Source organism: Streptococcus parasanguinis, from assembly GCF_032163505.1.
In the GTDB taxonomy this organism is placed as follows: domain Bacteria; phylum Bacillota; class Bacilli; order Lactobacillales; family Streptococcaceae; genus Streptococcus; species Streptococcus parasanguinis_V.
Genome location: NZ_CP134147.1, coordinates 668792 through 726462, shown reverse-complemented (window position 1 = coordinate 726462; position 57671 = coordinate 668792). Strand labels below are relative to the sequence as shown.

Genomic DNA, 57671 nt, shown 5'->3' with positions numbered 1-57671 from the left:
TGCTGTTGGTTGCGTAACATGCAAGTAGCCCAGTGCGCTTGTTCCCACTAAGCACAATAAAATACTGACCGCAATCATAATCGAGCGTAGATTAAAATATTTTTTCATACGAGATTAATTATAAAAGATTCTACTGAAAATAACAAGAATTATCAGAAAGAGAAAACGGTTTCTTTTTAAAAAGTTTTTTTCTTTTCATAAAAGGGTTATTTCCGTTTAAAGGAGCCCATAATTAGCTTAGCGATCTCACGCGCAATCGTCCGGAATAAGGAACTTAAGAAGGAATCTTTTGCCTTTTCAAGACTAGATTTTCTTGGACGACCCGGACTGCGTTTTTGCTCTGCTTTTTCCGCCGCAGCTCGTTCTTTTGCTGCTTCTTTTTGCTCTTCTTCTTGTGCTTCCTTGCTTGCTTTAGCTGCTAATTTTTCATAGGCAGATTCCCGATCAATCGTCGTCGCATACTTTTGATGGAAAGGCGATGTCGTGATCAAGGCCAATTGTTCACTTTCATTTAAGAGGTCAAAACTCGATTGAGGAGAGAGAATATAAGCACGCTCAACCACACTAGGCTGTCCCTTTTCATTGAGGAAAGAAACTAAGGCTTCCCCTGTCCCTAACTCTGTGATCACTGTTTCTGTATCAAAATCTGGATTCGGACGAAAACTTTGGGCAGCCACCTTAATCGCCTTCATTTCTTTTGGTGTATAAGCTCGAAGTGCATGCTGAACACGATTTCCAAGCTGTGCCAAAACAGATTCTGGAAGGTCTTGAGGATTTTGGGTAATAAAGTAAATCCCTACACCCTTCGAACGAATTAGGCGTACCACTTGCTCAACCTTCTCAAGAAAGAGCTTGCTTGCATCCTTAAAGAGGAGATGCGCTTCATCAAAGAAGAAGACCAATTTTGGCTTTTCAGGATCCCCAACCTCTGGAAGTGTTTCAAAAAGACGAGACAGCATCCAAATCAAAAAGGTTGAGTACAATTTTGGTGAATGAAAGAGCTTTGTAGCCGAAAGAATATTGATATAACCACGACCAGATGCATCGAGTTGCATGAAATCATTTAAATCAAGTGCTGGCTCTCCGAAAAACTGATCTGCTCCTTCTTCTTCAAGAACCAAGAGACTTCTTTGGATGGCTCCGACAGATTGTTTGGTGATATTGCCATATTGGGCTGAATAGTCTGAACTGTGCTCATAGACTTCCTTTAAAAGGCTTTGCAGGTCCTTCAAATCAATTAAAGGCCAATCTTTCTCTTGGGCTACTTTAAAGACAATTGCGAGAATTCCTGATTGGGTTTCATTCAAATCAAGCAGACGAGAAAGAAGCAATGACCCCATCCCTTCGACAGTCGCCCGAACAGGATGACCAGCTTGGCCGAAAACATCCCACAATCGAACTGGGAATGCTTGTGGCTCAAACGGTTCTGTGATCCCAAGAAGCTTATAGCGTTCTTCCAGTTTTGGCGTCCATTGCCCGGCTTTGGCTAAGCCAGATAAATCTCCCTTGATATCGGCTAGAAAGACCGGAATGCCTTCTTTGCTTAATTTTTCTGTTAGGACCTTGAGAGTAACCGTTTTTCCTGTTCCTGTTGCACCTGCAATCAAGCCATGACGATTCAACATCCGCAAATAGATAGGCGTCTCAACGGCTCCTTTGGTAATAGTAATACTAGTCATTTCATTTCTCCCTGAATGTTTCAGTTTTCATTTTAAGGTTTATCTTTTCCTTGCCTAGGCCCTTCAAACCAGGCTTCAGACAAGTAAGACACACTCCTACTAGTGTATCATTTTCCTGACCAAACGCAAGAAATTATACTCCGATTTTCCGGATGCACATAAAAAAATCTATAAGAGCCAATACATGCTCTTATAGATTCCTTCATTTTATTATTTTGCTGCTGCAAACAATTCATTAACTTTATTCCAGTTGATCACTGAGAAGAAAGCTTTGATGTAGTCAGGACGTACGTTACGGTATTTCACGTAGTAGGCATGTTCCCAAACATCCAAACCAAGGATTGGTGTTTTACCTTCAGAGATTGGTGTATCTTGGTTTGCTGTTGAAGTTACTTCGAGTTTGCCTTCTTTGTTAACAACCAACCATGCCCAGCCAGAACCAAAACGTGTCGTTGCTGCTGCTGTGAAGGCTGCTTTGAAGTCTTCAAATGAACCAAATGTAGCATCAATCGCTGCAGCAAGTTCTGCTGAAGGAGCTGTTTGTTCTGGAGTCATCAATTCCCAGAAAAGAGCGTGGTTCAAATGACCACCACCATTGTTGATCACAGCTTGGCGAATATCAGCTGGAATGGATTCAACATCAGCTAACAAGCTTTCAAGGTCTTCTCCAATTTCAGGATGTTTTTCAAGAGCTGCATTCACATTGTTTACATATGTTTGATGGTGTTTATCATGGTGCAAATGCATGGTTTCTTCATCGATATAAGGTTCCAATGCATCATAAGCATATGGTAATTCTGGTAAAATGATAGCCATTTTATGGTCCTCTTTTCTTTATTACTGACTTGATGATAACGTAAACAGCTAAATTATTCAACTAATCTGCTTGCGATTTCATTCATCGTTAGACGCTATTAGCTACTTTCAACAGGGCCAAATCAAATAAGTAGTCTTTTTCATATGTTCCACTTTTAATCGCATAATCCGTCTCGATGAAGGTCATCATAGCTTGCTTCAAAAAGGACAAGGAAAGCCTGCGGCTATCCCGTAAGGCAAACTTCACCTGATAAGGATTGACCTTGCGTCCTGACAACTCCGACAAGCTCGCTACAATTTGGCTTTCGGATTGACCTTCTTCTGAGAAAATTTTAACTTGAGAAAACATTCGGAATTGTCCCAACAAAATAGCGATCAATTTTATTTCATCTTCTCCTTGTAAGCGGAGATCCTTAACCAAATTCCGGGCTTGATCGATTTGGCGTTTGAGAATCATCTGTGTCAGATCAAAAATATTATCTTGCAAGGACTTTGGAACAACCTCCTCAATATCTTGGAGGGTAATCTGACCATCTTCTTTATAAGCCTGCAACAGAGCGAGATTCTTCTGTAACTCTCCAAAATCATAGCCAGATTTTAAGAGTAGCTGGTCCAAGGAATCGCCCACAAACTGTATGCCCAATTCTTGTGCCTGACTTGCAAAATAACACTTTAAATCTTGCTCTTTAGGAGATGTTGCTTCAATGATCTGGGCATCCCGTTTTAGGAGTTTGACTAAGCGACGCTTACTATCTAATTTTCCTTCTGCAAATATCACCAAACGGGTCGATTCAGAAGGATTTTCCAAATAGTTTTCAAATTGCTTCAGATCTTCATCGGTTAAATTGCGTTTCTTGGCAGTGGTCAAATCCAATAAGTGATCCAAAATCACAATTTTTTCATCTGCAAAAAAGGGAAGACTGACCAAATCCAGCTCGACTTCAGCATAGGAGGCTTCCTTCATATCAAAATAAGAATAATTCAAATCTGAGGGATCATAGCCTATTTTTTTTAAAATGTCTTTTTTTAACCATTCAAATTGACCTACATCCTCACCCGTCAAGACAAGAATAGGAGGCAGAGTTTGAACCGTCAGATGTTTAATGTCGGTAATTGCTTGCATGAAACTCTCTTATCTTTATCACTTTAGTGGATTTCGTGTTCAGCAGCCATTCTTTGTTCCAATGGTGGTTTTTCATCAGACAAATCAGGTGCTGCTACAAAATTAGGGATTTGCTCAAACGAGTTGCCTCCAAAGCTCCCCCCTGTCGCTGTGACCTGTGGTTCAGAAGCCACTCCCATAGGAGTTTCTACTGGTTGTGGGAAGGTGTTTTTCCCTGGAAGCATCATGAGAATCAAGAGAGAAATAACTGTAATCCCCCAAAGAAATAGGAAAATATCTAGCCCCGTCAACAAATAGAGCAGAACCGGACCAAGGTTCAAAAAGATCCAAGACCAATGGATTCCCGCATCCCGCAAGCGACGTACACAAATGGCTTGACTGGGTACCAAAATGAGGAAGTAAAAGAATGCTAAGAAAGCGAGCGCCCATAAACCTGTCTTAGAATGAACAGTTGAAAAATTGAGCGTTTCTTGAGCATTTTGATGGGATAAAGAGGTCACGATGTAAAAAACCCAAAGAGGCAAAGAAATCAGGGAATTCCAGAAAAAAGCTAGCCAAAAATGGGCCCGACTGGTCTTACTTGAAAAATCTGCATACTGTATCCAAAATTGCTTAAATGCGTTCATACGATTCTACCTTTACATTGATTTCACTTTCTATAATAGCAATTTTCAGCATAGAAAGCAAACCTCTCCTCGTCTCTAGCGGACCGTTTCTACCCTCCAATGGTCCCACCCAATCAAGCGAATCGCTCCCCTTTCATCGGTACGAAGGTAAGAAATAGAGCGTTCCTCTAGACGATCGAGCAATTCTTTATGGGGATGTTGGTAGCGATTTTTCTTTCCAACAGAGATCAAGGCCAACTGAGGATGTAACTGATCTAAAAACACATCACTAGAGGAACCTTTAGAACCGTGGTGGCCTACTTTCAAGACATCTACTTGTAATTGTGGATCGTTTTTCAATAGTTTTTTCTCTCCAGCTTCTTCCAAATCACCCGTGAACAAAAATCGTTTCTGAAAGAACTGCCCATAGAGGACAATTGAATCATCATTTTTACCATCCCCCACTTCATCAGGGGATAAGACTTCTAGATGATGATCAAAAATAGGTAGTTGATCTCCTCTCTGGACTACTTTAATCGGACTATGAAGCTGTTTCAATTTCTCTCGAAATTGAGAATTAGTTAGACTACCTGGACTGACATACACTTTTTTAACTGGGATTTGTTTGGCAACCTCCACCATATCGCCCATATGGTCCTGGTCTGTATGAGTCAAGACCAAAGCATCGAGTTTTCCAACACCACGACTCTTGAGATAGGGAATCAAGGTTTGATCCGCATTGGCAGATTGACTGCGCTCTTGCCACTTTTCTCCACTTTTAAAAGTGACACGTCCTCCGACATCAATCAATATGGTTCTTCCTTTCCAATCGCGTAAAAAGATACTGTCTCCTTGACCAATATCCACCATGGTAATCTCATTTTCTAAAGGATGCTTGGTCCAACAAAAGATGAGTAGAATCATGCCTATTAACAGGAAACGACGTTTTTTTTGCTTTCGAAGATCATACAAGATTCCTAAAAGAAGGAAGAGAGCAATCAGAGCTGGTCCCGTCGGCTGACCAAATACCAAAGGTAGCGACGTGAGCTTTGAAATCCAACGAATACACTCCTCTATGAGAAGAAAGAAACTGTTAAAAATTGTAAGGGGCTTTAGAATCGATAAGATAAATAGCACCGTTAAACCTGGAAGAAGGACAAGGTCAAATAAGAAAGAAAAGAGGAAGGTTAAAGGGAGTGACCACGGTTGAAAGACACTAAAGTAATAGGTCAAAAGGGGCAAAATTCCCAGGCTAATCCAGAAACTTTCCACTAGTAGCTTTTTAAGTCCTGAATAAGAACTGGTATCTACCAAGGTCAAAATAAAGGCGTAGGCACAACTCAAGACCCCTCCAGCTGTCAGAAGAAACTTGGGCATGAGCACCATTAAGATCATCAAGGTCATCGCCATATTCTCCATCCCTCGGATCCCCTTTTGAGAGAGGATCTTCTGCAAGAGACTACGAACCACTGAAACTGAAAAACCTGTCAAGCCAGCATAGACCAAAGAAATTGGAAGCATCCAGATATCGACTGTCTCTTGCAAGATTCCTAGACGTAAGAGAGCTTTCCGGATCCCATTGATGAAAAAGCCGACCTGCATCCCAGATAAGGCGAACAAATGGATGATGCCCAAACTCGTGTAAAGCTGATCCATCTCTTCAAAATCCGTATCTAAATAACCAAAAAGAAGGCCGGTCATATACTGGTTCATCGGCTGTGGAAAGTGCTCCTTGCTCCAAACAATGGCTTGGCGCCTCCATTGAGATAGCCAGTCAAAAACATTCCACGTTTGGATGGGAACCGCAGATTGGATCGCTTCAATTTTTATTTGATAGTGAATTCCCTGTGTTTCCAAATAAGACCGGTAGTCAAATCCTCTAAAATTTCGTTGCCCTTCTGGTTCTTCTATAACACCTTTATATGTCAACTCCATCAAGCGGGTTTGACTTTGCCACTGCTGTTTTTCTTTTTCTGATTTTAAAGTGTAGAAGACTTGGTAGGTCCTTCCCTGATTTTTAGCACGAAAAGACAGGGCGTCCCCATTGATCTTGATGGTATCTGGAATCAGGCGTAAGTGGGATGGGGGCTGACTTTCTGCTTGTACTGGATGATCCTGTAGTCGCTGAAAGACAAAGAAGGCCGCAAAACAAAGGGTTGCTAAAGCAAGCCCTAGCAAACTTGAGCGCTCCCCTTTATAGTGATGAACCGCTAAAACTCCCACTACTACTAGACCGCTGATCGAAAGCCAAGATGGTTGATAGATACTAAAATACAGCCATAGGAGCACAAAGGCGAGATGGACAAGCGAAAAAGGAAGGTCTTTAATCCACCGTGAAAGCATCTCTTAGTTTCTCCAGTGTTTTCTCTCCGATTCCTGAAACATTCTTCAGATCATCCACTGATCGAAAAGGACCATTTGCTTCGCGATAGGCGATAATGTCCTGGGCACGTTTCTGGCCAATGCCTGATACTGTCTGGAGATCTGATTCGGTTGCTCGATTTAAATGGACCTTGCCTGTTTTTTCTGCTGGTGCTGACGAAGTTGCAGGACTTTCTGAACTTCCAAGTTCTGGAACATCCTCTCCTTCTTTAGCAACATAGATCACTGCTTCATCGGAGAGTTTTTGCGCCAAGTTGACCGATTGACTATTGGCATCTGCTGTCATCCCGCCTGCCTTATAAATAGCATCGTGGACTCTGCTATTGGAGCGCAACTCATAGACACCTGGTTGTTTGACGGCTCCTTTGACATCGACCGTAATGATCTCGGGTGCATCAGACACAGAAGTCGCCGTCTTTTCTTCTTTGGAACTAGTGGTCTGCACCTTTTCTTTGCTCGAAGTTGAACTAGAAGCCTGATAAAGATCCGGTATGGTGGATGCACTTGACTGAGGTCGATGAAAAAGAAAATACCCTCCAAGTAAGAGTCCGATAGCAGTAAGAGCTAAAAATAGCTTATATTCTTTGATTTTTTCGATGATATCCTCCATAAGAAACCTCCTCTCACTTTTATTATTCGTAAAAATAAAAAAAACTGAGAAAAACTCTCAGTTTTTTTACTTGTTTTTCCGATGTTTGTCTGGATCCCATACAAAGCTTGCTAGGTAACTAAAGAGCAATGTCAAGATGCCAACGACTAAGACAAGGGGAATCAAAAGGATTTTTAACAAACGAATCAAGATAAAAGGTTTTGTTGGGGTGTTGATCGCTTGCGCTTCCGCATCCAAACGGTCAAACTCCTCTTGGATACGGCGGGCAACTTCTGCCACTCCTTCGTCATTCATCTTTTTAATATCCGAAATATCAATGGGATGTCCAAAGTTCATATCAATGCGTTCACCCGTTGCCAACCCTTTCAAGTCTCTTGGACCAGTATAAGTCACTGGCATGATACGGACCTTCGCCATTTTGGCAATGATGGCAACACCGCCTTTTACGTCTTGAGAATGACGGCTTCCACTTGGAAACATAATCAAGGAACGGTTGCTCTTTTTCAGCATATTGACAGGATACTTAATGGCTTCTGCTCCCGGATTTTCACGGTCGATCGGAAATGCCCCACACATGCGAATCCACCAGCCAAAAATACGATTGGTGAAGAGTTCTTTTTTCGCCATAAAGATAAACTGCTTTGGCTTGGTTGCAAAGGCCATATAGACCGGATCCCACCAAGTCCGGTGAGGGGATACCAAGATGTAGTTCTCTTCCCGATCTGGAATATTGTCCTTATGATGGTAATGGGCATTCCCATTTAAAACCCACAGAATAAAGGCAACAAGGCCACGTAAATAGGTATAAAACATAGTTGTTCCTCAAATCCATTTCATTCGTCTCTCTACAAGATATTCCATCCTGTAAAAGGTTCTTTCTTATTATACCGTATCCTGATTTTGACCGCAAACCTTTTTTAGATAAAAATTGTCTCAGCGGACCGATTCTAGATAGTCTTTTTCTCAAAAAAATGATATCATATTGTCTATGGAAACTATTGATTTAAAGGGCTTGTCCCTCAGTGAAGTCCGCAAGAAAATGGATCGCGGACAAACCAATGATTTTACAACGAATACAAGTACCAGTACCTGGCAAATTATCAAGCGCAACGTCTTCACCTTGTTTAATACCTTAAACTTTGTGATTGCTGTGGCCTTGGCTGCTGTACAGGCATGGAGCAATATGATCTTTTTCGCAGTCATTTGCTTCAATGCCATTACAGGGATCATGACCGAGATGCGCGCCAAGCGGATGATTGATAAACTCAACCTCATGAGTCGTGAGCTAGTGACTGTCATTCGAGACGGAGAAAAAGATGCGATTCCACCAGAAAAGCTTGTTCTGGGTGATTTAATGCTTTTATCTTCGGGTGAGCAGATCCCTAGTGATGCCGAAGTCATGTCTGGTATCGCTGAAGCCAATGAGGCTATGCTAACTGGTGAGAGTGATCTAGTCTTAAAAGAAGTTGGCGATGAACTTCTTTCAGGTAGTTATATTGCCAGTGGTCAAGTCTATGCCCGTGTCAAGCGAGTTGGAGCAAACAACTATGCCAACAAACTGATGATGGAAGCTAAAACCTTGAAGCCGATCAATTCGCGTATTCTTTATAACTTAGCGAAAATTTCTAGCTTCACTGGTAAAATTATCATTCCATTTGGCCTTGCCCTCTTCTTTGAAGCACTGTTGATCAAGATGCTACCAATCAAGGATTCTGTCGTGAATTCTTCCACAGCTCTCTTGGGAATGTTGCCAAAAGGAATTGCCTTACTGACAGTTACGTCTCTTTTGACAGCGGTTATTAAGCTCGGCATGCGCAAGGTTCTTGTCCAAGAAATGTACTCAGTCGAAACCCTGGCGCGTGTGGATACCTTGTGTCTAGATAAGACCGGGACCATCACTCAAGGAAAGATGACCGTCGAAGCTCTCCATAGCTTATCCGAGCATTTTTCTGAGGAAACGATCCAGGTCATTCTCTCTGCTTACATGCAATATAGCGAGGACACCAATCCTACTGCTCAAGCTATTCGCAAGGCTTATGGGGAGTTGGAGCATGCTTATACTGCAGAAAACATTATTCCTTTCTCAAGTGATCGGAAATGGGGAGCTATGCACCTATCCAACCTTGGAACCGTCTTTCTCGGTGCTCCTGAAATGCTCCTTCAAGAAAATCCCGCTGCTGTCGTCGAAGCACAAGCTCGTGGATCGCGCGTGCTCGTCTTGGCTCACAGTTCAGAACTGATCAGCATGCAGGAATTGAAACTGCCTGAAAATCTTGAAGGGATTGCGGTTATTGAGATTACAGACCCCATTCGTGAAGGGGCTTCAGATACTCTTGAGTATTTGCGCTCTCAAGGAGTGGATCTCAAAATCATCTCCGGTGACAACCCTGTGACGGTCTCTTATATCGCTCAACAAGCTGGCTTCAAAAATTATGAGAACTACATCGATTGTTCAAAAATTTCTGATGATCAATTAGTGGATCAAGCAGAAGAAACAGCTATCTTTGGGCGCGTGTCTCCTCACCAGAAAAAACTGCTTATCCAAACCTTGAAAGCAGCTGGTCGGACGACTGCTATGACAGGAGATGGGGTCAATGATATCCTTGCTCTTCGCGAAGCAGACTGCTCCATCGTGATGGCAGAGGGAGATCCAGCAACCCGTCAAATTGCCAATATTGTTCTTTTGAACTCTGACTTTAATGACGTTCCAGAAATTCTTTTTGAAGGCCGTCGTGTGGTGAATAACATTGGACGAATCGCTCCAATCTTCTTTATCAAAACGATCTATTCCTTCCTCTTGGCTATCATCTGTATTGCCAGTGCTCTCTTCTTTAACGTCAACTATTTGCTGATTTTCCCTTTCATCCCTATTCAAATCACCCTGATTGACCAATTCGTCGAAGGATTCCCACCATTTGTGTTGACCTTTGAACGCAATATCAAACCGGTTGAAAAACACTTCTTGAGACGTTCCCTTCTGTTAGCCTTACCAAGCGCCTTGATGGTCGTCTTTAGTGTCTTGTTTATTCGCCTTTGGGGAGCAAGCCATGGTTGGTCTGTAGCCGATATGTCTACTGTATCCTACTACTTACTTGGATCCATCGGTTTCCTATCCGTTATCCGTGCTTGCCTGCCACTAAATATCTGGCGTGCGCTTCTCATCGTCTTCTCTGTAGTAGGATTCTACGCATCTGCGGTCGTGTTGAAAAACTTGATCGAGATTTCCCTCCTTACAGCCACTACTTTCCCAGTTTATCTGGCATTGATGGCCATCTTTACAGGAGTCTTTATCCTCACTACAATTCTCCAAAAATATGAATTTGATTAAAAAAAGAGAGTGGGACAGAAATCGGTAATTCGTTAGAATTCGATTTCGTCGTCCCACCTCCGCACAGTTGAGTAGGGCTGTAAAAGCTGATGAAATCAGCGTAGTAGAGCCCACTCAACCACTGCGTCTTGATCGACAATCCAAAAATAATTGAGAGGCTAGGACTTTTGTTCCAGCCTCTTTTTATGTTTTATCGATCTTTCCCCAGGCCTCTTTTCATGCTATAATAGAGCCATGACAGATATCGAATTAAAAGACGGCGAGCGCGTCAATCAACTCTTTTCAAGTGATGTGAAAATTATACAAAATCGGGAAGTCTTTAGTTATTCCGTGGATAGCGTCCTGCTCTCGCGCTTTCCAAAATTGCCCAAGCGGGGCTTGATCGTAGATCTCTGCGCTGGAAATGGGGCCGTGGGACTTTTTGCGAGTACTCGTACAGAGGCCCAGATCATTGGTGTCGAAATACAGGAACGTCTAGCGGATATGGCAACCCGCTCCATTGCTCTCAATGGCTTGAACCAGCAAATGTCCATGATCACAGATGACCTCAAGCATTTACCCCAACATATCAAGGGCAGTAAGGTGGATATCATCCTCTGCAATCCTCCTTATTTCAAGGTGGATGAGCATTCCAATCTCAATGAGAGTGAACACTACCTCTTAGCTCGGCATGAAATTACCACCAATTTAGATGAGATTTGCCATGTGGCTCAGCGGGTTCTCAAATCAAATGGTCGCTTAGCGATGGTCCATCGTCCAGATCGCTTTTTAGATATCATCGAAACTATGAAACGATACAATCTTGCACCTAAACGGATCCAGTTTGTCTATCCAAAAGTGACCAAAGAGGCGAATATGTTGTTGATTGAGGCGATCAAGGATGGCTCACTGGATGGTTTAAAAATTCTGCCTCCCCTCTTTATTCACAATGAAGACGGCAGCTATACAGACGAGATTCATGAGATCTACTATGGAAACTAAAGCTTACATGTATGTCCTAGAGTGTGCGGATGGCTCCCTCTACACTGGCTACACCACGGATGTCGAAAAACGCCTAAAGACTCACAATGCTGGAAAAGGCGCCAAATACACACGGGCTCGTCTCCCTGTTAAACTTCTTTACCAAGAATCCTATCCAGATAAACCCTCTGCTATGTCTGCCGAGGCTCTCTTTAAAAAGAAATCGCGCCAAGCAAAGCTAAACTATATCAAAAAGAACCGTCGAACTCCATAGTCCAACGGTTTTTCATTTACAAAATGGTGATACGGTACTGGTGACTCCGTGTCTCTTGGGGAGCCAACTGGATCACACCTTTTTTATCTTCGAAGAAATCGCCCTCTTCTGCAGATGTGGAAATACCCGTCCAAGGCTCCAAGGCAATGAAAGGACCCTTGTTATTGGTAGACCAAAGGACGAGATTCTCAAAATCTGCAAAGGCAAATTCCAAACCTTTACCAGATTTTTTCGAGAGGAGCTGCACAGATTTAGAAGCTAATTGATCTAAAATAATGGCGTCTTTTTCAAATAGTTCATGGCGCAAAGGTAGGCTACGACTATGGTCTAAAAATGGCGTCCGCTGCAGGCGATCAACCAAACCGGTTTCTGTGAACAAGAGAGGAACGCTACAGCTTTCTTCTTTTTCAAAAATCAACTCGTAGTCTTCATAGTCTTCATCTGCTAAAAGGGGACAACGAAAGGCTGGATGCCCTCCAATGAAATAAGGCATGACTTGATCTGACTCTAGATTTTGCACGCGATAGGTGATAGTGATTTCTTTTCCTTTCAATTCATAAGCGATTTCCACTCGAAAATGGTAGGGATAATTTTGTAAGCTTTCGTCGTTAGAGGTAATTTCAAAGACAAGACGATGGTCTGTTTGTTCTTTTAGTTCAAACTCTCTTTTGCGAATGAGGCCGTGTCTTGGAAGCTGGCCTGTCTTCACTCCATCTTTTAGATGATACTGCACTTGGCCATTACGAACACTCCCGCAAATCGGAAACAGAACCGGCGCTTGTCCTGACCAATACTCTGGGTCCCCCTGCCAGAGATATTCTATGCCTTCCTTACTTCGAATGGAGCTCAATTCCCCACCAAATGTCTTACATTGTACTTCTAGATCATCATTTTTTAATGCAATCACCATGGGCGACACCTCTTTATAATTAGTATAGTTATTATATTCATTATAACCTTTTAGAAAAGATTGTCAATTTTTATTTTTCTAGTCAAAAATTTTTAAAAAAATAAGAAAAAATTCTTGACAAAGCTTAGAAATAATTGTAGACTTAATATGTTAACAGAAATATTCCATTTTAGGAATTCATTCTTTCTGTTGTCTGACTTTTTTGGATGCTCCTTATCATGATACATTTTTCTAAAAGAGTCAGTTATCATTTAGGTCTCCTTATAAATATACAAGGGTTAACAGCTAGTTAACCCTTGTATTTTTGATTTTCATATAAAAACGGCCTATTGCTAGACCGTTCTTAGGGCTTATTTATCCCCTTTGTTGCGGATAACAAATCCATTTTTCTTTTCATTGGAAGTACGATGAGGATGTTTGTTGCCTTTGCCTTCAAAGTCTCGGCTATTTTTATTGGACTTGCGTTTGAAATCACGGCGTCCACCTTCACGGTCATCTCTGCGATTTCGGTCACGGCGTTGGTCTCCACGACGACCATTTCCACGGCCACCTTTGCCTTTTCCACCAAAGCCACCACCAGATGGTTTAAATGGCAATGGTTTTTCACGCGCAATTTCAACTTCTGGAAGGCTGTCTGGATCTTGAACGGTCAAGCTCAAAATATACATGGCCAATTCTTCAGGAGTGAATTCTGCAGCCAATTTGCGAGCATCCTTGCCAAACTTCTCAAAGTTGGTCCGGATTTTTTCATCTTCAAAGTCTCGCTCAATTTTCTTCAGTGCTACTTGTTTTTTAGCTTGGAAGGCTTCTTCCGCTGTTGCAGGTTTCATTCCCTTCATCCGCTTTTTAGTCAAGTTCTCAATGATTTGCAAATAGCCCATTTCATTTGGCGATACAAAGGTAATGGATTGCCCTGTTTTCCCAGCACGACCTGTCCGTCCGATCCGGTGAACATAGCTTTCTGGATCTTGTGGAATATCGTAGTTGTAGACATGGGTAACACCTGAAATATCCAAGCCACGTGCCGCAACGTCTGTTGCTACCAAGACGTCCAAGTTCCCATTTTTAAAGTCACGAAGCACTCGGAGGCGTTTGTTTTGATCCAAATCTCCGTGAATTCCTTCTGCCCGGAAACCACGAATCTTCAAGCCACGAGTCAATTCATCGACCCGGCGTTTGGTCCGACCAAAGACGATGGCAAGTTCAGGTTGCTCGACATCCATCAATCGAGTCATGGTATCAAATTTTTCGCCTTCTTTGACACGAATATAGTATTGATCGACCAAATCAGTTGTCAATTCTTTGGCCGCAATCTTAACGTGTTCGGGTTCTTTCATAAACTGAACACCAATGCGTTTGATGGCTTCTGGCATCGTTGCTGAAAAGAGAAGAGTTTGACGTGTTTCTGGAACACGGCTAATGATAGCTTCGATATCTTCCAAAAAGCCCATGTTGAGCATTTCATCTGCTTCGTCCAAGATCAAGGTTTCAATATGATTAAGTTTCAAGGCCTTGCGCTTGATCAAATCTAGCAAGCGTCCAGGGGTTCCCACAACGATATGAGCACCTGACTTCAAGGCTTTGATTTGCTTTTCAATGCTTGATCCACCATAGACAGAGCGGACTTTAACACCCTTGCTGCGTCCAAAACGGAAGAGTTCTTCCTGACTTTGAACCGCCAACTCACGCGTTGGGGCAATAACAAGAGCTTGGATCACAGTATTATCGACATCAATCTTCTCCAAAGTTGGAAGACCAAAAGCAGCCGTTTTACCGGTCCCTGTTTGCGCTTGGCCGATGACATCTTTTCCTTCAAGGGCCAAAGGAATAGTTTGTTCTTGGATAGGGCTTGCTTCTACAAAGCCAGCTTTTTCGATTTCTGCTAATAATGCAGCAGATAAGTTAAATTCATTGAATTTCAATTCTTTCTTCTTTCTAAAAAGTGGTGCGAAGCCACTTTATCACACTTCTTTCAATGCGAAAACGCACTGATTGCATAGGAAGTCACCTTCCCGGTCACCTGTCGCAAGACTCATCTAAAGAAAAACTAGTCCGTCTGTTTAAGACTACAATTTCTTTAGAGAAAAATGTTTTGCGTCCTAACGGATGTTGTTGGCTAGTATCGTTTTTCAAACAAATAGGCCACAAGATCCTACTTGCGGGAGTCTTCTTTCGAACAGAATCCTTCCATCTGTTCTGCCTCCCTAGCATTTCTCTCATACAAGTTTGCAACTTATCTAGTATAACACAATGAAGAGGTAAATGATAGTCACAGGAGACTAATTTTATTTTTTAGGAAAAAATCTTAGATAGCTTAAAATTATAAAAGCGCTCCTAAACCAAGCAAGGACTGGTTTTCTTCTTGCGACCATTTCATATACTTCATCATAGGAGTATAAAAAAATCGGAAAACTTTTATTTTTTGGTAACTCTTATCTTGCGTTTTTACAAATAAATATGTATAATACAGTTAGTATCTAAAATATTTCTGTATAAAGAAATAGGATCATTTTATCTGATTCAACGATTTATTCTAAGTTCTGATTTATTTAGAACCACTCAGTACTATTAAATCTACTCCTACTATTTCCAAGAAGATTTTGTACAGTCGATGAACTATTCACACTGCCCCTTCTTTGGAGAGGAGGGCAGGTGTCTAGATGGTTCCTATTTCTCAGATTATTCTAGATACGAAGAGGCTCGGATTTCTCCAAGCCTCTTTTTTTATCTTTTTTTCACAATCCACCGCATGACCTTTGCCAAAATGAGCCATAATATAAAGCTACATAGGGATACATAAATCCAAGCATTGGGATCCTCTGTCATCGGAAGAGGAATATTCATTCCAAAGAAACCGGTGATAACGGCTAAGACCGCCAACAAGGCTTCAAAGATGGTTAGGGTGGTCAAGTTATCATTCAAGTTGTTGTTTAGGATATTGTTGTATGATCCAGACAACTGCTGTAAGACATTCGAAATCAACTCAGTCATCGAAACCAACTGACGCGCTTCGATCATGGCATCATCAAACTGCTCTTTTTCAACATCATTCATCCTGCGATAAATGGCATGCGCTTTGATATGTTCTAGCAACATCCGATTTTGCTTGGCTGCCGCGACCAGATACACCATACCGGTCTCAAGGTCAGACAGGGCATAAAGATTCTTGGTCGTCGTTGTCTTTCGAAGCAAACGATTGAGTTCATCTTTGTGCTTATCTAAGCGATCAATAATCGGATAATAAGCATTACTGATCATTTCAAGACCTGCAAAAAGCAACTTATAGATCGACAGCTCCCCATGGCTTTCCAAATAGCGAACCATTTGTTCAATGATATAGGCATTGTCCTGATTACTGATGGTCACGAGTCGCGTATCTTGAACGATAAAGGTCATGGGTATGGTTTCGTAATATTCCTTGTCCTTTTCTAAATCCAATACATTATAGATAAAGGTGATCGTTCCGTTTTCTCGATTGTAATCCATATGGGCACGTTCGTTCTTATCCATCGCGTACTCAATGGTTTCTTTGTCAATATCGTATTTTTTATAAAGATATGAATTTTCAGCAATCAAATCCGAGTCGATATTGATCCATTTCCGATCTTGACCCAATTGTTTATCGATAAACATTCCGTCTCCTTTCTCAACTGTTCTCTATCAACATGATTTTTTATTTAAAGACCGCACTGGCTAATGCTTGCTGGATTTCAATGACACTGTTGTCACTCTTGAATTGTAAAACTTCTGAAGGTTCCACTGCTGAAGAGACCCAGATTTTTAATTCAGCATCCAAATCAAAATGACCGGAAGTTTCTACTGAAAATCGAGAGATGGAGCGATAAGGAAGGGATTTGTAGGAAGTTTTCTTTCCTGTTACTCCTTGCTTATCCACCAAGATCAAACGAAACTCGGTAAAGACGATCAAATCACGAATCAGGCTAAAAGCGAGAGTGACTTGCTCTCCAGGCACCAAAATATCTTCCAGATCTCTTTCTACTTTGTCAACATTTTTTTGAGAGGCATTGCCCATCAAACCACTTAATAATCCCATCATTTCTCCTTTATAAGCGAAAACGGACAAGATTCCGTTTTCTTATTTCTATTGTCATGGATCGGTTTTGAAAACTTTCCTTATCCCATCTTTTCTTCCAACTCAACGTCTGGATACTTGTCCGCAAACCAACGGAGGGCAAAGTCGTTTTCAAAGAGGAAGACAGGCTGGTCAAAACGGTCTTTGGCCAAGATGTTTCGACTTGAAGACATACGCTCATCTAAATCTTCTGGTTTGATCCAACGAACGGTCTTTTTACCCATTGGGCTCATGACCACTTCGGCATTGTATTCATTTTCCATGCGGTGCTTGAAGACTTCAAACTGGAGTTGCCCAACAGCACCTAGCATGTATTCACCTGTTTGGTAGTTGGTATAAAGCTGGATAGCTCCTTCTTGCACCAATTGCTCAATCCCCTTGTGGAAGGATTTTTGCTTCATGACATTCTTAGCAGATACCTTCATGAAGATTTCAGGCGTAAAGGTTGGCAGTGGTTCAAATTCGAACTTATTTTTACCAACTGTCAGCGTATCTCCAACCTGATAAGTACCAGTATCGTAAACCCCGATGATGTCTCCTGCTACGGCATTGCTGACATTTTCACGGCTTTCGGCCATAAACTGAGTGACATTTGATAGCTTAGCCCCCTTACCAGTACGAGGCAGGTTAACGCTCATGCCCCGCTCAAACTCGCCCGATACAATTCGAACAAAGGCAATCCGGTCACGGTGACGAGGGTCCATGTTGGCTTGGATTTTAAAGACAAATCCTGAGAAATCCTTATCATAAGGGTCGACAAGCTCTCCATCTGTCTTCTTGTGGCCATGTGGTTCTGGAGCAAACTTCAAGAAGGTTTCTAAGAAAGTCTGCACCCCAAAGTTCGTCAAAGCGGATCCAAAGAAGACTGGTGTTAATTCACCCGCAAGGATGGCTTCTTCTGAGAATTCATTTCCAGCTTCTTGCAAAAGTTCGATATCGTCTTTCACCTGCTCGTAGAATGGATTGTTAGCAAAGAGCTTGTCTCCATCTTCTAGACTCGCAAAGCGTTCATCCCCTTTGTAGAGTTCCAAGCGTTGATTATAGAGGTCGTAAAGCCCCTCAAAGGCTTTCCCCATCCCGATCGGCCAGTTCATTGGGTAACTGGCGATGCCCAAGACTTCTTCCAATTCTTGCAAGAGGTCCAGTGGCTCACGTCCATCACGGTCCAGCTTGTTCATAAAGGTAAAGACTGGAATGCCTCGGTGTTTCACAACCTCAAACAATTTCTTGGTTTGGGCCTCGATACCCTTGGCAGAGTCTACAACCATAACCGCCGCATCCACCGCCATCAAGGTCCGGTAAGTATCTTCTGAGAAGTCCTCGTGCCCTGGGGTATCAAGGATATTAACGCGTTTACCATCGTAGTCAAACTGCATGACAGATGAGGTTACGGAAATCCCACGTTGTTTCTCAATGTCCATCCAGTCGGATTTAGCAAAGTTTCCTGTTTTCTTCCCTTTGACAGTACCGGCTTCCCGAATCTCTCCCCCAAAGTAGAGCAACTGCTCAGTAATCGTCGTTTTACCAGCATCCGGGTGGGAGATGATGGCAAAGGTACGGCGTTTTTTAATTTCTTCTTGTACGTTCATGTTCCTAATTCTTTCTCTTCTTATTTTTTGATAAATTTACAAATTCATCTCTACATCGGATCTCTCCTCAATTTCTCTATCTGTCCTATTATAGCGAAAATAGGCACTTTTTTCAACGATGATTCTTCTTTGAGAGCAAAAAGAAAGACTAAAATCCGTAGATTCTAGTCTAATTCAATCATATTTATTTTCTCACTTTCACTCGCTCACTTCTGCGACTGAAGAACTGATTAAAGAGTAATAAAGCAAGGGCTAAAATACTGGATACAACCAGATAGTTGAGCCACACCTTATCCCCTCTCATAATCGGAGGGCGGGCCATCAAGCCGTAATTTCCTCCCGTCAATTGATTGACTCCAACCAGGAATAAATCTAAGGCAAAGGTATAGAGAACAATCTGACTATTTTTTAATTGGTTTCGATCATACCATCTCAAAAGATAAATCAAGGAATTGATGAGGAGACAGTAATGTCCGAGGAGGAAAGAAAAACTCGTAATATGAGGGAAAGTGTAGGGATCAAAGACTGGATAGCCCAAAGCAAAGATGGCTCCACTCACTCCCATCAAGGCAAAGAACTGTTTGCTTTTCCATCGGTCTGGTAAAAACAAGACCGCAAACATGGCCAAGCGGCAATGGTAAAAAGGTAAGCTATTGGACCATGGAATGTGGTAGGCAAAATACCAAAGATACAAGCAAATTAACTGGAAGCCCTGTAAGTATTGAAAACATTTGCGAAATTGCTCATTCTGATAATAGCGAAGTGACATCATAATCGCTGTCACAACGAACAAGACCATCACACTATACCAAGTTACTGAGATTGCTGGTGGTGCTGTTGATTCTGTAGTGAAAAAATGATGCATAAAATCTCCTTATTTAAACAGATTTAGGTATTCTTCTTTTCTTACTGTACTGAACGATCGTATTGATGAAAATCAGTGTCCCCGTCATGAGAACTGTCACGATCAAATAGTTGAGCACAAGGCCATGGTCACCGATCACAGGAGGGCGACGCATAAAGCCATAGTTTCCACCCGTTGCGAGATTCGCAAGCTGAATAATGGCATTGACCCCAAACGTCATCTGACAGATTTTCCAAACAGCCCCTTCTTCCACCTGGTAGGATTGAACCAGATAGATCAAACAGTTGGCCAGGAGAGCCCAGTGACCAAAGACATTGTTGATCGAGGATACGTGAGGAAAAGGATAGGGATAAAAAACAGGATGAACCAAGGCCATAATGGAGCCAAAGACTCCCACGAGAGCAAAATATTGTTTGAAGCTGCCCTTGGGAGCCAAAAGAATGATCCACATGGCCATCCGGCTATGATAAAAAGGAAGACTCTCTGAAAAAGGCAAGCGAGCTGCTAAATACCAAGAGTTGATAATGAGCAACTGGATCAACTGCCCCCAATACCAAAAGTTTTGATAGCCTTTGGAAGAAGCAAATCGAATAGACAGAAGCCCCACCACTACCAATGAGGTCGGCAACAAGAAATACCAAGCCCCCAATTGAGGAGGGGCCGTTGGTTGACTGGTGAAAAATAAGTCCCAAAGTGTCATGATTTCTTTCCCTTATCTGCTCTTTTTATTCTGAGCGCGAAACTATACTCTTTTCGACCATCTTGTATTTGTATTTATAGCGTTGATTGACCAAGCAAATACCCGCCACCATCACGATGCTGACCAAGAGGTAGTTCAAGAGAGCACCGTGGTCTCCAATGATTGGTGGACGTCGTAAGAAGCCGTAATCTCCTCTGGTCAAAAGATTGACCAAAAAGATGACTGCATTCATACCAAAGGTGATCTTAACAATCCGTAAGGTGTCCTGTTTTTCCGACTGATAAAACTCCTGCAGGTAAATCAAACTATTGGCAAACAAGGCCCAGTGACTAAAAATCAGGTTGAGTACAGTAATATGGGGGAATGGGAAGGGGTCAAAGGCCGGATAAACCAAAGCCGCAATGGATCCTAGAACACCCAACAAGGCAAAATATTGCTTGATATAGGTCCCTCTAGGAGCAAAGAGGATCGCAAGCATAGCCAAGCGACAATGATAAAAAGGTAAATTGTCTGTCAAAGGCATGTGGGCTAGAATATACCAAGCATTGATGGTTAAGACTTGAATCAATTGTGCCCAATACCAAAAGCGTTGGTAGCTTTTAGACTGTGCATATTTGATGGAAAAATAGCCAACCACCAACAAGGAAGCTGGTAGGAAAACATACCAGAGTCCAAACTCAGGCGGGGCTGATTTTTGGTTCGTAAACAATAAATCCCAAAGTGTCATTTTTCTATTCCTTTAGTTTATAGTAGACTATTTTTGTATAACTTCCTTCACATTTGCTAGGCTTTTTCTAATTCCTCTACCAATTTGGCTAGATTCATGGAATTGCTTCCCTTGATGAGGATTTGGTCCTGCTCTTTTAAGCTTTCCTTGACTTGTTTGACCAGGTCCTCAAATTGATCTTCCTCAGCGGTCTTTTTGAAATAATAGACATGTCCGAGTGGGAACATCTGACTCGCTAATTGAGCCAAGCCCGCAATGTCTTGCCCATAGAAAATAACGGTATCCAAGACATCCGGTGAGAGGCTGAGGATCATTTGGTTGTGTAGATTTACAGATTGCTCCCCTAGTTCTTTCATATCTGCAAGTACGGCTAATTTTCGGCCATTTGGATTCGCAGGAATAGTCGAGAAAGTTTCTAAAATCAAGCGCATAGCCGTCGGATTAGCATTGTAGACATCGGATAGGATATCCGCTCCGTTACTGGCCTTCTTCCATTCTGTCCGGTTGCGCGTTAATTGCAAGGTTTCAAAACTATCACGAATCGCAGCTTCACTCACTCCTTCTTTCAAGGCAACATAAGCTGCAATCATAGCATTGGTCGCATTGTATTTTCCTGTTACTGGAAGATCGATCGCTTCTTCTAAGAAATTAGCTCGGAAAGTTAAGCTATCCTTTCGCTCGATTAACTCGGTAATAAAAATCTCCTCATCTGGCCCAAAGCGAACGACTGTTTGATTTTCAGGGAGGTAGGCATTGACGATCGGATCAGCTGGAACTACCAGAAGACCGCCTTCTGGCATCCCATCCGCAATCTGGAGTTTTCCTTTTGCGATCTCACTTCGATCTTTGAAGAATTCCAAATGGGCTTCCCCAATCAAGGTGACAATAGCAGCTTTTGGATGCGCCAGTTCTGACAAGAGATGGATATCTCCTAGATGGTCTTGCCCCATTTCAAGGACCAGTTTGTCCGTCCCTTCTGGCATATGCAAAACCGTATAAGGAAGACCAATTTCGTTATTATAGTTTCCTTGTGTTTTATAGGTCAGGTAGGTGGTGGACAAAAGCTGTGCCAACATATCTTTTGTGGTGGTTTTACCATTTGACCCCGTCACTGCAAAAACATCTACTTTTGTCTTTTGAAGATAGGCTGCAGCAAGTGTTTGAAAAGCGCTCAGCACATCTTCCACCAAAATATAAGGGTGGCCTTCTACCACTTTCTCTGAAAAAGTGGCTACGGCTCCATTTTCAAAAGCAGTCTCAATAAAGTCATGACCATCACGCGCTCCCTTTAACGGAACAAACAGGTCTCCAGGCCCAATCAATCGGCTGTCAAATTCCGGCTTGACGAGGGCCACATCTTCAAATTGGCTGATATCATTTTTTGCGTGTACTAGATGAGCAACTTCATGTAATGTGAGATTCATATCCGACTCCTCAGTTCTCCGTAGCGTCTTCAAAAATTTGGACGCTCCTATCAAATTCTTCTCATTATACCATATTCTAGACTACAAAAAAAGTGGCTGGGACAGAAGTCCTAGCCTCTTGATTGTTTTTGGATTGTCGAGCAAGACGCAGTAGTTGAGTGGGCTCTACTACGCTGATTTTATCAGCTTTTACAGCCCTACTTAACTGTGCGGAGGTGGGACGACGAAATCGAATTCTAACGAATTACCGATTTCTGTCCCACTCTCTCTTTTCTTACAACAAATGCGCTTCGTGTTTTTGGAAGACTTCTTTTCCAAGCTCTACTAACTTGGTGATCAAATCTGTATAGTTGAGTCCCATATTGTCCCAAAGCAGAGGATACATAGACCATTGGGTAAATCCTGGCATGGTATTGAGTTCGTTTAAGAAGATCTCTCCTTTATCGGTATAGAAGAAATCACAACGCGCTAAACCTAGACCACCGATTGCACGAAAGGCTTTTTCTGCGTTGGTCCGCATGGTTTTCACAACCTCAGGGTCCAATTGAGCTGGAATCGCCATGGTAATTTTGTTGTCGATGTATTTGGCATCATAATCATAGAAGGCCACATCTTTCACAACTTCACCTGGCAAGGTACTCTTCACATCATAGTTTCCAAGCAGTCCAACTTCGATCTCACGCGCATTGACTCCTTGCTCTACCAAGACACGGCTATCGTATTTGAAGGCCAATTCGAGAGCAGTCCGAAGCTCTGTTTGGTTTTCAGATTTTGAAATCCCAACACTAGAGCCCATATTGGATGGTTTGGTAAAGACAGGATAAGAGAGAGTCGCTTCAATTGTAGCAATTTTCTCTTCCAAGTCATCGCCTTCCACTACAGCTACATAAGGAACTTGTGGAATCCCTGCAGACTCCAAGACCCGTTTGGTCGTGATCTTGTCCATCGCAACACTGGAAGCTAGGATGCCACAGCCGACATAAGGCATCTTCAAGACTTCTAAGAAGCCTTGAATGGAACCATCTTCTCCCATTGGTCCATGAAGAACTGGAAAGACTACTGCTCCTTCCTTGTAAATCGCAGATGGTGCCACTTTTTTAGACCAGTCCACTGTATCATTGGTCATCAATTTCTCATCATCCGCTGGTTTTTCTTCAAAAGCTTGCGTCTGGATGAAGTCTCCTGACTGCGTAATAAAGTAGGTTTGAACCGAAAATGCTTGGTAATCAATCGCGCGCATCACGCTTTCTGCTGAAAGAACAGATACTTCACGTTCTGCACTACGTCCACCATACAACAGGATTAAGTCTTGTTTACTCATAGTTTCTCCCTAATTGTTCCCTTGATTTCTTACTTGATAGTATACCACAATGATAGCCCTTTCGAAAGAACTTCTCTTATAATTCTGTCCGATTTTCGATCGCGCGAAGAAGGGTCACTTCGTCCGCATACTCGATATCGGCTCCAACTGCTAGCCCCCGTGCCAAACGGGTCACTTTGATGCCTGCTGGTTTGAGCACACGCGAGATATACATAGATGTCGCTTCCCCGTCTGCCGTCGCATTGGTCGCAACAATGACCTCTGTGACTGTTCCATCCATCAAGCGACTAATCAAACTCTTGAGATTGATGTCATCGGGTCCTACGCCATTCATGGGCGAGATCAAGCCATGCAAGACATGATAGCGACCGTGGTATTCCTGGATATTTTCCATAGCAGATACATCCCGGCTATCTTCTACAACCAGAATGAGGGATGGATCCCGCGTTTCATCTCGACAAATCTCGCAGGTTTCTTCATCGGTTAAATTGCCACAAATACTGCAATACCCCAGCTCACGCTTGGCATTCAGTAAGTTCTTGGCAAATTCATTGACATCATCATCTGACATACCAATGGTGTAAAAAGCCAGACGAGTCGCTGTTTTGATCCCAATTCCTGGCAACTTCGAATAGCTGTCAATTAATTTTGCAATAGGTGCTGGATAAAGCATAGTTTCCTTTCTAATTCATGGGGTGTTTCTGATTGTATAAGTTAATAATGTCACGCGTAATGGAATGACTGACCGTCGCTTGTAGATTGGTATTATGTGGAAAAACCACTGCTACCGCAATCTTTGGATTGTTTGACGGTGCATAAGCCACCACATTGGTATTAATGGCTTGTTTGCCTCCATCGACTGTGGTTTCAGCTGTACCGGTCTTGGCACTAATGGAGACACTAGCACCTTGACCGACAGTTTTCCCTGTCGTCAAACCACTCGTACCATTCGCAACCTGATAGAACCCTTGCTTGATCAAAGCCATGTCCTCAGCTGAGATATGGACCTGATTGAGCTCCTTGGTTTCGATCGCTTTTTTCAACTGACCAAGGCCCCCTTGATCATTATTGTCATAGATGCCTTCGACGACATGAGGACTCACTCGCTTCCCATCATTCGCTACGGTTGCCGCATACTGAGCCAATTGCATAGGCGTATAGTTGTCAAACTGACCAAAGGCATTGGTCAAATAATTACCGACTGTGTAGTCTTTTGGAATAAAACCGGTCGATTCATTGGGAAGGTCAATCCCCGTTGATGTCCCAAGACCATACTCTGCAAAAGTAGAGCGCAGTTTTTTCATAGCCGGTTCAACCTGATCCACTTGTAAGGTCATATTTGGAGTGTAAGGTTGCCCCATCATCTTAAGGGCAATTTGGACCATATAGGTATTGGAAGAGTATTCCAATGCTTCCACCGCATTGATGGAACGACTACCGTATTGGGTAAACCAAGAATTGATAGGAGCGGATCCTGCAAAAACAATCGGCTGATCGGTCAGAACCTGGTTCCCTGAAATGGCTCCATTTTCCCATCCAGAAGTCAAGGTCGCTCCTTTGACCACGGATCCTGGAACGAAGACGTTGGTCACTGTCCCTAAAGCATCTGCTGATAGATCTTGACTACCAGCCTGGTGTTTAATCCCTGCCATGGCAAGGACCTTCCCTGTATCAGGCTCCAGGGCTACAGCATAGACACCTTCGGAGTATGTCGCATTTCCAGCTTGCAACTCTGCGCTAAAGGCAGAGCGAAGGATATCTTCCACTCCTTTTTGGAAATCCAAATCAATCGAGAGCTTGAGGTTTTCTCCTTTGGCCCCTTTTGAAACGTCGACCACTTTCTCCATGTTGCCATTTTTATCTAGGAGAATTTCTTTTTCACTGCGTTTGCCTTGAAGGACGTTTTCGTATTCCTTTTCGAGATAAGACGTTCCAACCCGGTCATTGAGAGCATAGCCTTTTTTGACATAATCCTCAACCTCTTCTGCTGGAAGTCCCGTCTGCTCGGTCGATACATTTCCAATAATAGAGGCTAGAGGAGTATCCAAAACCTTGCGGTCCCAGCTAGTCGTGATGGCAATTCCCGGAAGGTCCTGACTATCCGCTGCGATGGTCGCAATCTGCTCAGCTCCTAGTGCCTGCGTCGAAATAATCCCTGTCGCAAAATTCTCCACCGCATTCATCTGGCTATAGAGATAAATAATCTTTTTCTCATCATCTGTATAGCCGAGTTTTGAAGGGTCGATACTATCCACTGCCGCTTGATAAATCTTGGCTTCCGGCAGGCGGTTGCCATCGGTATCAAATTTCTTTTTCTCAGGCAGGTGTTCCACGACCTCTTGGTAGACCTTGGTATTGGCTAGATAGTAATCCACTTCTTGCCGTTCGGTTACTTGAGGATTTTCTACATCGACATACTGTAAGAGTTTCCCAGCTGTCTCTCGCATTTCTTGGGCCGTCATTTTACGATCCCGCGTAAAAGTCAGGACCTGTTTGCCCACATTTTCCACCAAGGGTTTACCAGAAGCATCATAGATTTGCCCTCGCACACTCCCTTGTTTGACAGTCTTTTTCGTAGCTTTTGCCAATTTATCCGTATAGTAGGCTTGGTGAGTGATCTGCATATAGCCAAGTCGGGCAATCAGCACCAAAAAAAGAAGGCAAATCAAACTAAACAGCAGGTAGAGTCTGCGTGTAATCGAATGATTCTCAAACTTCCGTATTTTCTTCTTCATGAAATGTTCTGTCCTTCTTTTCTAATCAACACTTACCTTCCATTTTACTATTTTTCCAAGAGTATCTCAAGAAAAGGAAGGGACCTTTCCTGGAATTTTATGAAGAAAAAAGATTGGACCTGCTCGCCCAATCTTGAAATTAACACAAACTTTTTTACATGTACAACCTTATGTGAGGTGGTTGAAAAAATATTGATTTTTAATTTTTAAGCTTATTCAAGCATATGTCGAAACTTTCCGCCGTGAGAAAAGTTCCTGAAACACAATTGTTTCAGGAACTCGGGAGTTTTGAAACTTTAGGTTCAAAACTAAGTCATGGAACTTCGTAGAAGTTCGCTGACGTCCGTACTCACCTAAGGAAAGTTTTTAAGACTATTTTGTCTTCAATTTGAGATTGGACATGGTCGCCCAATCTCTTCTTTTAGTAGGTCACAACATTGATTTTTCCTTTGTCATACTCAGCAATGAAAATATCCAAAACGTTGTCATAGCCTTCTTTTTCCAATTCAGCCAGCAACCACTCTTCACTTTTCCCAATTGTTTCCAAAATTTCAAGCTGAACCACGCCATCAGTAATGATCGGGTATTTAGGATTTTCATCCCCCGCACGGACAACGATCATTTGACCGTTTTGTTCAATGACAGCTCGTTTCACTCCCTTTAATTGGAAAATTCCTTGTGAACGCAATTTCAGGGCAACGTCTGAAGCAGAAAGTCCCTTGGATCGACAAGCTTCCGGATCAAGCTTCCCATCTTTGATAATGACAGTTGGTTTGCCATCGATCAAGTGCTTCATAAAACGGACATTGGTATTGAGCCATTTTAAGAGTAAGATCAAAATAGTCCACATCAAGAGAATCACAATGTATTGAAGAATGGTAATGGAGCTATTGTAGATGACCCCACCAATAATTCCCCCAAGAACAAAGTTCTGTATCTGGTCTACTGCAGAACTTGGTGCTAAGTTTCCTTTCCCGGTCACATTGATTACAAATACCAAGGAAATCAAGCCGATAGCTAATTTAATCAAAATGGCTAAAAAATCTACTGTCATTTGTTCACCTCCACAAGTTCCACGTCTGTTTTATACAGATCCATCTTTTCTAATAGGTAGCTATCTGGGTCAGAGCCTGCGATAGCTCGGTAATAAACCTCTCCAACCTTCAGGATCGCCCCATCTGTGGCTGCTGAAGTATTGACATAGACATCTTCTTTTTTGACATCCAACTCCTTTGAGACGACCTCAATAAAATGGAGTGAGCGTTGGAACTGATCATTATTACTTTGGCTATTTTGGAAATTGCTGATACTGATCAAGACCACTACCACCAGAGTTAAAATGGAGATAATAGACAATTCGCGGAATTTGCTATCGTGCTTATTCCGATAGGCTTTCGCCGCAAAAAAAACAGTCAGAAGAATGAGCAAGCCAGATATCCCAATGGTCACCCAGTTTTGCTGGCTGATCTGACTCAATACATAGTCATAAGAGTAAAATTTCATAAACAACTCCCTTTCTCCAAATGAATTCAAGCTATTATAATGGATTTTATAAGAATTTTCAAGGCATTGTGATCAGGAAATCATTAAAATTTTGTTATAATAAAACTATCAATTATGTCAAGAAAAGGAAACACAATGAAACTCATTTCATGGAATATCGACTCGCTAAACGCTGCATTGACTAGCGACTCAGCACGCGCCAAACTCTCTCAAGAAGTCCTTCAAACCTTGGTCGCTGAGGATGCAGATATCATCGCCATTCAAGAAACCAAGTTATCCTCCAAAGGACCTACTAAAAAACACCTCGAAATTCTTGAGGAACTCTTCCCTGGCTACGAAAATACCTGGCGCTCTTCTCAAGAACCAGCTCGCAAAGGCTATGCTGGAACCATGTTCCTCTATAAAAAAGAGCTTACTCCCGTTGTGACTTTCCCAGAGATCGGTGCTCCTTCGACCATGGACTTGGAAGGTCGGATCATTACTCTGGAATTTGGTGGCTTCTTTGTAACACAAGTCTATACTCCTAATGCCGGTGATGGCCTCAAACGTTTAGCAGAACGTCAAGTCTGGGATGTCAAATATGCGGAGTACTTGGCTGAACTTGATAAGCAAAAACCTGTCCTTGCTACAGGTGACTACAACGTGGCCCACAAGGAAATCGACCTTGCTAATCCAGCCAGCAACCGTCGTTCACCAGGTTTCACAGACGAAGAACGTGCAGGCTTTACCAACCTTCTAGCAGCAGGCTTTACAGATACCTTCCGCCACCTCCACGGTGATGTGCCGGAGCGTTACACTTGGTGGGCACAACGCAGTAAAACCTCAAAAATCAACAATACAGGCTGGAGAATCGACTATTGGTTAACCTCAAACCGCATTGCAGACAAGGTTACTAAATCAGATATGATTGACTCAGGCGCTCGCCAAGACCACACACCGATTGTCTTGGAGATTGAATTATAAGGATTTTCTTTATGAACTACAATGCAGTAATTCCCGAGTTTATGGTATCGAATATAGAACAGTCCCGTTCCTTCTACTGTGATTTACTGGGTTTCACCATTGAATACCAGCGTCTAGAAGAAAAATTTCTCTTCCTGTCTCTTGAAGATTGCCAGCTCATGCTAGAGGAGGGAACAAAGGATGAATTAGCTGAACTAACCTACCCATTTGGTCGTGGAGTCAATATCTCCTTTGGTATAGAGGATGTCCCTAGGCTCTATCAGAAATTGTTAGAAGCCAACTATCCTATTCATCGCCCATTGACCAAAAGAAAATTTCGTGTTGACGACCATTATATCTATCCTCATGAATTTGCAGTTTTAGACCCAGATGGCTATTTTTTAAGATTTAGTGAATAAGAAAAAGGAGGTTGTTGGCCTCTTTTTCAGTAAGTAAATATAAATTGACAGAACTGTAAATCCAGTGACAGAAACCTTTGCTAAAGCCCATGAAATCAGCATGTCAAAGAACTTTGATAGCCATTTTTTGTATAATTGAGTAGAATGAAATCAGAAAGCGAGGAAATCTTATGCAAGTCGGAAAGCAGATCCAGCACTATCGTAAAGAGAAAAATTTATCTCAAGATGATTTGGCTGAAATCATCTTTGTCAGCCGTCAATCCATTTCCAACTGGGAACGCGGAGCAACCTACCCTGATATTCAAAACCTGCTTTTACTGAGCAAGGTCTTTGAAGTGTCATTGGACCAACTCATAAAAGGAGATGTGGAAACCATGAAACAAATTATTCACGACCAAGAATTTATGCGCTATCAAAAAGATGGAGTGGTTTTTACCATTTTACTAATTGGAAGTCCTATAATAATGATTCCTCTAATTCTTTATCTGGAATGGTTCGGTATCGCTATTAGTTGCTTGATTTATGCTATCACAATGTTCTACGCCCTACGCATTGAGAAATTTAAGAAACAGCATAATCTTCGTACCTTTCGCCAGATTGTCGCCTATGATCAAGGACGCAGCCTGAGCGAGATTGAAGAAGCCGAGGAAAGGGGCAAGGCTCCTTACCAAAATATTATCCTTCCTGTTCTATTTTGCCTTGGAATTGGAGCTATTGCTCTGTTGTTTTCTTGGCTCTTACTGACTTTCTTCCCTATCAAATAAAAGCGAAGTCATCAGACCTCGCTTTTCAAATGTCTTTAAAGTTATAGAGTTGCGGATAGTGATCACACTCGGGATTTTTGGGATGTAACTTCCTACTCATGCTTTCCTATATCCTCACCTGTCTATCTTCAGACCGTTGGCCTGTGACAAACATGGTGAAGGTTGCCTTGCAGACATTTCGGTCATCTTGGTTGGTGATATCTACATCGACGACACAGGTTGTACGACCTTGATGGACACATTCCCCCCTGATGGTTAGGACATCCCCTAGATTGCCAGCTTTCAAATAGTTGATAGAAGACTGGAGCGTCCCACCTCCGCACAGTTGAGTAGGGCTGTAAAAGCTGATGAAATCAGCGTAGTAGAGTCCACTCAACCACTGCGTCTTGCTCGACAATCCAAAAATAATTAAGAGGCTAGGACTTTTGTCCCAGCCTCGACTTTTTTATCTTCATTGATAGACCAATGATTGATTTTTTATTTTTTATTTTTTCTTCTCAATGTGATCTTTGAGATCTTCTTGAGCTTTTTTATTGGATTCTGCTTTTTTCTTCAACCATTCTTCTTTGGCCTTGTTAAAGTCTTTTGTTGTGACAACATCTTTAGACATTTCAAGGTATTTGTAGAATGTTCCTGTTCCTTTAGTACCTACCCATGAAGAAGCACGGCTGTATGGTACGGTCCGTTGAAGCATTGGAGCACCACCATTTGAGACAGTTGGAAGCGTAATCGAGCTATCTGTCAACCAAGCTTGCGCTGCTGCATATTTTTCATAGCGTTTTGCTTGATCCAACAATTCAGCATCGGCGTCTTTCAACATGTTCGCATATTGATCCAAACCAACTGCTGCAATGGCTGGGTTGTTTGAACCTGCATCAATACCAAGATAATAGAAGACAGAACCATTTACTGGGCTGATACTTTCCAGATAAGTAGATGGGTCTTGGTAGTCAGGTTGCCATCCACCGCCTGAGATATCGTAGTCTCTTGCAGCAGCTGTATCGCTGAAGTAGGTGATATTTTGGAAATCATCATCCGATACCTTTTGAAGATCCACCACAACATTGTCTGCACCAAGCGCTGACTCTACAGATTGTTTGAAGGAGCTCGCTTGTTGGACCATGCTATTGTCCACTTGGCTGACAATGTAGTCCAAATGAATTGGGAATTGAACTCCTTGTTTTTGCAATTCAGCTTTGGCTTTTGCAAATGAAGCTTTGGCTTTTTCTGGGTTATACAGGCTTGTTTGGCCATCGTCCAGGCTCACACCCTTCCATTGGTCTCCATAGGTAACCAATTGTTTTTCAACCACTTTACCAAAATCTTCTCCATTGACTTGGACATAAGTTGGTGGCACCAAGGTACTACGAAGGGTCTTCTCAGCTGCATCAGATCCTGATACTTGTGCCGCATAAGATTTGCGGTCAAAGGCAAAGTTCACCGCTTGACGGAAGTTCTTGTTCAAGATTGCTTTCTTGGTAGAAGCTTTTTGTTCATCCGTTGTTTTGGCTGTGTGGTCATATTTTTGACGATCCAAGTTGAATCCAAGGTAGTAAGATGTTCCTAATTGCAAACCGTAGACAATGTTGTCACCAAAGTTTTTCTTGACGCTCTTATACGTCGAACTGTTTGGCATAACAGAGGCAAAGGAGTATTGACCTTTTTCAAAGTTCTTAATGATAGAATCTGGGTTTGATCCATCGTTAAAGGTCAATTTGACATGATCGATATGAACATTTTTCGCATCGTAATAATCTTTGTTCTTGACCAATTGGATCTCAGATTTTGAAGTCAATGATTTCAAGTAATATGGACCATTATATAAGATGCTGCTAGGTTTCAAAGAACCAAAATCTTTTCCTTGAGATTTCAAGAAATCCGCATTGACTGGGAAAAGAACACCTGAAGTTGTTTTAGAGTTCCAGAAGCTTTCTGGATGGACCAAAGTATATTGAATGGTGTGGTCATCTAAAGCTTTGACTCCAACTGTTTTAAAGTCCTTCGTTTCTCCTTTTACATAGGCATCCAAACCTTTGATTGAATTTTGAATCATGAAGAGGCCTTCTGATTTTGACTCAACCGCGTGTTTGATCCCTGTAACAAAGTCTTGAGCTGTTACAGCACCATACTCTTCACCCTCACTTGTATACCATTTGGCATCCTTACGAAGTTTGTAAGTATAGGTTAATCCATCTTCAGAGACAGTCCAATCTTCTGCTAGACTTGGCACAAAGTTTCCGTATTGGTCATTTTCAAGAAGACCATCTACAAGGTTACTTGTGATATCTGAAGTCGTTGTACGAGTTGCAGCGATGTAATCCAATGTATTTGGATCCGCTGAATAGACGAATGAGTAGGTTGCTTGATTGCTACTACCACCGCCACACGCTGCTAAGAGAAAGGCACCTGCAACAGAAACTCCTGCAAGAGCTAACAGTTTTTTTGCTTTCATCACTATCTCCTTATGTTAGATTTTCTACCATTATACACTATTTCTTAAAAAAAACCAAATTTATTTTAAAAAAGTTCGTTATTTCTGAATGAATATAATAAGATGTCAAGAAAAGCATTTTGAAATTGATCTCAAAGATGCTGGATAGGCAAGTCTTATCACATACCATTACAGACTTGTAAAACCTCATCTTTTAATTCTTTTAATAAATATACGTTTCAGCGAAAAAAAGAACCTCTGCTCTTTCGAGCAGAGGGACTGATTCCTAATCAAAATGATAGAGTTGTGGGTACTGATCGCATTCAGGATTTTTGGGGTGGCAGATAGCCCGCCCAAAATAAATCATGGCTTGATGGGCAGCTAGCCATTCGCTCTTAGGTAGAACATCCATGACCCGCTTTTCAACTTCCAATGGCGTCGCTGATTTCTTGACAATATCATGGTGCTTGCAGATTCGCTCTACATGGGTATCGACGGCAAAGGCTGGAATTCCAAATCCTACACTCATAACCACATTAGCTGTTTTCCGACCAACTCCTGCAAGGCTTTCTAACTCTTCGCGAGTCTGAGGGACTTTTCCATCAAAGTTGTCTAGCAATTGTTGGGCACATTTTTTGAGAAATTTAGCCTTATTTCGATAAAGACCTAATTTAGAAATATGCTTGGCGATATCGGCTTCACTGGCTGCTGCCATGGCTTGTGGGGTTGGAAAAGCCGCAAACAAACCTGGTGTCGCTTTGTTAACAGCTGCATCTGTCGTCTGAGCCGAGAGCATGACTGCTACTAGTAATTCAAAATGATTACGAAAATCCAGACTTGGCTTGGCATCTGGAAAGAGGGCGATAATTTCTTCAATCACATGACGTGCCCGTTTCTTTGATAAAACCATATTCTCTCCTTTACATTACTAGTCTTTATTATAGCATGAAAGTACCCTATTTCTGAAAGATTCGGCTTCAGAAAAAAAGAAGTGGAACGAGAAATGAAATTGAATCATACTTCATTCCTCGTCCCACTTCTACCATTAGATATTCCTAGGCTCTATTGTTTGTTTTACACCAGTCTCTTCAAGAAAGTCATCAAGGTTTGAGCAGAGCGCTCACCAGCCTGAACGATAAATTCATCAAAAGAGAGATTGGCCGCGTGATCTGCTGTATCACTCATAGCGCGAATGACCATGAAGGGACGTCCAGCTGCATGAGCAGCTTGGGCAATGGCTGCCCCTTCCATCTCAACTGCCAATACTTCTGGAAACTGCTCCCGAATCGCTGCAACTTTTACTTCACTCGCGATAAAGCTATCTCCTGTTGTAATCAGGCCCACATGTGTGGTTGCAGCTTCTTCTTCCAGAACTTTTTTCATTTCTGATACGAAATAGCGGCTGGATTCAAAGTAAAGCGGTTGGCCTGCCATTTGACCGTACTTGTAGCCAAAAGCTGTTACATCCACATCATGATAGGCCAATTTGTCGGCAAGAACGATATCTCCAACAGCCATCCCTGGGGCAACGGCACCTGCAGAACCCGTATTGATAATGGCTTCCACTTTAAAATCATTGGACAAGACTGCTACACTCATAGCAGACATGACTTTTCCGATACCACTTTCAACCAAAACGACCTCATGGCGTCCAATTGATCCTGTATAGTAGACTTTTCCAAGACGCAGAAGCTTTTCCCCATTTTCAAGGGCTTCAACCAAGATCTTCAACTCCTGGGGCATGGCTGCGATAATTCCAATTTTCATGTTGGTTCTCTCCTTGTGACGACCTTATAGACGCCAAATAGCAATAATCAGGGCAATGAGGAGCACAATGATCCAGAACAAAATCTTATTGAGTTTGGATTGGACCACACTTTGTTTGCGTTCTTCAATGCGACGACTCTTGGTCACGGTGGGCTCCACTTGGATCTGCACAGTATCCTGAGAATAACGCTCTTGTGGACGCTCCATACGACTCTCTCTCATAGGACGTTCATAGCCAAATCCTCTGTGGTCTGTCCGAATAATTTTCGTCTCTTCCGCATCGACCATTTTAGGACCGGTGATGTCCTCACCTCGCCTTGCTCGTTCAATCATTTCATCGGTTAATAAAGGTTTTCCCATCGGATCCTCCTCTATTTATTGATTAAGTCCCAATATTGGATCGCCATGATGGTCTTGGCATCACAGATTTCGCCAGTTTGGATCAAATCTTTGGCTTCCTTCAAGGTCACTTCTAATAACTCTAAGGTCTCATCCGCATCTTGTGGACGTGGATTTTCCACCTTTTTCAAGTTGGTCGCACCATAAAGTTTGATTCGCTCATTACAAAAGCCAATGGCAGAATAAAAATCATACAACAACTCTAGATCCGCCGTGTAGCCAATTTCTTCTTCCAATTCGCGCAGAGCAGCTGCTTTAGGATCTGCATTTTCTCCCTTTTCTAACTTCCCTGCTGGAATCTCCACTGAGGTCCTTTCAATCGCCTTGCGGTACTGCTTGACCAAGATCGTCTTTCCATCTTCTGTGATCGGCAAAACCGCTACTGCTCCGTTATGGAAGATTAAATCACGCTGCGCTTGACCTTTTCCGTCAGGTAGTTCTACTTGATCAGTCACCACTTGGAAAATCGGTCCCTGATAAATTTCCTTGCGCTCAATGGTTTTTTCTTCAAATTGCATGAGATTCTCCTATTTATTTTTAGGATGGTGTGGCAAGCGAAGAGCATACTCTTCTTTATTCACTTGACGGCCACGACCGATCGCAATCGCATCTGCTGGCACATCTTTGGTAATGGTGGATCCAGCCCCGACTAGAGAATTATCTCCGAGCTCGACGGGTGCAATGATGGTCGAATTTGAACCAACAAAGACATTGTTGCCAATTGTTGTTTTAAACTTGTGTTGGCCATCATAATTCACCGTGATAGTTCCAGCACCAAAGTTGACGTCGCTGCCAACTTGGCAGTTGCCAATGTAAGTCAAATGACCAGCTTTGGTATTTTCGCCAATAGACGAACCTTTGACTTCGACAAAGTTTCCAATATGGACATCTTTTGCCAAGCTAGATCCTGGACGAATATGAGCATATGGTCCTACCGTTACGCCATCGGCTACCGTACTCTCTTCAATCATAGAGTTAGTAATAACGGCACCTGCACCAATTTCACTGTCCACAATATAGGTTCCATTAGTTAAGACGGTCTCAGCCCCAATTTTTGTGTGCCCTTTTAGGGTAACATTGGCTTCGATTTGCACTTCTGGTGCGATCTCAACATCGATATCGATATAGGCTGCATCCGGATTGACAAAGCTCACTCCATTGACCATGTGGGCTTGGTTAATGCGACGACGCATGATGCCTTCTGCTGTCGCAAGGGCAACGCGGTCGTTAACCCCGAGACTTTCATCAAAATCTTTGAGCGTATAGGCTCCAACTTTCTCTCCTGCTTCTCGGAAGATCCCAATCACATCTGTGATATAGTATTCACCTTGGGCATTGTTGGTATTGATATTCTTCAAAGCTTCAAAGAGGCGGGCATTGTCAAAGACATAAGTCCCTGTATTGATTTCTTTGATTTGTTTTTCAAAATCTGTCGCATCTTTTTGCTCGACGATGCGAAGCACTTCCGCATTGTCATTACGGACAATCCGACCATAGCCAAATGGATTAGCTGCTTCGGCTGTCAAAATCGTTGCCACATTCTTGTGGTTGATATGGAAGTCGATCAAGTGTTTGAGACTGTCACCCGTAATCAAAGGAGTGTCTCCTGCAATGACGAGGGTATGCCCTTCAAGGCCTTTCAAGACTGGCTCTGCCATCATTACCGCATGACCAGTTCCCAATTGTTCGGTTTGTTTGACAAACTCTGTTTGTCCCGCTAAGACTTGCTCTACCAATTCCGCCTTGTGGCCCACAACTGTTACAGTCTTTTCAGGTGAGATGGCTCCAACACTACGGAAGACATGCTCCAACATAGAGATCCCTGCAACCTTGTGAAGAACCTTGGGCAGATCTGATTTCATACGGGTACCTTTCCCCGCTGCTAAAATAATGGCATAATTTGGCATAACATTTCTCTTTTCTGTACAATATCGTACTTATTATACCATTTTTCACCCCTTTTGGAAAATAAGACCAGATCAAAAAACTCTCCGAAAAGGAGAGCGTGTTCTATAATGGATAAACTCTGCGAAATTCTTCTAAAACCACCTTGCTGTCAGGTGTAAAAACCAGACCTGCTTCTCCAAAGCAGTCTTTGAAAAAGTCCTCATGAACCTGACGCCAATAGGCTAAAGATTTGTCTCCCTCACCTTCCTTGTAGGCATGGTCGGCCGACACTTGATGAAAAGGCTGAACGGAAACCTTTGTAATTTCGACAATGCAGACAGCCTGATCTTGACTATCTAAAATGACATCAAAGGTCCCTTTTTGGGGAAGGGGTTCGTCCTCTATTGCGTATAGATCATATGCTGAGGCTGTTGCTGTTTTTTCGCCTTTAAAGACCAGTTCCGCTAAAAGGTCTGGATCCACTCCAAAGGCCCAGGCGTCTATCTCATCTTCAATCGAGGGGTTAATTTGCTTGTAGGCATTCCACATTTCTTGAGGTGTCATTGGTTCTCCTTTGTAATTTTTTACTTTCTTCTTTTATATGTTTAAGATGATCTGGATGGTCAATCTCTAAATTAAAAATCTCCGGAATAGAACTGTAGTGGATAATGCACTCAATCCCCATCTGATTCATTTTTTGTATGAAAGAAGTATTCAGATAGCCTGCTACAGCAAAATCAATCTTGTTCTTCCTTGCTTTATCCTGCATCTGTCTCAACATATCTAACATAATTGGACTTTCCATATCATGCCATTGACTGTTTCTCACAGTCGCAAAAATAAAAGAAGTTAAATCATTCATTCCAACTACAATCTTTGAAATACCAGTTTCCAGTATCCTGTCCAAGTCGAAATAAGCTGATGGTAATTCAATCATCGTGCCGACTTTCCCGGTAAAACCATACTGACGCAATACTGTAATAGCTTGTTTTAATTGTTCGGCATCATTGACAAAAGGAAAAATAATAGACAGATTGGGATTGGTTTGAAAAACTTCTGTAACAACATTTGTCTCAGCCTGAAATTCATCTGGACACGCCAACAAACGCCTGATACCTCTGTATCCAAATAAGGGGTGGCGTTCGTCAAAATACTCTTTAGTCCCGTCTAGAATATTTGCTTCTGCATTTGTTAACTCTGAAAAGCGATACCCGACTTCTTCATCTGAGTACAAATGACAAATAGTGTCTAGATAATCTTTCACAAATTGCTGACAATTTGGTAATAGTATGTTTTGGTTTAGTTCTCTCAACAAGTATTCCCCACGAATCAAGCCGACGTGGTGCAATAAATGGGGATAAACTTTTTCAACAATTTTTTCGCCACTAAGAGCTAGTTGATTTTGCATGTTCATTCACCTCGTCTTAAAAGATACAATATCAGATATCATTATACGACACTTTCCTCTAGTTCAAAAGCTTCATAAGGTTCAACTAACTCATATCCTAAAAATTCTGCTACTTTTTTGGAAGCCTCGTTATGAGCATCCCAAAGTGGAAACATATCTCTATTTAAACTCTCTAGAATCATTGCAGCACCAAGTTTTTTAGCAAATCCATTTCCTTGTTCGTTTGGTCTAGTTGCAACTTCAACTTCAACTGCTTCACGGTAAACTAACCCTGAGGAAATCCCAGCAATCACTTCATTATTTTTAAGAATAACAAAGCCAAATCCACCTTTTAAAGCAAAATCCTGGTAGGACTCAAAATCCCCCTGTAAATCTTGTGACCATTCTTCCTCAGAAAGGCAGTTATAAATACGATTATCAATAGGTACAATATTGTAACCTTCCTCTATATGAGTAACTAGATCATTTAGAAATTCAACTTGAAAATTTGCCTTATCCTTAAAAGAATAGCGAGTAAAAGAAATTAACCCAACTTGCCGATGCAGAAAATCTTGCCACTTAGTGTCTTCTGAAATAATAATCTTATAATCTAAACCATATTGCCTAACAAAATCTTCCCAAAATCTGGAATCCAACTCCCCTGCTAGGTATAGAAAATTCCCAATATCATAAAAGCTCGTTGTCCTATCACTGTTTCGATAAACAGTACCGATTTGAGATTTAAGTCCATAGAGAACCATATATTTCTTCCATGTTTTAAATAGTTCCATTATCCCTCTATTTTACCTTCCAATTCCAATAGCTTGTCAGTTCTAATTCTGGAAATCCTCGTAACTCTGCCTTCACCTTCAATACTATGGGTGAGGCATTTTCTTGGGTAATCTGCTCGATAGGAAGCCAAATTGCATTTGCTGAATCATTGCTTCCATCAAGAACCTCCTGAGGAAGGAATTGTTGAGAGCTCTCGAAATCGAGTACGATATCATAAAAGGCCATGATATGATGTACTGAGAAATCTTTCCCCTCTTCTTGAACCAGCACGTCATACATCCTAGGATTTGAATACTGGCTAAGCGTATAGCCTGTCTCCTCCAGAACCTCTCTCTTGAGAGTTTCTGTCAGCCCCTCACCTGGTTCTTGACTACCACCCGGTAAATCAAAACGATGCTGATAAGGTCCTCTCGTTTTCTCAATGCAAAGCAATTTCCCGTCTTGAAGACAGATTCCATATACACCAAAGTGATTTTTGATTTCCATATTCCACTCTTTCTAAAAATCCAAGATTGCTAGCTCACCTTATCCCTTAAAAGGAAAGAGGCTATAGATTTCATGCTCCTTGATATACTTCTTTAGTATCTCCATATTCTCTTCAATTTTTTCCTGAATATCTGTCTCTTCACAAGTTGACTCAGTGATAAAGAGGTAAATTTTCAGTAGATCTGTTAAGAATAGCAGACGGCGTTCCATTTCCGATTCAGGACTTGAAGCTTGCTCGATTTTTACAAGCTTTTGCTCCAAGCTATCACCATTCAAAAATCTCTGATGAACTCTCCTTCTTATGTTTTGAGTGGATTCCTCCCCTTGTTCTAATGGAGATAAAAGAAGCTTTTTATAGACGATTACCTGATTTTCTGCCTCTCTTTCCAGATAGGCCAATAAAGCCAGAGAGCCATCAACAAAGGTCCAAGTGTTTTAATTCCCTTCAAATGGAACTTGTATGATACGATCTAATAATTCCTTAGCCATTTCCTCTTGACCATCCAAATAAAGTAAATAGGCCAGATGGTTCAGCGATTCGAGATAGCTAGCTTGGGTTTTATTATTCTTTAGGTTTATCGGTCAAAAAATAGACATTCTTAATCCCCTTCAAACCCTTGATTCGTTTTTCTACTTTTAATAAGGATAATCTCTTTTTTATGTCACTCATTGTTCTTGCTCCATCATTCTGAAACAGAAATTTTGCTCACAACCTCATTCTCTTTATCCAACAGATAAAGGAAGTTCCCTTTTGTTTCCAGTTTACCAAGCTTAGTCCCATAGTCCATCTCGTGAGCAGGGCAGGATTGAATCAACTGACGGATGCTCTTGTCCTTGTGCTCTATCTTCCAAAACAACTCCACCTTATCCAGCTGATGCTCCACTTGAATGGAATAGGTAGTGGATTGGATCTTCTTCCTTTTCCACTCCCAGCTATTTTCATAATCGTTTTTCTCTATTTCATTGACTACATCCTCTATCAAGGAGCAAGGAATGGAGAGCTCCTGAAACACGCGCTTTACCCCTCTTACCAAGGCCTCTAAGAGCAGCTTTTTCTGTTCCAATGGACTCAAGGTTTTATAGCTAGAAAAATCAAATAAGACCTGAACAGTATAGACACCAAGTAGGTTCATGATAGCTGGATTGCTAATCGTATCTACACATTCTACGATGATTTTCCAACAATCCTTGGTCACAACTGGTTTGAAAAAGCGCTCTACCATAGAGGTCATACATTTGGATTCATATACGAACGCTCTTCGCAGGTCTTTCCAATTCTGTCGATAGTCCTCAATTCTAGCTTCCTCGTAAGTTAGCGTAGCGGAGTCCATCAGCTCCTCAATCCTCTGTTGATTTTCCACATAGGGCTTATCTAATTCAAAAAACTGTAACTTCATATTCGTGGTCTCGCAGTGTTTTTCTTGTAGAAGGGTTTATCCTTAGGTCAAGGTCTAATGTTTGTGCTCTTCCTTCACTTTTTCCCATAGTCGTGGTGTCCCTCCTGGTAATGGGGGATTCTTTGATCATCCTGAATCTTCGCAAATAAGCTAGGAATACATCTTTAAGTATCTATTTTCACAGGACCAATCTCAGCAATTCTAATAAGGTCAGAAGATCCCGATAACATCACATCATTTTGGTTTATAAAATTGAATTCAACCTTCTTTTCTAAAAAGAGCAACTCTAATCGTCCATTCACCTTATGAATCCCCTTGGAATAAAAGTCTTGTTTTTAAGAGTTATTGTTTCGCTCTTTAAGGAGATTTTAGAATAGACTGACCCTCCTGCCGTCCTTTCCTTTTGTAACGTCATTGATTAAGTCCTTGACGATAGATATATCGAACTGACGAGAAAAGTCTACAATTTTCTGGCGATTCTGTTCTGGATATAAATAAGATGCTGCTAAAATAAATAAAAATGGATTTGTGACTTTGCCAATATGCTCAAGGTATTTAGGCTGAGTTACATAAGACATAATTTTGTTAAAATCATCATCTTTAAGTACTATCTTTTTCATATAAATAGCAGCACAAGCACCTGCAACTTGCGAGAAGTTATTCGATTCCAAGGACTCATAAACGAAAGACAAGTTCACTGTTTCTATATTTTCTAGATAAGCAATCGCTACTGCTAGAGAGCGGTAGGTTACGGGTGTTGGAATATCTCTCAGCAGCAATGACTTGAGATAGGGGACTTCTTCTGTGCAATCCGTTGCGGCCATGGCGTAGAGTAAGTACATTTGTGATTCCCATGATTTAGGTTTTTCCATCTCGCCTTCCAAGGCTTGATGCAAAAATGGTCCATATCCTTTTAGTTTACCCTTTAAAATTTTTTTCGCTGCCTTTTTTACCAAGGGCGTACGTCCTGAAGTTAACTCATCTACATAGTCCATTTTTAAATCCTCTTTATATTTCCAGTTGAATTTACTGTTCTTTGTTCAGGATATGAAAGAGATCATCTCTTAGAACGATTCCATCGTCTTCTATCAAATAGGCCATGTGCTCCCAGAAGGGCAATTCTTGTTCAAGGGGCTTTTCCAAGGCAAGTACTTGATTCTTCAAGTTTACTGCAATCTCTTCGACTTCATCTTGCTCAATCTCATAAAACTTTGCTTTCAAAAGAAAGATACTTGATAGAAAGAGCGAATAAGAGGAAACAAAAGTATGTAAGGAAGAATTGACATAAATCCTCGCTTCTTGAAAAACTTCCCTTCCTTCTTGATTGCAAAGTAAAAAGATTTGCTCCTCTTCTCCAATCACAAAAAATCCTAAAAAACACTGGCCAAAAAGCCTATAACTCTCTTGCTCTTTCCTTAGTTTTACTAGATCAGTAGCTACTTTGACAAAAGAAAATCCCATTTTGGAATAATCCTCTAAATATGCCAAAAGGTTGAAACGGACCTCATCCAGACGAAATGGTTTCTCCTTTGTAGGCACCACACAAAAACCAAGCTCCTTCACTAATTCATCAATAGTAACTGTCATTTTTCTATCCTTTCTTCTGCTAACTAGCTCTGATACTATTCACATAAGAACTAGTCAAGTGCCCAGTCCAGTTCCAAACACTTAGCTACATCCTCAAAATAATCATCCCAGGCCCATTGGCAATCCTTCCGACTCAACAGATAATCCATCTACTTTTTATTTGACCTCCATATTACAGGTCCCTTTTAGGCTATCATACCATAAGATTCCCTTTCCATAAAGCTAAAACAGAAAATGAGCCTAGCGGTTTTACTAGACTCATTTTATCCTTATTATTTCACTTTATTATTTTCCCTTTTCAACCCATACTGATCGCTCAATCAACCGTCTTAGACAGAAGTCTTGTCCTGGATCTGTGGGAAAGTCACACGAAAGAGACTTCCTTTTCCTTCTTCAGAGATGATTTTCACCTCTGCTCGATGGAGGTCTGCAATGTCCTTAATAAAGGACAACCCAAGTCCGATACCACTATTGAGGCCCTTGTTCCGAGAATCCTCCACCTGATAGAAGCGATCCCAAATCTTGCTCAAATGGTCTGGCGCTATCCCAATACCATCATCCGCTACCTTGAGAACAGCACCAGCTGGACTAGCCACCAAGTGGATGGCAACCTTGGTCTTGGTAAATTTCACTGCATTGCTCAATAGATTATCCAGCATCCGAGTGACCAAAACAGCATCCCCCTGAATCCAGAGGTCCGGCTGAATGCTCACTTCAAAGGCTATGGGGCTTTCGCCCCACTTTCTTTCCTGTCCCTGACAATAATCTGACACCAGGGTTGATAGACAAACGGGTTTTAAATCCGACCACTGCAGGTGTTGGGTCTTGGATATTTCCAAGATCTGCTCGGTCATCGATTTCATTAATTTAGCCTGCCGATGAATGACCGTCAAAGATTCCTTGGTCTCCTCTAGGTTATCTGCATATTTGGAGCCAAACTCACTCTCCGAAACGATGACTGACAGAGGGGTCCGCAACTCATGGGATACATTTTGGTTGAATTGCTTTTCTTTCTCAAAAGTCGACTGAACAGAAGAAATCAAATTATTAAAGACCTTGGTAAGACGAGACGTTTCTACATAATCCTTCTGATGCTCGGTCGACACGCGCTTACTGTAGTCTCCGCTCTCTGCAATTTCCTCTGCCATTTGGGTCACCTCTCTGATCGGCAGAAAGGCCTTACGAAGGATCCGACGTCCACCCCAGGCCATCCCAAGGATGGACAGAGGAGCTAGAATGGCCAAGGAAAGAAGAAAGATACTTAATTCTCTTCCTAGACCAGAAGCAAGGCGCACGCCCCGTATCCATTTGCCCTCACTTTCATTATAGACATCAAAATAATAATAGGTTGCTTGGGAAGAGGTATACGTCGACAATTTCCCAGACTCAAAGCCAGCATTGATATCAAAGCCACTTGGCAGAGCACCCTGCTCCAACTTCATGTTTTGATTGTAGAGTGCAAAATAATTGCCGTCATCAAAGGGCTCAAATTCCTCAAGGTCTGAAGCTACTTCCATGGTCTTCTGCTCCAGTTCCCCACGTGAGCTATAGCTGGACCAGGCTCCGGAAATGATAAAAGAAGCACAAAATATAAGAACAAAGAGAAAAGAAACAAAGAGGGTATACCACAATGTCACCTTAGAAACGATGGAGGGAGACTTAGAGTCCTTCTTCATTTTTGAAAACATAGCCCATCCCCCTTTTTGTCTGAATAATCGATGGATTACCTAATTTTTTGCGGATATTCTTGACTAAAACATCAATGATATTAGACTCTCCAACATAATCAAAATCCCAAATATGCTCACGAATCTGTTCCCGACTTAAAACCACATTGGGATGGCGCACCAGACACTCTAGTAACTCATACTCCTTGGAAGTCAGGTCAACCAAAACACCCTTGTGTTGGATGGTCTTTTTTGCCAGGTCTAAGGAATAGTCACCAAATTGGACCAGGTTGGTCAAGTTTTCTCGATTATTTCGTCTCAGCATGACGCGAATCCGAGCCAGTAATTCATCAAATTCAAAGGGTTTGACCAAGTAGTCGTCTGCACCAGCATCCAGTCCTGTTACCTTGTCTTCTAGGCTATCTTTAGCCGTTAGCATCAGAACTGGGGTCTTAATCTGATGATTTCTCAAGTAGCTCAACACCCCCAAACCATCTAGCTGCGGCATCATAATATCTGAAATAATCACGTCATACTGGGACACACGAATGTAGTCCAAGGCCTCCTGACCATCATAGGCCGCATCAACACTATACTGCTGGGTTTTCAGTAATTTAACGATGCTACGATTCAAATCTACTTCGTCTTCAATCACTAATACTTTCATAGCCACTTACTCCAAATTTCTTCCCTTATTATACCATGCTTCCATAAAAAATCTCGGCTAGGAAAAGCCTAGTCGAGATCTTACTCTAGTTAATCGTGATCCAGCTCCACATCTTCTTCCAATACGGTACCTGTATTGGCATCTAACTCTAACTCAATTTTTTGATTGCCTTCTCGCAAGCTAACGCTATAGACAAGTTTACCATCTTCTACATCTAACTCTACTTTTTCGATACTAGCATTCGAGTATTTTGATTTCAGCTGGCTCTCTACCTTAGCCAAGTCCAACTGAACACTTGCTCCGATTAATTGCTGATCTTCACGATCCTGACTCAGATCCTTAGTTTTTGACTTCAAGATAGCACCAGACTGGCCATCGATCTTATATTCTTTTTCATTTTTTCCATCCAAGATGGTCACTTCATACACTGCTTTTCCATGTTTTTCTTCTTGCTCGTAGCCAATCACTTTTCCACCCTTAGCTTCTTTCAGAGCTTTTTCTTGAGCTTGTGCAAGGGTGACAGATGCAGTCACTGTTGAAGAAGTAGTCTTTTTACTTGTTCCAGTATCGGCAAAGGCTACTACAGAGCCTAGAGCGGCAGTTGATAGAGAGAAGATTGCGAGACTTGCAACGGCTTTTTGTTTAATTGATTTTTTCATGTTAGTTACCAACTTTCTTTTTTTCTTATCAAGTTCTTCTTGATGATTCTATTTTATCTAAGAAAGATGAATCCAAAATGAATGAGAAAAGATTTTTTAAAAAATTTTTTAAAAAAGACTGAGTAAATCGACGAGCTTTTTGCAGCTATCTTTCTCAGTCCCCTTTCTATTTCTATCTTACTCCTCCTGCAAGATCTGATTAATAAAGTCTGTAATTGATTCAGCTACCTTTTGCATTTCGAGAGAACCTAGCGCACCTAGATCATTTTCATAAATGCTATCGTCCCCATTCTTTTTGAGGAAATAGGCCAGATCCCCATCTTGACCGATCATAAAGAAATCTGGTTCATCCTCATCAATCTGGTAGGTTTGATTGCGTTCGGTAAGATCTTCTTTAGCATAGAGACAAATACCTGTCTCACCAATGTCATAACCTGGCTGATCCCCTAAGTCATCAAGAAATACCTGATATCCTTTCGGTAAGGAAAAACCAAAATCATATTCGTGCGTGCTTTAACCTCCTGCTTTCTCAGTTCTCTATTTCAAACTCCAACCACCATCAATGGTCAGGATTTGTCCCTGCATGGCAGAGGCCTTCCCACTGGCCAAAAAGAGACTGATTTCTGCCACTTCCTCTGGCTCAATCCAGCGTTTGATAGGTGTTTCACTGGCTACCCAATCTGCCAGACCACCTGGTTCAAAGTCAGCAGCGGTCATACCAGTCTTAACTGCACCAGGAGCAATGCCAAAGACCTGAATCCCAGCTTCAGCATAGTCTAGAGCTAATTGCTTGGTAAATCCTGCTAAGGCATGTTTAGAAGAGGTATAGGCGTGCCCACCTCCGCCTGCAAGGCTAGAAGCAATGGAGCACATATTGATGATGATCCCTTGCTTCTTCTCCAACATTTGAGTCAGATAATGTCGTGTCAGCTCTACCGGAGTAACATAGTTGATCTCAAAAATCTCCTGAATCTCCTGAGCGCTTTGCTCAAGAAGCGGTTTGTAATCGTCCAATACTCCCGCTGTATTGCACAAGACATCTACCTCAGAACACCAGTCGAAGATTGGTGTCAAATCCAAGGTTAAGTCTCGCTGTAAGAAGTGAAAATCGCCTGGCAACTGAGGATCCGCTCCTTGGTCCACTCCATAAATCTGATAGCCCTTTTCTAAAAACAAACGAGCTTGCGCCAGACCAATCCCGGAGCTCACGCCTGTGATCAAGACCCGTTTAGTCATGTACTTCCACCCAATCTGTCGCTAGAACATCACAGGGAGTTGGACTCCACATGGAAAAGCCTTCGCCTTCACCAGACACGTTAATGAGGAAATAAGGTGTCACTTCCAGAGCCACTCCATTTTGCTCGATGGTATCAAACAATTGGACATAGTTTTCTGCTCCACCCCATCCTGTTCGTACATATTTTTTCTTGGCCTTTAATCCTGGTAAAATCTCTTCAAATGTCATGGTGTTCTCCTTTGTTATCTATTTAACTTTCTCCCTTTATTATACCAAAAAAAGAGCTTTCCCTATACAAAAAGCCAGAGTTCTTCTACTCTAGCTTTCAGCTTTTATTTATTTTCTTCTGAATGGCGATACCCATAGCCAAAATAAATTCCTATCCCAATCAAGAGAGCAACTCCGAAGGCCAGCCAGGTCGATAGAGAATACTGGGTCATAAAGGACACACAGACCACAATCGATAGGATTGGCAAAACCGGAACCAAAGGCGTTTTAAATTCACCAGGTCCAGGAGCCCCGTGTTCCTTGCGCAATTTCAAGAGAGCGAAGGCCAACATAACCAGGTAAGCCAAGGTACAGATATTTAAAAAGGAAGCGATACTAGCTAGCGGAAAAACTCCACCAGCAATGGCAGCCATCAATCCAGCGACCAAGGTCGCATTTTTTGGAATTCTGGTTTTAGGATCGAGCTGTTTCATCGCTTTTGGCAAAAGGCCATCCCGCGCCAAACTGTAAATCATCCGTGAGAGGGCAAAGGTCATCGAAATGCAGACGGTAATCAGGGTCAAAATCGCTACCAGCGATACATAATTCCCTGCCCATCCTGCGCCGACCTGACGGAGGGCAAAGGCAACCGCGTCTTCTACATTTAAGTTCTTAAAAGGAACCATACCGGTCAAAACCAGGGTGACCAAGATATAAAGAACGGTTGTGATCAAAAGACTGAGGACAATCCCGCGAGGAACGTTCTTTTGTGGTTCCTTGATTTCGTCGACCGCCATGGAAATGGACTCAAAACCAAGAAAGGCAAAGAACATGAGCGAAGCTCCAGCCATAATCCCTGTCTGACCACCATAAATTTTGCCAAATCCATACGGAGAAAAGTTTTCCCAGTTGCCAGGATTTAGGTGAAAAATCCCCACAAGGATAAACAAGGCAAGAGCGGAGAACTTGAGTAAGACCAGCAAGAAATTAAAACGTAAGACCGCTTTTGCATTCATAAGGACTAAGGCAGTTACGAGGACCATGACCAAAATAGGCAAGAGATCCACATAAGTTCCCTTAGCTGGATCAAAAGTCCCGTTTAAAGCCATCGGCAGACTCCAGCCAAGATTGGCCAACAAGCCCTTGAAATACGCGGCCCAACCTGAGGCCACCCCTGATACGGCTGTCATAAATTCCATCACGGTCAACCAACCGGCAATCCAGGCGGGAAACTCTCCAAAGATGGCATAGAGATAACTATAGGCCCCACCGGTTGAAGGGATGCGAGATGCAAATTCTGCAAAGAAGAGGGCAGATAAGCCGACGCAAAAAGCCGCAATCACAATCGAAATAATCAAGGCTGGACCAGCTAAATTCGCTGCTGCAGTACCCGTAATCGTGAAGATCCCTGTCCCCACCATGGCACCGATTCCTAAAATAATTAAATCCCACAACCGTAAATGGCGGTTTAACCCTGGGTGAACCTGTCCCAAAGCTTTTTTTCGAAATAGATTCATGTATATTCTCCCATCTATTGAGTTTATTCTATCATACTTGGATCAGAAAAGGGAGTGGGAAAGAAATCGGTCATTCGTTAGAATTCGATTTCGTCGTCCCACCTCCGCACAGTTGAGTAGGGCTGTAAAAGCTGATGAAATCAGCGTAGTAGAGCCCACTCAACCACTGCGTCTTGCTCGACAATCCAAAGACAATTTAGAGGCCAGGACTTTTGTCCCAGCCCCACTTTTTCTTTCTATTTATCACTTTCCGTCCTATTCTTTTTCAAAGAACGAATCGTAAACCAATAATAAATAACCAGCCCAAAGATGATGATCACTGTGGGCAGAAGAACTGTCATACCAAGATTCTGAACTCCTTGTGCCAAGGTCCAACGATGTAAGAATCCAACCACTAAAAAGGCGACGATAGGAAAGACGAAGGCTTTGCCAAGCTCTTCTTTCCATTGCCAAAGAATGAGAGCGCCACTAGCTCCTGTCATAAGGAGAGTATCCCATGGATTCGGCACTGTCAACCAAGCAAGTGCTGGTAAGAAACGGACCCCCACGATCTCACTAGCGAAATAGACTCCTAGAACCAAAACGATTGCCACATGGATAGCTTTTTTCGACTTTTCTTCTGCAAAAATGAGGCGACGAAGGAGATAGAATAGTAGCCTAATTGCTAGGAGCCCTAAAATACCATCCATTAGATAGACGAGTGGTTTAATAACCAGGACTGCTTGCGAAGCAAAATCACTTAAGAGGCGATAGAAAATCACAATTCCCGAGATGATAGCCCCATATTTCAAAACAGATCGCGTCGATTCTTTGGGCATATTTTCGATGATTTGGTCTGCCATTTCCTTTGGATCGAGACCAAAATAGTCCTTTGCTGTCAAGCCATCCGCTTCTGCTTGCGAAAAGTCTAGTGCTAAATTATAGACCTGCCCTCTCAAAGCCTTCTCCTCATATAAGAAACCGGCGAAATTGAAATAATCCCATAGATCTTGGAAATAAGCTTGGTCCTCCTGGCTAAAGGTTTGAACCAAAACCTGCGTTTCTTCATAATAAATAACTGATGTCATCTTTCTTCCCCCTTTCTTTGGAGACGAAATACAACGAAGGTCAGGACTAGTCCTATGAGAGGAAGTAGCCAGCCTAATAAGTGAGCAGTTTCCTGATTCACAAGACGAATCCAGCATCCCGTAACTAGGAAAGTCAGGCCCATGACTAGTAGACTCGTTATCAAACGCTCCCTGCTTCTATAAGCCATAACCGCAAACCCAAATAGGTCTAGGACAGCAAGAACAACCGCCCAACCATCTGATAAGAAGAGACTCCCAATGTGGCCAAAATAGATCGAAAATAGTCGTACGATGTTCAGAAATACCATCAGGCAGATCACACTGATAAAAATAGCCCAAGACCACTTCATTTCACCATAGCTCTGTTTGGACCAAAGCCACGTGATGAACTGGCTAAACACCAGGAAATTGAATAAAATAACAACATAGGTCAGGGGTTCTATTTTCAGTGGCGTCATCCAGGTAAAATCCATTAAATAACGCATGCCAACTAAGATCACTCCAAGTAGGAAGACGAGTCCCACATAAGATCCTAAAGAGCGTTTAGGCAAATCTGAAAGAACTTGGTCCACCATAGCCCGTGGATCCTTTCCAAAATAATCCACTGCCCGAATGCCTTCTTTCTCAGCAACTTTTAGGTCGCAAACCATATTGTAGAGTTGTTCACCGAGTGCTTCATCATCATAAAAATAGGACTTAGCCCCAATATAAGCGACCATTTTTTTCACATAGGCTTGATCCTCTTTGTTTAAATGAATCAATTCATCTGACATTTTTTCTGTATAACTTTCTACCATTCTTCCCCCTCCTTCTTGATACGTTCTACTTTTGTGACTAGCTCCTGCCACTGGTCCCAAAATTCCCCTAAACGCTCTTTTCCAGCATCACTGAGTGAAAAATACTTACGATCAGGACCATCTGGAGACGGCCTCATTTCCCCATGAATAATTCCTTGTTTTTCTAATTTTTGAAGTAGGGGATAAATGGTCCCAGCGACAATCTTATCAAATCCCATCTCTTTGAGACTTTGAATCAATTCGTAGCCATAAATGGCCTTTTTGGAAATAATCTCCAGCACACAGCCCTCCAAGACTCCCTTTAGTAATTGGGACTCTTTCATCCTTCTCACCTCTTTCTTCACATATTCACTAGTTTGTTTTACATACTAGTTTATTCACTATCAGTATACTCTTTCTCAACTAGTATGTAAAGCAAAATAGTAACATTTTTAAAAAAATTTTATTCCCTAAAAATCCTTTAAAATCAAGGCTTTCACTGTATACTGGTGTGTAAATATACAAAAAAAGTTCAAAAAACACTTTATTTTATAAATTGATTGGAGTATAATAATTAAAATTATTCAAAAGGAGACACGAATATGAAAAAATCGAAGCTTGCTCTTTTAGCAGGTGTCGCCGCGGCTTCAACGCTTTTCCTTGCTGCATGTGGCTCATCTTCTAATGCGTCAAAAGGGACTACCTACAACTACGTGTATGGTACAGACCCTGATTCCTTGAACTATTTGACTTCAAATCGTTCAACTACAAGCGACATTACTACCAACTTGGTCGATGGTTTGTTTGAAAACGACCAATACGGTAACCTAGTGCCTGCTCTTGCTGAGGACTGGTCTGTTTCAAAAGACGGTCTGACTTATACCTACAAGCTTCGAAAAGACGCGAAGTGGTATGATTCAGAAGGAAATGAATACGCTGACGTCACTGCAAAAGATTTCGTGACATCTCTGAAATATGTAGCAGATAAAAAATCTGATGCACTTTACTTGGTTCAAAACTCAGTCAAAGGCTTGGATGACTATGTGAACGGAAAAACCAAAGACTTCTCAACTGTTGGAGTCAAAGCTGTTGATGATCACACTCTTCAATATACTTTGAACCAACCTGAATCTTTCTGGAATTCTAAATTGACGACTGCTACCATGATGCCAGTTAATGAAAAATTCTTGGAATCAGCTGGGAAAGATTTCGGTAGCGTGAAACCAAATGGGATCCTCTACAATGGTGCCTACATTTTGAAGTCCTTCACTTCAAAATCACAAATCGAGTTGGAAAAGAACCCTGATTACTACGACAAGAAAAATGTTCACATCGATACCGTTAAATTAACTTACTTCGATGGATCCGACCAAGACTACCTTGCTCGTAACTTCTCAGATGGTAACCTATCTACTGCTCGTCTCTTCCCAACAAGCTCAACCTACAGTACGATTGAGAAGAAATTCAAGGATAACATCGTTTATTCCCCACAAGATTCTACTGTTTACTACGCTTACTTCAACGTCAACCGTCAAAATTACGGCCATACGAAGAAGACATCTGATGAGCAAAAGAACAACACGAAGACAGCCCTTCAAAACAAAAACTTCCGTCAAGCTTTGAACTTCGCTTTGGATAGAACTTCCTACAGCGCTCAAGTTAACGGGAAAGACGGAGCATCAAAAACTCTACGTACCCTTCTAGTTCCACCGACATTTGTGCAAGCAGACGGGAAAGACTTCGGTACTCTCGTTGAAGAAAAACTTGCCGCAACAGGAGATGAGTGGAAAGGTGTGAGCTTTGCTGACGCGCAAGATAGCTTGCATAATGCGGATAAAGCCAAAGCGGAACTTGAAAAAGCGAAGGCTGAATTGCAATCACAAGGTGTTCAATTCCCAATCCATATCGACTATGTCGTAGACCAATCTTCTAATGCTCTTGTCCAACAAGCAGACTCTATGAAGAGTTCTATTGAAACAGCTCTTGGTAAAGACAATGTCGTGATCGATGTACAAAAATTGTCTACAGACGATGCAGACAACGCTACTTACTTCGCCCAATCACCAGATCAAAAAGACTTTGACATGGATATCACTGGTTGGGGACCTGACTTCCAAGACCCATCTACTTACTTGGATATCTTGAACCCAACAGATGGTTCAACCTTGACTGGTATGGGACTTGATCCTAAGAAAGACCAAGCGCTCATCGAAAAAATTGGTTTGAACCAATACAAAGAATTGTTGGATGCTGCTAATGCTGAAAAATTGGATACCAATGCGCGTTATGAAAAATACGCTGCTGCCCAAGCTTGGTTGACTGAAAACGCAATGGTACTTCCAATCTACTCTAAGGGTGGAGTGCCATCTATCACGAAGGTAACGCCATTCTCAGCAGCAAATTCTGCAATTGGTATTAAAGGTGAAACAAGCTTCTTCAAATACCAGAAAGTGCAAGACAAGACAGTCACAACGGCTGACTACGAAAAAACTTATAAGAATTGGTTGAAAGAAAAAGAAGAATCAAACAAAAAAGCGCAAGAAGAACTTGCAAAACACGTGAAATAATCACGAAAGAAAACACCGAGGATAAAATCCTCGGTGTTTTTTGTGCTAACAAAATGTTGTATGTTTCATCTTATTTCTAATCTTTTATAGACTCGAACGCTATCTCACGACAATCTTCCGATAACTTCTAGAAGTCAGAAGAAAGACGAGAACATAAGAGATGAAAAAGACAGCGCAGATGGAAAGAGTTGTTTGAAGGACCAAGCCCGTATTGGTTGCTCCTAAGATGGCAACGATTTTTGCGATCATCTTGTAGGCTACTCCTAGGTACAAGAAGGAGAAGAATAATGGGAGGAAAAAGACGGTGAGAATTTGTTTGCGAATGGTGGTGGCCGTTTGCTTTTGGTCCAATCCTACTTGTTGCAAGATCACAAAATTTTCCCGGTCCTCATAGCCTTCTGAAATCTGTTTGTAGTAAATGACAAGAACTGTAGCTAATAGAAAGATCACCGATAGAAAAATCCCGATAAATAGAAGAGTCCCTGCTGTTTCACGCCAATCTTTCTCTATACTGTATCGATCAAATCCACCAAAATAAGTCGCATCATATTGACTGATTTTGTCTGTCGAATACAGCTCTTTGATCAAGCCAGAAATAAAATCTTGGTTATCTTTATTTTTAGCAGTAATAGAGAATTCCAAATTTTTATCAACTTTTAGTCCCAGTTGGTTCAAGTCAGGGAGGACCAGGTACAAGCCCATTTGGTGTTGAAACAGTTCGGATTGAGGGAGTTTCCCTTGGATAAAATTGGAGTTTAGTTTTTCTTTAATCGTGAAGGTCTTCCCATTGATTTCTAATTGTGAGTCTAATTTTCCAGGATATTGATACCCATAGGCTAGGATTTCATTTTCCCCAAGCTCAACTTTTTGACCGGTCAGTTGCTCATAAGTCGCTTGATCAAAAAAGTAGACTGTTCCTTCTGTCTTCAACTCCTGACCAGTTGATGGAGTGGACTGGTCATTCACCTCTAAGATCCTTCCATCAATCTTTCGAATTTCAGCTGACCAGTATGCTGTCTGTGCCACCTGATAATCTGACAGATGTGTCGCGTCAGCTGTTTTCTTAATTTGAGCTTGAACATCCTCGATAACCGGTTCTATCTCAGCATCTGAAGGCATATGCCCCACACTAATCATGTAATCAGAAGGGTAAACAGTATCTAGGTAATTATGCCCTCCAATAAAGATATTGAGCGACCCGGTTAAGGTGACCAAGACCATGGTGGAAAGAATACTAATGGTCGCGAGGCCCGCTGCATTTTTTCGCATCCGAGCTATTAAGTTAGAGACAGATATAAAATTCTCTGGCTTGTAATAATAGGATTTCCGACCTTTGAGAAATCTTAAGAAGGTAATAGAGCCTGCGTTGAATAAGAGATAAGTCGCTAGAATGACCAAGATGACGGCAATAAAGAATCCTTGGACAGCCGCAACTGGCCGCTCAACGGTTAGCGCCATATAAAAAGCAATTCCTAAGAGCCCTAGTCCTAACAGAGTTTGAACCAGCAAGAAGCGTCCCTTCTTCTCTCCTGCTTTCTTTTGCTGCATAAGGTGGAGGGAACTGTAGCGCAAGAGGCGGAAAGAATTCAACAAGAGAATGAGTCCAAAAGCTAAGGCTAACCCAAGTAAAGTGTTAAGAACAGCATCTATCTGGAAGGTTGATTGAATGACGACTGGTAAACCCATACATTTTAGAAGCAAGGCGAAAATCAAGCGATCAAACAAGAGTCCCAAGCCCAGTCCTACTCCAACTGTGAGAACATAGAAGAAGAGCAATTCCCATAAGGTCATGATGAGGAGATGCTTCTTCTCCATTCCCAGAACACTGTACAAGCCCAGTTCTTTGGAACGATTTTTCATGACGTAGCCATTGGCATAAGCCACCAAAATGATGACGACCAGCTGGACGACGAAACTGCCAAAACCAAGAACAGTTCTCGCCGATCCCCCTCCGTAAGAATCCTCTAAATGAGGGGTCAATGACAAGGCGATAAAACTATAAAGGATCATGGTCGTTAAAATGACAGCTATAGCGAAAGGATAATACAACTTGCGATTTTGTTTGAGGTTGGAAAGTGCTAATTTACTGGTTAATTTAAACATCATGATCCTCCTTACCCGCCATGACCGTCAGAGTATCTGAGATTTCTTGGAACATCTGACGCTCCGTCTTTTCCCCGCGGAAGATCTGATTGTAAAGGATCCCATCCTTGATAAAGAGCACGCGCTTGGCACGCGCTGCTGCTGCGGTTGAGTGGGTCACCATGAGAATGGTTTGGCCCATGGTATTGATGTCTTCAAAGACATCCAGCAGAGCAGCGGATGACTTGGAATCCAACGCCCCTGTTGGCTCATCCGCCAGGAGAATTTCTGGTGAGGTAATAATGGCCCGTGCTACAGCCACCCGTTGTTTTTGCCCACCAGAGATCTCGTAGGGATATTTTTCTAAGAGCTGGTGAATGCCCAACTCCCGACTGACGCTATCGACCTTGCTCATCATTTCCTTGATCGGTCTGCGAGAAAGGACTAGAGGCAAGAGGATATTGTCCTTGACAGACAAGGTATCGAGCAGGTTGAAGTCTTGAAAAACGAAGCCTAGTTTTTCGCGACGGAAGCTGGATGCGTCCTTGTTCTTGATGGTTGAGGTGTCCGTGCCATTGAGGTAGACCCGCCCTTCCGTCGGCTGATCCAGCATGGCCAGGATATTGAGGAGAGTTGATTTCCCGGATCCTGATTCCCCCATGATGGCGACATATTCGCCATTTTCAACGGTAAAATGGATATCCTTTAAGGCTTCAACCTGCGTTCCTTGAAAGCGGGTTTTGTAGATTTTTTTGATATGTTGAACGTCTAGTAGGGTCATGGTCCGTTCCTTTCTAGCTCAATAAAAGCTTCAATCGTTTTTTACAAATCTATTGTACTAAAACTGAAACGCTTTCACCATAACATAACCTTACATTTCCCCCTTTATTTCTTACATTTTTGTAAGAAAGCAAAAATAGGCTAGGACAAAAGTCCTAGCCTATTTTTTTATTGATTATTCAGCTGATGAAGAGAGCAATGGTGCAATTGATTGATAAGCACCTTCAAGAGCTTTTTGGGCAATATCGCGAGCATTTTTCAATTGTTGTGCGAATTGACTACGAGCTTGTTCAGGAACAACTGTATCATCAGAACCTGCAGCTGAAAGTGTATCGTTAAATGTTTTTCTTGCAGTCTCCATAGATTGGATCGCAGGATCTACTTGCTTATTATAGGCATCTTTACCAGATGCTGGGATCTTGTCACCAATCTCTTTGACATATTTTGTGTAGTTGTCAATCATTTTTCCATAAATGGTTTTCATATCACCAAGTGTTTTGGCGTTGTCGATTTCTTCATCAGTTAACAAGACAATTTCTGGAACATCAACAGAAGAGGTTGCTGATTTAGATGATTTTGATGAACTGCTTGATTTGCTTTCTGAAGTAGATGATTTTTCTACTTTGCTAGAAGAAGCTTTTGCATCTTTGCTTGATGATTCTGAAGCAGTTTTACCAGAACATGCTGCTAATGTTGCAACAGACAAAAGAGCCACACCGGCTGTAAGAAGTTTTTTCATATTTTTTCTCCTATAAATAAAGAATGAATATATTTTAAATGATTTTCCTTTAATTGTCAAACATTCTCTGTTTTTAAATGAATATATACCGCTAATTATCACTAATTTTTAACATTTTTTATATCCTAAAAATTACTTCTTTTGTTGTATTTTTATTCATTCTTTGAATAAACAAAACCAGAAAAACAGTCCTTTTCTGGTTTATTCTTCTTTTTATTGATGAAGTAACTGTGTAAATTCTTCTTGAAGTTCCTTGTTGTCCGTTGGTTTTAGATACATCTTTCCTCCATTGGTCGTTGGAGAATGAAAGACAATGCCTTCTCCTGTATCTGTAATAGCAAAGAAATAACTATGCACATCTGGATACTTGTCCCAATTGCTATAGCGTTCCACGATGCGGTATTTTGCATTTCCCTGACCGGTATCTGTATAAATGGCATCCATCTTACTATTTTCCCCTAGAGTATAGAGGTTGTCTGGTCCTACATCACCGCCAGCGATGCCTTTTTGATAGTTGGGTTGGCCCATCTTTTCGCCCCAGGTCTTCATAAATTCTGCTAATTTTGCTGATTTTTCAGCATTCCAAGGCGTTTTTTCCTGGCTTTGGCTATTTCCCGCTGATGGTGCGCTGTCAAAAGTTTGCCAGTCAAAAGCCTTGAGATCCAGTTTATTCTCATCCGATTTTCCAAAGAGGCTATTCAGATCTGAACCAGGTACTTGGACTTCTTCTTCCTGGACTTTGGTCGCAGCTTGAGGCGTCTTTTCTATCCGTGAAAGCACAGCTACCCCACGGCCAGTTCCTGACATCCAGCTGACTTCTAAGACTTCTCCTCCCTGATAGAGGGTCGTCGCATTGCGCGCTCCACCGTGTCCAGCGACGAAACCTTCAGCTAGCAGAGTCGGTTTTTGGTCCTTGAGATAGTAGACTCCCGTCACAAAGTAGCTTCCATCGGTCTGCTGATTGGCGATGATCATCTCATCTACCCCATCGTTATTTAAGTCCTTAAAGGCATAGCGAACGGCATCTGGCTGATTGATCACGGTCTCGATCACCCAGCTATTGATCATCCGATCTTCTTTGGCTAATGCATCATTCAATTTGGAAATGGCATCTAACTCTTTTGAAGTGGCAAAAATCTTTTGGTAGTCTGAAAAAACTGACTGGTATAATTGTTTGTTATCTGCTTTTTTCGCTTGTTTTTTTGCTGAAGTCTGGCTGGTTGCAACCTCTTTTTTAGGACTGGACTGGCGCTGGTATCTTTGGTAACATCCTGTTAACAAGACCATACTCGAAGCCGCTAATCCCAACTGCATCCAATGTTTTCTTTTCATCTGATCTCCTTTAGTCTCCCGTGTTTTCATACTGATCTTTATTATACTAAAAAAAGTGGGAGTGGGAAAGAACTCCTAAAATTAAAAAGGTTGAAAAGGTTCCCCAAACCTTTTCAACTTTCCCTCCCCCGCATAGCTTCAACAGTCTGGGAGACTGTTGAAGGTTGTAGATAAAGGAAACTTTGTTTCCATCATTAGGTCATCTTTGGAGCTTGAAAAGCGAACGAATACTTAGGAAACTTGCTTCGCAAGTCCTATCTACCACCTTAAAGCAGTGCTTTGAGCAATCAACCACTGCGTCATACAGTTATGCTTATTAAACATAGAAGTCTGGAGAGTTTTTGCTCAGCCACAATTAGTTTTCTTTATTTGGTTTGGTTCTACGATCCGGTTGACTTTCAATATGCTCTTTCACCAAGGCAACCACCTCATCATTGGTTGGAAGGTCCGAGTGCTGGGCATCTTCCCCCGT

At 42.0% G+C, this 57671-nt stretch carries 57 protein-coding genes and 3 pseudogenes (2 of these 60 running past the window's edge); 7 read left to right on the top strand and 53 right to left on the bottom strand.

The features are described 5' to 3' along the window. The 8 genes from RIN70_RS03785 to RIN70_RS03750 form a co-directional block, all read right to left on the bottom strand. A protein-coding gene (locus tag RIN70_RS03785) for a serine hydrolase (protein ID WP_070589465.1) crosses the window boundary here: on the bottom strand, positions 1-108 show its 5' portion. 960 nt of this gene lie to the left of the window's left edge; 108 of the gene's 1068 nt are visible here — the first part of the coding sequence; its start codon is at positions 106-108; its stop codon lies beyond the left edge, outside the window. A 98-nt stretch (positions 109-206) separates the two neighbouring features. Then, on the bottom strand, positions 207-1679 hold the full coding sequence (locus RIN70_RS03780) for a helicase HerA-like domain-containing protein (RefSeq protein WP_070589468.1): 1473 nt from the start codon (positions 1677-1679) through the stop codon (positions 207-209). Between the two features lie 210 nt (positions 1680-1889). Further along, on the bottom strand, positions 1890-2495 hold the full coding sequence (gene sodA / locus RIN70_RS03775) for a superoxide dismutase SodA (protein ID WP_003006336.1): 606 nt from the start codon (positions 2493-2495) through the stop codon (positions 1890-1892). 88 nt (positions 2496-2583) lie between these two features. After that, the gene (gene holA, locus RIN70_RS03770; RefSeq protein ID WP_049497253.1) at positions 2584-3618 is read right to left on the bottom strand and encodes a DNA polymerase III subunit delta; all 1035 of its coding nucleotides are present in this window, start codon (positions 3616-3618) and stop codon (positions 2584-2586) included. Between the two features lie 23 nt (positions 3619-3641). Next, positions 3642-4244 (bottom strand): DUF805 domain-containing protein, encoded by a 603-nt coding sequence (locus RIN70_RS03765; protein WP_003006331.1) that lies wholly within the window; start codon positions 4242-4244, stop codon positions 3642-3644. Positions 4245-4319: 75 nt separating this feature from the next. Beyond that, entirely contained in the window at positions 4320-6566 is a 2247-nt protein-coding gene (locus tag RIN70_RS03760; RefSeq protein ID WP_257738577.1) for a DNA internalization-related competence protein ComEC/Rec2, read from the bottom strand. Then, positions 6547-7215, bottom strand: coding sequence for a helix-hairpin-helix domain-containing protein (locus RIN70_RS03755; RefSeq protein ID WP_150905697.1), 669 nt, complete (start codon positions 7213-7215; stop codon positions 6547-6549). The genes RIN70_RS03760 and RIN70_RS03755 overlap by 20 nt, the downstream gene beginning before the upstream one ends. A gap of 66 nt (positions 7216-7281) precedes the next feature. After that, complete coding sequence (locus RIN70_RS03750; RefSeq protein ID WP_003006324.1) at positions 7282-8028, bottom strand: lysophospholipid acyltransferase family protein; 747 nt, start codon at positions 8026-8028, stop codon at positions 7282-7284. A 175-nt stretch (positions 8029-8203) separates the two neighbouring features. On the opposite strand from RIN70_RS03750, the gene RIN70_RS03745 reads away from it, so the two are divergent. The 3 genes from RIN70_RS03745 to RIN70_RS03735 all read left to right on the top strand — a co-directional run bounded on the left by RIN70_RS03745 (position 8204) and on the right by RIN70_RS03735 (position 11777). Beyond that, complete coding sequence (locus RIN70_RS03745) at positions 8204-10543, top strand: cation-translocating P-type ATPase (protein ID WP_257738576.1); 2340 nt, start codon at positions 8204-8206, stop codon at positions 10541-10543. 234 nt (positions 10544-10777) lie between these two features. Beyond that, the gene (locus RIN70_RS03740; protein WP_021152863.1) at positions 10778-11524 is read left to right on the top strand and encodes a tRNA1(Val) (adenine(37)-N6)-methyltransferase; all 747 of its coding nucleotides are present in this window, start codon (positions 10778-10780) and stop codon (positions 11522-11524) included. Next, a complete protein-coding gene (locus RIN70_RS03735) occupies positions 11514-11777 on the top strand; it encodes a GIY-YIG nuclease family protein (RefSeq protein ID WP_004219743.1) in 264 nt (87 codons plus the stop codon). Before RIN70_RS03740 ends, RIN70_RS03735 begins: the two co-directional genes overlap by 11 nt. A 16-nt stretch (positions 11778-11793) precedes the next feature. Here RIN70_RS03735 and RIN70_RS03730 read toward each other — a convergent pair whose 3' ends face one another. From RIN70_RS03730 to RIN70_RS03665, 14 genes are all read right to left on the bottom strand, one after another. Continuing rightward, positions 11794-12687 (bottom strand): aldose 1-epimerase family protein, encoded by an 894-nt coding sequence (locus RIN70_RS03730; protein WP_070505813.1) that lies wholly within the window; start codon positions 12685-12687, stop codon positions 11794-11796. Between the two features lie 350 nt (positions 12688-13037). After that, positions 13038-14609, bottom strand: coding sequence for a degradosome RNA helicase CshA (locus RIN70_RS03725; RefSeq protein ID WP_313790694.1), 1572 nt, complete (start codon positions 14607-14609; stop codon positions 13038-13040). 802 nt (positions 14610-15411) lie between these two features. After that, positions 15412-16320 carry a magnesium transporter CorA family protein gene (locus RIN70_RS03720; RefSeq protein ID WP_049472123.1) on the bottom strand — a complete coding sequence of 303 codons (909 nt, stop codon included), beginning with the start codon at positions 16318-16320 and terminating at the stop codon, positions 15412-15414. A gap of 40 nt (positions 16321-16360) precedes the next feature. Then, entirely contained in the window at positions 16361-16741 is a 381-nt protein-coding gene (locus RIN70_RS03715; protein ID WP_003015210.1) for a PH domain-containing protein, read from the bottom strand. A gap of 80 nt (positions 16742-16821) precedes the next feature. After that, positions 16822-18369, bottom strand: a complete 1548-nt coding sequence (locus RIN70_RS03710) for a peptide chain release factor 3 (RefSeq protein ID WP_023917622.1) — start codon at positions 18367-18369, stop codon at positions 16822-16824. A gap of 184 nt (positions 18370-18553) precedes the next feature. Next, positions 18554-19234, bottom strand: a complete 681-nt coding sequence (locus tag RIN70_RS03705; RefSeq protein ID WP_070505817.1) for a YwaF family protein — start codon at positions 19232-19234, stop codon at positions 18554-18556. Between the two features lie 13 nt (positions 19235-19247). After that, positions 19248-19934 (bottom strand): YwaF family protein, encoded by a 687-nt coding sequence (locus RIN70_RS03700; protein ID WP_251458109.1) that lies wholly within the window; start codon positions 19932-19934, stop codon positions 19248-19250. A 25-nt stretch (positions 19935-19959) separates the two neighbouring features. Continuing rightward, positions 19960-20661 carry a YwaF family protein gene (locus RIN70_RS03695; protein ID WP_313790693.1) on the bottom strand — a complete coding sequence of 234 codons (702 nt, stop codon included), beginning with the start codon at positions 20659-20661 and terminating at the stop codon, positions 19960-19962. A gap of 56 nt (positions 20662-20717) precedes the next feature. Then, positions 20718-22085, bottom strand: coding sequence for a UDP-N-acetylmuramoyl-tripeptide--D-alanyl-D-alanine ligase (locus tag RIN70_RS03690; RefSeq protein WP_150905685.1), 1368 nt, complete (start codon positions 22083-22085; stop codon positions 20718-20720). A 274-nt stretch (positions 22086-22359) separates the two neighbouring features. Further along, on the bottom strand, positions 22360-23406 hold the full coding sequence (locus tag RIN70_RS03685; RefSeq protein ID WP_313790692.1) for a D-alanine--D-alanine ligase: 1047 nt from the start codon (positions 23404-23406) through the stop codon (positions 22360-22362). A 76-nt stretch (positions 23407-23482) separates the two neighbouring features. Then, positions 23483-24079: a recombination mediator RecR gene (gene recR, locus RIN70_RS03680; protein ID WP_003002450.1), complete on the bottom strand. Its 597-nt coding sequence runs from the start codon at positions 24077-24079 to the stop codon at positions 23483-23485. 10 nt (positions 24080-24089) lie between these two features. Further along, complete coding sequence (gene pbp2b / locus RIN70_RS03675; RefSeq protein WP_313790691.1) at positions 24090-26141, bottom strand: penicillin-binding protein PBP2B; 2052 nt, start codon at positions 26139-26141, stop codon at positions 24090-24092. A 421-nt stretch (positions 26142-26562) separates the two neighbouring features. Continuing rightward, a complete protein-coding gene (locus tag RIN70_RS03670) occupies positions 26563-27195 on the bottom strand; it encodes a DUF421 domain-containing protein (RefSeq protein ID WP_024055948.1) in 633 nt (210 codons plus the stop codon). Further along, entirely contained in the window at positions 27192-27644 is a 453-nt protein-coding gene (locus RIN70_RS03665) for a DUF3290 family protein (RefSeq protein WP_313790690.1), read from the bottom strand. Before RIN70_RS03665 ends, RIN70_RS03670 begins: the two co-directional genes overlap by 4 nt. Positions 27645-27779: 135 nt before the next feature. Between RIN70_RS03665 and RIN70_RS03660 the strand changes: the two genes are divergently transcribed. From RIN70_RS03660 to RIN70_RS03650, 3 genes are all read left to right on the top strand, one after another. Then, positions 27780-28607: an exodeoxyribonuclease III gene (locus RIN70_RS03660; protein ID WP_129299564.1), complete on the top strand. Its 828-nt coding sequence runs from the start codon at positions 27780-27782 to the stop codon at positions 28605-28607. An 11-nt stretch (positions 28608-28618) separates the two neighbouring features. Beyond that, positions 28619-29005, top strand: coding sequence for a bleomycin resistance protein (locus tag RIN70_RS03655; protein ID WP_003014423.1), 387 nt, complete (start codon positions 28619-28621; stop codon positions 29003-29005). Positions 29006-29175: 170 nt separating this feature from the next. After that, complete coding sequence (locus RIN70_RS03650; protein WP_031577145.1) at positions 29176-29769, top strand: helix-turn-helix domain-containing protein; 594 nt, start codon at positions 29176-29178, stop codon at positions 29767-29769. 106 nt (positions 29770-29875) lie between these two features. Here the strand turns inward: RIN70_RS03650 and RIN70_RS03645 are convergent. The 26 genes and pseudogenes from RIN70_RS03645 to RIN70_RS03520 form a co-directional block, all read right to left on the bottom strand. Continuing rightward, positions 29876-30085: pseudogene (locus tag RIN70_RS03645) on the bottom strand (PaaI family thioesterase); the annotation flags it as partial. A 168-nt stretch (positions 30086-30253) separates the two neighbouring features. After that, entirely contained in the window at positions 30254-32221 is a 1968-nt protein-coding gene (locus RIN70_RS03640; protein WP_031574467.1) for a peptide ABC transporter substrate-binding protein, read from the bottom strand. Positions 32222-32486: 265 nt separating this feature from the next. Further along, on the bottom strand, positions 32487-33110 hold the full coding sequence (gene nth / locus RIN70_RS03635) for an endonuclease III (RefSeq protein ID WP_004219781.1): 624 nt from the start codon (positions 33108-33110) through the stop codon (positions 32487-32489). 164 nt (positions 33111-33274) lie between these two features. Next, positions 33275-33967: a 5'-methylthioadenosine/adenosylhomocysteine nucleosidase gene (locus tag RIN70_RS03630; RefSeq protein WP_201087838.1), complete on the bottom strand. Its 693-nt coding sequence runs from the start codon at positions 33965-33967 to the stop codon at positions 33275-33277. 24 nt (positions 33968-33991) lie between these two features. After that, the gene (gene macP, locus RIN70_RS03625; protein WP_003006241.1) at positions 33992-34327 is read right to left on the bottom strand and encodes a cell wall synthase accessory phosphoprotein MacP; all 336 of its coding nucleotides are present in this window, start codon (positions 34325-34327) and stop codon (positions 33992-33994) included. Positions 34328-34338: 11 nt separating this feature from the next. After that, positions 34339-34884, bottom strand: a complete 546-nt coding sequence (locus RIN70_RS03620; RefSeq protein ID WP_313790689.1) for an NUDIX hydrolase — start codon at positions 34882-34884, stop codon at positions 34339-34341. Positions 34885-34893: 9 nt separating this feature from the next. Beyond that, positions 34894-36273 carry a bifunctional UDP-N-acetylglucosamine diphosphorylase/glucosamine-1-phosphate N-acetyltransferase GlmU gene (glmU, locus tag RIN70_RS03615; RefSeq protein WP_313790688.1) on the bottom strand — a complete coding sequence of 460 codons (1380 nt, stop codon included), beginning with the start codon at positions 36271-36273 and terminating at the stop codon, positions 34894-34896. A gap of 103 nt (positions 36274-36376) precedes the next feature. Further along, positions 36377-36817: an ASCH domain-containing protein gene (locus RIN70_RS03610; RefSeq protein ID WP_195623258.1), complete on the bottom strand. Its 441-nt coding sequence runs from the start codon at positions 36815-36817 to the stop codon at positions 36377-36379. Next, complete coding sequence (locus tag RIN70_RS03605; RefSeq protein ID WP_195623259.1) at positions 36777-37661, bottom strand: putative PEP-binding protein; 885 nt, start codon at positions 37659-37661, stop codon at positions 36777-36779. Before RIN70_RS03605 ends, RIN70_RS03610 begins: the two co-directional genes overlap by 41 nt. Positions 37662-37702: 41 nt before the next feature. Then, the gene (locus RIN70_RS03600; RefSeq protein WP_195623260.1) at positions 37703-38431 is read right to left on the bottom strand and encodes a GNAT family N-acetyltransferase; all 729 of its coding nucleotides are present in this window, start codon (positions 38429-38431) and stop codon (positions 37703-37705) included. Positions 38432-38438: 7 nt separating this feature from the next. After that, positions 38439-38918 (bottom strand): NUDIX hydrolase, encoded by a 480-nt coding sequence (locus tag RIN70_RS03595; RefSeq protein WP_195623261.1) that lies wholly within the window; start codon positions 38916-38918, stop codon positions 38439-38441. Between the two features lie 39 nt (positions 38919-38957). Next, positions 38958-39488 (bottom strand): annotated as a pseudogene (locus RIN70_RS03590) (DUF6707 family protein); the annotation flags it as partial. A gap of 113 nt (positions 39489-39601) precedes the next feature. Continuing rightward, positions 39602-40150, bottom strand: coding sequence for a hypothetical protein (locus RIN70_RS03585; RefSeq protein ID WP_229099252.1), 549 nt, complete (start codon positions 40148-40150; stop codon positions 39602-39604). Between the two features lie 329 nt (positions 40151-40479). After that, positions 40480-40617, bottom strand: coding sequence for a hypothetical protein (locus tag RIN70_RS03580; RefSeq protein ID WP_195623264.1), 138 nt, complete (start codon positions 40615-40617; stop codon positions 40480-40482). A gap of 66 nt (positions 40618-40683) precedes the next feature. Further along, positions 40684-41310 carry a hypothetical protein gene (locus tag RIN70_RS03575; RefSeq protein ID WP_195623265.1) on the bottom strand — a complete coding sequence of 209 codons (627 nt, stop codon included), beginning with the start codon at positions 41308-41310 and terminating at the stop codon, positions 40684-40686. Between the two features lie 31 nt (positions 41311-41341). Further along, positions 41342-41902 carry an immunity protein gene (locus RIN70_RS03570; protein WP_313790687.1) on the bottom strand — a complete coding sequence of 187 codons (561 nt, stop codon included), beginning with the start codon at positions 41900-41902 and terminating at the stop codon, positions 41342-41344. Between the two features lie 329 nt (positions 41903-42231). Beyond that, on the bottom strand, positions 42232-43590 hold the full coding sequence (locus RIN70_RS03565; RefSeq protein ID WP_313790686.1) for a sensor histidine kinase: 1359 nt from the start codon (positions 43588-43590) through the stop codon (positions 42232-42234). Continuing rightward, positions 43562-44236 (bottom strand): response regulator transcription factor, encoded by a 675-nt coding sequence (locus RIN70_RS03560; protein WP_003006182.1) that lies wholly within the window; start codon positions 44234-44236, stop codon positions 43562-43564. The genes RIN70_RS03565 and RIN70_RS03560 overlap by 29 nt, the downstream gene beginning before the upstream one ends. Positions 44237-44325: 89 nt before the next feature. Next, on the bottom strand, positions 44326-44895 hold the full coding sequence (locus tag RIN70_RS03555; RefSeq protein WP_006596735.1) for a PepSY domain-containing protein: 570 nt from the start codon (positions 44893-44895) through the stop codon (positions 44326-44328). 177 nt (positions 44896-45072) lie between these two features. Continuing rightward, positions 45073-45402 (bottom strand): annotated as a pseudogene (locus RIN70_RS03550) (hypothetical protein); the annotation flags it as partial. Between the two features lie 30 nt (positions 45403-45432). Continuing rightward, positions 45433-46131, bottom strand: a complete 699-nt coding sequence (locus tag RIN70_RS03545) for a 3-oxoacyl-ACP reductase (RefSeq protein ID WP_313790684.1) — start codon at positions 46129-46131, stop codon at positions 45433-45435. Further along, positions 46124-46360, bottom strand: coding sequence for a DUF2829 domain-containing protein (locus tag RIN70_RS03540; RefSeq protein ID WP_000141913.1), 237 nt, complete (start codon positions 46358-46360; stop codon positions 46124-46126). The genes RIN70_RS03545 and RIN70_RS03540 overlap by 8 nt, the downstream gene beginning before the upstream one ends. Positions 46361-46464: 104 nt before the next feature. After that, positions 46465-47856, bottom strand: a complete 1392-nt coding sequence (locus RIN70_RS03535) for an APC family permease (RefSeq protein WP_313790683.1) — start codon at positions 47854-47856, stop codon at positions 46465-46467. Positions 47857-48092: 236 nt separating this feature from the next. After that, a complete protein-coding gene (locus RIN70_RS03530; RefSeq protein ID WP_155199407.1) occupies positions 48093-48923 on the bottom strand; it encodes a hypothetical protein in 831 nt (276 codons plus the stop codon). Then, complete coding sequence (locus tag RIN70_RS03525; RefSeq protein ID WP_313790682.1) at positions 48920-49720, bottom strand: hypothetical protein; 801 nt, start codon at positions 49718-49720, stop codon at positions 48920-48922. The genes RIN70_RS03530 and RIN70_RS03525 overlap by 4 nt, the downstream gene beginning before the upstream one ends. Continuing rightward, positions 49714-50043: a PadR family transcriptional regulator gene (locus tag RIN70_RS03520; RefSeq protein WP_023917534.1), complete on the bottom strand. Its 330-nt coding sequence runs from the start codon at positions 50041-50043 to the stop codon at positions 49714-49716. Before RIN70_RS03520 ends, RIN70_RS03525 begins: the two co-directional genes overlap by 7 nt. A gap of 258 nt (positions 50044-50301) precedes the next feature. Here RIN70_RS03520 and RIN70_RS03515 point away from each other — a divergent pair, with 258 nt between their 5' ends. Continuing rightward, positions 50302-52266 (top strand): peptide ABC transporter substrate-binding protein, encoded by a 1965-nt coding sequence (locus RIN70_RS03515; RefSeq protein WP_313790681.1) that lies wholly within the window; start codon positions 50302-50304, stop codon positions 52264-52266. 99 nt (positions 52267-52365) lie between these two features. Here the strand turns inward: RIN70_RS03515 and RIN70_RS03510 are convergent, their stop codons facing one another. The 5 genes from RIN70_RS03510 to RIN70_RS03490 form a co-directional block, all read right to left on the bottom strand. Continuing rightward, positions 52366-54369 (bottom strand): FtsX-like permease family protein, encoded by a 2004-nt coding sequence (locus RIN70_RS03510; RefSeq protein WP_313790771.1) that lies wholly within the window; start codon positions 54367-54369, stop codon positions 52366-52368. Beyond that, on the bottom strand, positions 54362-55129 hold the full coding sequence (locus RIN70_RS03505) for an ABC transporter ATP-binding protein (RefSeq protein WP_247919513.1): 768 nt from the start codon (positions 55127-55129) through the stop codon (positions 54362-54364). The genes RIN70_RS03510 and RIN70_RS03505 overlap by 8 nt, the downstream gene beginning before the upstream one ends. Before the next feature lie 174 nt (positions 55130-55303). Further along, positions 55304-55867, bottom strand: coding sequence for a hypothetical protein (locus tag RIN70_RS03500; RefSeq protein ID WP_070505864.1), 564 nt, complete (start codon positions 55865-55867; stop codon positions 55304-55306). 213 nt (positions 55868-56080) lie between these two features. Continuing rightward, positions 56081-57199 (bottom strand): DUF4767 domain-containing protein, encoded by a 1119-nt coding sequence (locus tag RIN70_RS03495; protein ID WP_313790680.1) that lies wholly within the window; start codon positions 57197-57199, stop codon positions 56081-56083. Between the two features lie 355 nt (positions 57200-57554). Next, positions 57555-57671, bottom strand: the final stretch of a protein-coding gene (locus RIN70_RS03490; RefSeq protein ID WP_272143777.1) for an alpha/beta hydrolase. The gene runs 741 nt beyond the window's last position; 117 of the gene's 858 nt are visible here — the last part of the coding sequence; its start codon lies off the right edge, out of view — the gene reads right to left on this strand; its stop codon occupies positions 57555-57557.

Excerpts from the sequence above, each read along its gene's own strand:
- RIN70_RS03780 (WP_070589468.1), bottom strand. The coding sequence starts at position 1,679 with ATGACTAGTATTACTATTACCAAAGGAGCCGTTGAGACGCCTATCTAT.
- sodA (WP_003006336.1), bottom strand. The coding sequence starts at position 2,495 with ATGGCTATCATTTTACCAGAATTACCATATGCTTATGATGCATTGGAA.
- holA (WP_049497253.1), bottom strand. The coding sequence starts at position 3,618 with ATGCAAGCAATTACCGACATTAAACATCTGACGGTTCAAACTCTGCCT.
- RIN70_RS03765 (WP_003006331.1), bottom strand. The coding sequence starts at position 4,244 with ATGAACGCATTTAAGCAATTTTGGATACAGTATGCAGATTTTTCAAGT.
- RIN70_RS03760 (WP_257738577.1), bottom strand. The coding sequence starts at position 6,566 with ATGCTTTCACGGTGGATTAAAGACCTTCCTTTTTCGCTTGTCCATCTC.
- RIN70_RS03755 (WP_150905697.1), bottom strand. The coding sequence starts at position 7,215 with ATGGAGGATATCATCGAAAAAATCAAAGAATATAAGCTATTTTTAGCT.
- RIN70_RS03750 (WP_003006324.1), bottom strand. The coding sequence starts at position 8,028 with ATGTTTTATACCTATTTACGTGGCCTTGTTGCCTTTATTCTGTGGGTT.
- RIN70_RS03745 (WP_257738576.1), top strand. The coding sequence starts at position 8,204 with ATGGAAACTATTGATTTAAAGGGCTTGTCCCTCAGTGAAGTCCGCAAG.
- RIN70_RS03740 (WP_021152863.1), top strand. The coding sequence starts at position 10,778 with ATGACAGATATCGAATTAAAAGACGGCGAGCGCGTCAATCAACTCTTT.
- RIN70_RS03735 (WP_004219743.1), top strand. The coding sequence starts at position 11,514 with ATGGAAACTAAAGCTTACATGTATGTCCTAGAGTGTGCGGATGGCTCC.
- RIN70_RS03730 (WP_070505813.1), bottom strand. The coding sequence starts at position 12,687 with ATGGTGATTGCATTAAAAAATGATGATCTAGAAGTACAATGTAAGACA.
- RIN70_RS03720 (WP_049472123.1), bottom strand. The coding sequence starts at position 16,320 with ATGTTTATCGATAAACAATTGGGTCAAGATCGGAAATGGATCAATATC.
- RIN70_RS03715 (WP_003015210.1), bottom strand. The coding sequence starts at position 16,741 with ATGGGATTATTAAGTGGTTTGATGGGCAATGCCTCTCAAAAAAATGTT.
- RIN70_RS03710 (WP_023917622.1), bottom strand. The coding sequence starts at position 18,369 with ATGAACGTACAAGAAGAAATTAAAAAACGCCGTACCTTTGCCATCATC.
- RIN70_RS03705 (WP_070505817.1), bottom strand. The coding sequence starts at position 19,234 with ATGCATCATTTTTTCACTACAGAATCAACAGCACCACCAGCAATCTCA.
- RIN70_RS03700 (WP_251458109.1), bottom strand. The coding sequence starts at position 19,934 with ATGACACTTTGGGACTTATTTTTCACCAGTCAACCAACGGCCCCTCCT.
- RIN70_RS03695 (WP_313790693.1), bottom strand. The coding sequence starts at position 20,661 with ATGACACTTTGGGATTTATTGTTTACGAACCAAAAATCAGCCCCGCCT.
- RIN70_RS03690 (WP_150905685.1), bottom strand. The coding sequence starts at position 22,085 with ATGAATCTCACATTACATGAAGTTGCTCATCTAGTACACGCAAAAAAT.
- RIN70_RS03685 (WP_313790692.1), bottom strand. The coding sequence starts at position 23,406 with ATGAGTAAACAAGACTTAATCCTGTTGTATGGTGGACGTAGTGCAGAA.
- recR (WP_003002450.1), bottom strand. The coding sequence starts at position 24,079 with ATGCTTTATCCAGCACCTATTGCAAAATTAATTGACAGCTATTCGAAG.
- pbp2b (WP_313790691.1), bottom strand. The coding sequence starts at position 26,141 with ATGAAGAAGAAAATACGGAAGTTTGAGAATCATTCGATTACACGCAGA.
- RIN70_RS03670 (WP_024055948.1), bottom strand. The coding sequence starts at position 27,195 with ATGACAGTAGATTTTTTAGCCATTTTGATTAAATTAGCTATCGGCTTG.
- RIN70_RS03665 (WP_313790690.1), bottom strand. The coding sequence starts at position 27,644 with ATGAAATTTTACTCTTATGACTATGTATTGAGTCAGATCAGCCAGCAA.
- RIN70_RS03660 (WP_129299564.1), top strand. The coding sequence starts at position 27,780 with ATGAAACTCATTTCATGGAATATCGACTCGCTAAACGCTGCATTGACT.
- RIN70_RS03655 (WP_003014423.1), top strand. The coding sequence starts at position 28,619 with ATGAACTACAATGCAGTAATTCCCGAGTTTATGGTATCGAATATAGAA.
- RIN70_RS03650 (WP_031577145.1), top strand. The coding sequence starts at position 29,176 with ATGCAAGTCGGAAAGCAGATCCAGCACTATCGTAAAGAGAAAAATTTA.
- RIN70_RS03640 (WP_031574467.1), bottom strand. The coding sequence starts at position 32,221 with ATGAAAGCAAAAAAACTGTTAGCTCTTGCAGGAGTTTCTGTTGCAGGT.
- nth (WP_004219781.1), bottom strand. The coding sequence starts at position 33,110 with ATGGTTTTATCAAAGAAACGGGCACGTCATGTGATTGAAGAAATTATC.
- RIN70_RS03630 (WP_201087838.1), bottom strand. The coding sequence starts at position 33,967 with ATGAAAATTGGAATTATCGCAGCCATGCCCCAGGAGTTGAAGATCTTG.
- macP (WP_003006241.1), bottom strand. The coding sequence starts at position 34,327 with ATGGGAAAACCTTTATTAACCGATGAAATGATTGAACGAGCAAGGCGA.
- RIN70_RS03620 (WP_313790689.1), bottom strand. The coding sequence starts at position 34,884 with ATGCAATTTGAAGAAAAAACCATTGAGCGCAAGGAAATTTATCAGGGA.
- glmU (WP_313790688.1), bottom strand. The coding sequence starts at position 36,273 with ATGCCAAATTATGCCATTATTTTAGCAGCGGGGAAAGGTACCCGTATG.
- RIN70_RS03610 (WP_195623258.1), bottom strand. The coding sequence starts at position 36,817 with ATGACACCTCAAGAAATGTGGAATGCCTACAAGCAAATTAACCCCTCG.
- RIN70_RS03605 (WP_195623259.1), bottom strand. The coding sequence starts at position 37,661 with ATGCAAAATCAACTAGCTCTTAGTGGCGAAAAAATTGTTGAAAAAGTT.
- RIN70_RS03600 (WP_195623260.1), bottom strand. The coding sequence starts at position 38,431 with ATGGAACTATTTAAAACATGGAAGAAATATATGGTTCTCTATGGACTT.
- RIN70_RS03595 (WP_195623261.1), bottom strand. The coding sequence starts at position 38,918 with ATGGAAATCAAAAATCACTTTGGTGTATATGGAATCTGTCTTCAAGAC.
- RIN70_RS03585 (WP_229099252.1), bottom strand. The coding sequence starts at position 40,150 with ATGACCTCTATGGTAGAGCGCTTTTTCAAACCAGTTGTGACCAAGGAT.
- RIN70_RS03575 (WP_195623265.1), bottom strand. The coding sequence starts at position 41,310 with ATGGACTATGTAGATGAGTTAACTTCAGGACGTACGCCCTTGGTAAAA.
- RIN70_RS03570 (WP_313790687.1), bottom strand. The coding sequence starts at position 41,902 with ATGACAGTTACTATTGATGAATTAGTGAAGGAGCTTGGTTTTTGTGTG.
- RIN70_RS03565 (WP_313790686.1), bottom strand. The coding sequence starts at position 43,590 with ATGTTTTCAAAAATGAAGAAGGACTCTAAGTCTCCCTCCATCGTTTCT.
- RIN70_RS03560 (WP_003006182.1), bottom strand. The coding sequence starts at position 44,236 with ATGAAAGTATTAGTGATTGAAGACGAAGTAGATTTGAATCGTAGCATC.
- RIN70_RS03555 (WP_006596735.1), bottom strand. The coding sequence starts at position 44,895 with ATGAAAAAATCAATTAAACAAAAAGCCGTTGCAAGTCTCGCAATCTTC.
- RIN70_RS03545 (WP_313790684.1), bottom strand. The coding sequence starts at position 46,131 with ATGACTAAACGGGTCTTGATCACAGGCGTGAGCTCCGGGATTGGTCTG.
- RIN70_RS03540 (WP_000141913.1), bottom strand. The coding sequence starts at position 46,360 with ATGACATTTGAAGAGATTTTACCAGGATTAAAGGCCAAGAAAAAATAT.
- RIN70_RS03535 (WP_313790683.1), bottom strand. The coding sequence starts at position 47,856 with ATGAATCTATTTCGAAAAAAAGCTTTGGGACAGGTTCACCCAGGGTTA.
- RIN70_RS03530 (WP_155199407.1), bottom strand. The coding sequence starts at position 48,923 with ATGACATCAGTTATTTATTATGAAGAAACGCAGGTTTTGGTTCAAACC.
- RIN70_RS03525 (WP_313790682.1), bottom strand. The coding sequence starts at position 49,720 with ATGGTAGAAAGTTATACAGAAAAAATGTCAGATGAATTGATTCATTTA.
- RIN70_RS03520 (WP_023917534.1), bottom strand. The coding sequence starts at position 50,043 with ATGAAAGAGTCCCAATTACTAAAGGGAGTCTTGGAGGGCTGTGTGCTG.
- RIN70_RS03515 (WP_313790681.1), top strand. The coding sequence starts at position 50,302 with ATGAAAAAATCGAAGCTTGCTCTTTTAGCAGGTGTCGCCGCGGCTTCA.
- RIN70_RS03510 (WP_313790771.1), bottom strand. The coding sequence starts at position 54,369 with ATGTTTAAATTAACCAGTAAATTAGCACTTTCCAACCTCAAACAAAAT.
- RIN70_RS03505 (WP_247919513.1), bottom strand. The coding sequence starts at position 55,129 with ATGACCCTACTAGACGTTCAACATATCAAAAAAATCTACAAAACCCGC.
- RIN70_RS03500 (WP_070505864.1), bottom strand. The coding sequence starts at position 55,867 with ATGAAAAAACTTCTTACAGCCGGTGTGGCTCTTTTGTCTGTTGCAACA.
- RIN70_RS03495 (WP_313790680.1), bottom strand. The coding sequence starts at position 57,199 with ATGAAAAGAAAACATTGGATGCAGTTGGGATTAGCGGCTTCGAGTATG.